The following is a 56,082-nucleotide window of genomic DNA, read 5'->3' as shown; positions in this document are numbered from 1 at the left end:
CTGCCGGTGACCGCGGGCGCGCCCGGCCACGAGACGTACAACGGCAAGATGGTGGTGATGGAGAAGCTGGCGGAGACCCGGATGGACGGCTCGACGGTCGGCTTCGGCGGCGAGTACGACATCTCGGACGTGCCGCACGCCATGCGGCTCACCTCGTCAGGGACCTTCGTGCACGGCAACTACTGGGCCAAAGCGGACACGTTCGGGGCGGTCAACGCCAGCCACGGCTGCATCGGACTGCGCGACGTGCGCGGCGGCAGCCCGCAGACCGCGGCCGGCTGGTTCTACCACCGCAGCCTCGTCGGCGACGTGGTGGAGGTCGTCAACTCCCGGGAACGCCAGGTCGCCCCGGACAACGGGCCGGGCGGCTGGAACATGCCCTGGTCCGCCTGGCGCGCGGGCTCCGCCCTGGACGACCGCTCCTGACCCTTCCCCCGCGGCCGCCACCTGCGCTTACTTGAGACTGAACGGTGACAATCGAGTGGCATGCTCCGCGCGGGCGATGTGGTTATCTATCGCCATACGCGCTGGTGCGCGCAACGGGGGTGCCGCGGGGGCCGCGGGCCGTGCGAAGGGGAGTAGCCGTGGTGAACGCAAGAGGGATGTCCGGGGCCCGGGGGCGCAGAGCGCTGATCGCGCTGCCGGTGGGGGCGTTGCTGGCGGTGACGACAGCCTGCGGCGGCGACGACTCCGACGACAAGAGCGGCAAGAAGCAGGGCGGCAAGGCCGGCGGCCAGTCCGAGGCGGTGGTCGCGATCGCGCCCAAGAACGGCGCGCGGGACGTGGCCACCAGCGGCGCGCTGAAGATAACCGCGAGCAAGGGCAAGCTCAGCTCGGTGGAGGTCAAGGACGCCAAGGGCCGCAAGGTCCCGGGCAAGATCGCCGCCGGCGGTGCGCGCTGGATCCCGGACCGTCACCTGGGCGCCAAGACGACGTACACGGTGAACGCGGTCGCGAAGGACTCCGAGGGCCGCGAGGCCGCCGAGCACGCCAGCTTCACCACGCTGGTCCCGAAGAACACCTTCCTCGGCCAGTTCACCCCCGAGGACGGATCCACGGTCGGCGTCGGGATGCCGGTCTCGCTGCGGTTCAACCGGGGCATCACCGCTCCCGAGGCGGTGGAGAAGGCGGTACGGGTCACCGCGTCCCCGTCGGTGCCGATCGAGGGCCACTGGTTCGGCAACGACCGGCTGGACTTCCGGCCGGAGCAGTACTGGAAGCCGGGCACCAAGGTGACGTTGCAGATGGACCTGGACGGGGTCGAGGGCCGCCCGGGCGTCTACGGCGAGCAGACCAAGACGGTGACGTTCACCATCGGCCGCAGCCAGGTGAGCGTCGTCGACGCCAAGTCCAAGAAGATGACCGTCAAGCGCGACGGAAAGACCATCAAGACGATCCCGATCACTTCCGGTGCCCCGGGCACCGAGACGTACAACGGGCAGATGGTCATCAGCGAGAAGCACCCGGTGACGCGGATGAACGGCGAAACCGTGGGCTTCGGCGGCGAGTACGACATCAAGGACGTACCGCACGCGATGCGGCTGTCCACCTCCGGCACCTTCATCCACGGCAACTACTGGGCGGGCGCCGGCACCTTCGGCTCGGTCAACGCCAGCCACGGCTGCGTGGGGCTGCGTGACCTGCGCGGCGGCGGGGACAACGGGACCCCGGGCGCCTGGTTCTTCAAGGAGTCGATCATCGGCGACGTGGTCGTGGTGAAGAACTCCGAGGACACCACCATCCAGCCCGGGAACGGGCTCAACGGCTGGAACATGTCCTGGGCGGAATGGAAGAAGTAGCGGTCTCATGGCCGCGGCGGACGCACGGTGCCGGTCGCCGGTGAACGCGCGCTAACCTGCGGCCATGACTGTGAACCTCGAGGTGGCCGACGGCGTCGGCACCATCCGGCTGGACCGTCCCCCGATGAACGCCCTGGACATCGCCACCCAGGACCGGCTGCGCGAGCTGGCCGAGGAGGCGACCCGCCGCGACGACGTGCGGGCGGTCGTCATCTGGGGCGGGGAGAAGGTGTTCGCGGCCGGCGCGGACATCAAGGAGATGCAGGTCATGGACCACGCCGCGATGGTGGCGCGGTCCCGTGGGCTGCAGGACGCGTTCACCGCGGTGGCCCGGATCCCCAAGCCCGTCGTCGCGGCCGTCACCGGCTACGCGCTGGGCGGCGGCTGCGAACTGGCGCTGTGCGCGGACTTCCGGATCGCCGGTGAGAACGCCAAGCTCGGCCAGCCGGAGATCCTGCTCGGGCTGATCCCGGGCGCGGGTGGCACCCAGCGGCTGTCCCGGCTGGTCGGCCCCTCGCGGGCCAAGGACCTCATCTTCACCGGCCGCATGGTCAAGGCCGACGAGGCGCTCGCCATCGGGCTGGTGGACCGGGTCGTCCCGGCCGGTGAGGTCTACGAGCAGGCGCACGCGTGGGCGGCGAAGCTGGCGCAGGGCCCGGCGCTGGCGCTGCGTGCCGCGAAGGAGTCGGTGGACGCCGGCCTGGAGACGGACATCGACACCGGTCTGGCCATCGAACGGAACTGGTTCGCCGGGCTCTTCGCGACCGAGGACCGGGAGATCGGCATGCGCAGCTTCGTCGAGGAGGGACCGGGCAAGGCCAAGTTCCGGTAGGGGAGGGCGCGTTAAGGGCGCTCGGGGGCGCACGAAGGCGCCTTCGCTGCGCCCCGTGCCTCCTGCCGGCGAGATATTTTGACCGCCTGAAGGCTGCTGCGTGACCGGTTCCGGTACGCTGGGCGATCATTCGTACGCATCGTGTCATCGCTGGTCAGATGGGGTTCCAGGGGTCACTGACTGCCATTGGCATATGCCGGATCCGGTGTGCGGAGCCCGCGGCCCGGGTGTTCGGAATCCCGAAGTTCCGCCCCCGAGGCTCCCGCGGGCGGCCATCATGGGGGGCATGGCGGGCTTGGAGGGAATGGAGCAGCCGCGGCGGCGTGCCGTGACGGCCGCTGAGCGGCGGGTGCCGTCCGTCGAGGACGAGTTGACCGCGCGGACGCTCGATCTGCTCGGCGACCCGACGGCCGACGAGGTGCGGCTGTCGTCCCGTTCCGAGTCCGCGGCCGTCGCCCGGCGGCTGACCGAGCTGGTCGTCCTCCGGCGCTGGGGGCTGTCCGCGGAAATCTCGGAGTACGCCGTGCTGCTCGTCTCCGAGCTGGTCGGCAACGCGGTGCGGCACGCCGGGGCCCGCACCTTCGGGCTGCGGATGCACCGCCGCCGGGGCTGGCTCCGGGTGGAGGTCAGCGATCCCTCGCGCGGGCTGCCGTGTCTGATGCCGGTGCGCCTGACGGATACCAGCGGCTGGGGGCTGTTCCTGGTGGACAAGCTCTCCGACCGCTGGGGCGTGGACCTGCTGCCGCGCGGCAAGACCACCTGGTTCGAGATGCGGGTCATCGACCGCTGACTTTCGCCCGCCTACGCGAAGAGGCCCCGCGGCGCCGTTGGTGACTGCCTGGGACCTCTTCGGGTGCGTCGCGGATCGAAAGGGGTGTGATCCGCGGCGGAGGACGACCGAGCCCGGGTCAATGGGGGTCGCTGGAATCGACTATCGCAGACAGGGTGGGCCCTTTTCAAAGCGGCATTTGTGTGCAGAACCCTTCGATCGGAGCATTTCGCCGCTCGATCCAAGGTGAACTATGCCACGTGCCCTATTAATGACAAGTGAACGACCGTTCTCGCTGATGTTTATGCGGCCATCTCTCGTTCGCCAGTGGTTCAGGCCACCGCGCGATTACTTTCAGTGGCCGCCGGGCTTGGCATGTCCTTGTCGGGCGCCTCAGCATGGAGGCAACGTGCTCGAGAATCGGGAGCCCCCCATGGAAGCCCACGACACCGACACACCGCCGACCCGGCGCGGCCTGCTGCGCTCGGGCGTCGGCCTGGGCGCCGCCGCGCTCGGCCTCGCCCCCGCGACCGCCGCCGCCGGGACCACGTATCCCCCCACCCACTGGATCCCGGCCAGCAGCTCCAACTACACCGCCTCCAGCCGCCCGGCGGCCTATCCGATCGACTTCATCGTCATCCATGTGACCCAGGAGGCCTTCCAGGACGCGATGCGGATCTTCCAGGATCCGGCCAGGAAGGTCTCCGCGCACTACATGCTCGCCTCGGCGGACGGCTACATCGGCCAGTTCGTCCGGGAGAAGGACATCGCCTGGCACGCCGGGAACTGGACCTACAACACCCGCAGCATCGGCATCGAGCACGAAGGGTGGGTCGACAAGCCGGAGTACTTCACCGACGTCATGTACCGGCAGTCCGCCCGGCTGACCGCGGCGATCTGCACCCGCCACGGCATCCCCAGGACCAGGTCCCGCATCATCGGCCACAACGAGGTCCCCGGCTCCACCCACACCGACCCCGGCAGGCACTGGGACTGGAACCGCTACATGGCGCTGGTCAACGCCGCCTGACGGCCCGAGGGCCGGGGCCGCTAATCTGTGCCTGTCGAACAAGCACACAAGTAATAAGGGGTGGGCCCAGGTGGCTGACATCGAGGCGGCCAAGAAGGCGTTCGAGCGATTCGACGTGGACGGTGACGGGTTCATCACCGCGGCCGAGTACAAGAGCGTCATGGCGCAGCTGGGTGACCCGTACGTCACGGAGACCGTGGCCCAGGCCCTGATCAACTCGCGTGACACCGACGGCGACGGCCTGCTCAGCTTCGAGGAGTTCTGGGCCTCCCTGAGCCACCAGGACTGAGCCCGGACCGGCGGCCGCGGCACCCCCAGTGGGCCGCGAGCCGCCGGTCAGCGCCAGCCGCGCCGCTGGGCTCCGGCCCGCCGCCGCCGGTCGTTGCACAGCAGGCAGCGCCCGTAGCCAGGCGGAAGTGGATCGTCCTTGTCCCCGTACAACGGGTCGACGGCACCGCGCGGATGCTCGGCGCACCCCGTCGCACCATGCCCGGCCCCCAGCGCCTGGGCGGCCGCCAGCGCCCGGCGCAGGGCGTCGGTGAGCTGGTCGGCCTCATGGCCGCTGGGCGCGGCCTCCAGGGAGAAGGCGATGTCGGATGCCGTGCTGAGCGCGCTCTGGAGCTCGCGCAGGTCTGCGTAACCCATGCTCCCGAGGCTATGCGCACCCACTGACATCGGCCGGGGCGGAGCGCGAGGACGGGCCTACGACGTGGCCCACTCCCGCAGCGCGGCCTTGCTGCCGAACGCCGCGACGTCCTTGTCCAGCGGGCTGTCCGTGTACTGGTGGAACCGCCACTTCGCCTTGATCCGCGGCTTGCCCGCCGTCACGTAGTCCGCTATCCACAGCCCGTCACCGGCGTACGACGTGGTGTCGTGGTTCAGCCAGAAGTGCCGGTTGCAGTACAGCAGCACCCGGTGCGTGGGGCGGGGGCGCAGCGCCTTCACCTCCCGGATGAACCGGTCCTTCTCGGCGTTGCTCGCCCGCGTGCCGGAGCTGGTCGTCTCCCAGTCGACCGCGAGCAGATCACCCTCCTTCGACGCGCACTTGTCGACGAAGTAGCGGGCCTGCGCCGCGATGTTGCCCGGCCACAGGAAGTGGTAGAAGCCCAGCACGCAGCCCGCCTTCCGGGCGTGCGAGGCCTGGGCGGACTGGCGCGGGTTGATGTACGAACGGCCCTCGGTGGCCTTGACGAACACGAAGGACAGCCCCTCGGTGTCGAACGAAGAGGACTGATGTGAACTGACGTCGATGCCTCGCAGCATGCGATCGCCTCCCGGGCTCTGCGTGGGAAGGGAGCGGGGTTTACACACAGCGTGCCCGGATATAGACGGTGTGCAACGTCGTTGCCCGTGGCGGCGGCATGTGCGCGCGTGGCGTGGGTTCCGTCAACTGTCAGCGGTTCCACGGCCGTCGGGCCACCGGCCGCCGGATCGTCGCGGGTCGCGACTGCCGCCCGCAGCGGGACGGTTCCGGCCACCCGCCCGCACCGACCGAGGACCGCGATGACCGACTTGACCGTGGCGCTGACCGCGAGCCTGGGCTTGAGCTCCCTCGTCGCCGCGGTCCTGGTGCCGCTCCTGGTGCGGGCCCGTCGCCACGCGGCCCGGGCGCGGTCCGAACGCGACGCCGCCGCCGAGGAGATCACCCGGCTCACCGCCCGGGTCACGGCCCTGACGGAGGAGACCCGGCATCTGGTCGCCGGCCGGCTACCCGCCCTCACCAGCCATCTGCGGCACAGCCACGTGCCCGTCCCCGGCCTCGCCGACCCCGCCCTCCTCGGCAGCGAGACCGACCGCGACCACCGCGCGGTGCTGGACCTGGTCTCGCGCGCCGTGCTCGCCGAGCGGCACCGGGTGGACGAGGCCGCGCAGGCGACCGTCCGCGGCACCACCACCGTCATGCAGGCCAAGAGCTACCAGCTCCAGGACCTCATCAACGCGATGCAGCACCGCTACGACGACCCGCGCATCATCGCCGACACCGTCGCGCTCAGCCGCCTCAACGAGCAGATCCTGCGGCGGATCCAGGCCACCGGCGTGGTCTGCGGCGCCACCGCGGGCCTGACCCGCGCCGACTCCCATCTGGGGGACATCGTCGTCGGCGCGCAGTCCCGCATCGTCGGACCCGAGCGGGTCCGGGTCACCAGCCGGCTGACCGACCCGATCGGGGTGGTCGCCCGCGCCGCCGAGCCGGTCGCCATCGCCGTCGCCGAACTGCTCGCCAACGCCGTACACCACTCGCACGGCACCCTGGAGGTGGACGTCAGCCTCCACCAGAGCGACAGCGGCGCCGTGATCGTCATCGACGACGCGGGCGTCGGCATGCACCAGGAGGAGATCGACTACGCGACGCGCATGATGTCCGGGCAGCACCCGGTGCTGCTGACCGAGCTGGGCGACCCGCCGCGCGCGGGGTTCGCCGCCATCGGCCGCCTGGTGCGGCAGTTCGGGTTCGGCGTCTCGGTCGACAAGCCCGCTCCGTACGGCGGGGTCCGCGCCATCGTGCACATCCCCGGCCGGCTGCTGACCATCCTCGACGAGACCACCACCCCCATGTCGGTGGTGGCCCCGCTGCCGCCGCGCGCCGCCGCGCGGCCCGCCGACCCGGCACACGCCCAGCGGGACGCCGACACCGGGCTGCCGCGCCGCCGTCGCCGCGCGCCGCAGCCGCCGGAGAGCCCGGGGGGCTCCGCGCGGGAGACCGCGGAGGCCGCCCCGCCGCCGCCCGCCCCCCGTACGCCCGCCCCCCGCAGCCCCGAGCAGACCGGCGCCGTCTGGGGCTCCTTCCAGCGCGGCACCGCCTCCGGCCGGGCGGCGGGGGCGCGCCGGTCCGGCCCCCAGGACACCCCGCACCCCCCGCACCCCCTGGACCCGCAGAACGCCCAGGACCGCCAGGAAGGGAACCCCTCCTCATGACCGCCCCCAAGCGCACCGTCCGCCCCGACATGTCCTGGGTCCTGGACCCCCTGCTGGTCCTCAAGGGCGTACGGCACGGGGTCGTGCTGTCCTCCGACGGCATGGTGACCGGTGCCTCGCCCCGGCTGACCCGGGAGGCCGGCGAGGGGGCGGCCGCGATGATGTCCGCGCTCCAGGGCGCCGCCCGCACCCTGGCCAGGGAGCTGTCCGGCGACCCGCGCACCGCCGTGGAACAGGTGGTCGTCGCCACGGACAACGGCTTCGTCTTCGCCGTCCCGGCGGGGGAGAACACCTTCCTGGCGGTGTTCGCCGACCGCACGTGCGACATGGAGATCCTGTCCCACCACGTACAGATCCAGGTCACGACGCTGGGCGAGAAGGTCATGACAGCCGAGGCCCGCGACAGCGGCGCGACGGCCTCATGACGGGCGGACGGCAGAGCAGACCGTTCGTACCTTCCTTCATGGCGCTCGGCGACCGCGCCGAGCCCAGCCGCAACACGCTGGACGCGCTCTCGCTGCTCAGCGCGGCCACCGACCAGGTGCCGCCCGGACTCGACCCGCCCCGGTACCGCATCGCGGAACTCCTCAGCGGCGGGCCGCTGTCGCTCGCGGAGGTCGCCGCCTACGCCCGGCTGCCCGTCGGCGTCGCGAAGGTGCTGGTGGCCGAACTCGTCGACCAGGGCCATCTCCGGGCCCGCGCCCCCGTTCCCCAGGCGGACCAGCAGGACACGCAGTTACTGGAGAGGGTGCTCAGTGGGCTCCGTGCCATACGAGGCGAATGACAGCACACCGGCGATCCCCGCGGCCTCCGCGCCGCCCCCGGCCGCGCCGGGCGGCGCGCGTCCGGGATTCCCCGGATATCTGACGGACACCCGGCAGACCCTGGTGAAGATCGTCATCGCCGGGGCGTTCGGCGTCGGCAAGACCACCGTGGTCCAGACGGTCTCCGAGACCCGCCCGCTGCACACCGAGGAGGTGATGACGCGGGCCGGGGAACTCGTCGACGACCTGCACGGCATCCGCGACAAGACCGGCACCACCGTCGCCCTCGACTTCGGCCGCCGCACCCTCCCCGGCGACCTGGTGCTCTATCTGTTCGGCGCCCCCGGCCAGCGCCGCTTCCTGCGCCTGTGGCAGGAGATCGCCCACGGCGCGTTGGGCGTCCTGGTGCTGGTCGACACCCGGCGGCTGGACGCGTCCTTCGAGGTCCTCGACCTGATCGAGGAGGCCGGGACGCCCTACGCCGTCGCCGTGAACACCTTCCCCGACTCGCCCGGCCACAGCCTGGACGTCATCCGCGACCACCTCGACCTCGCCCCGCACACCCCGCTGATCAGCTGCGACGCCCGCGACGCCGACTCCGCCGTCGACGCGCTCATCGCGCTGGTCTCGTATCTGATCGCCCACACCACCCTGGACGCCGCCCCATGACCTCGCACGCGCATGTGAACCATATGCCCGCGATCCCGCTGTACGGGCCGGACTTCGCCGCACACCCGCAGGCGGTGTACGCGCGGCTGCGCGAGTACGGGCAGGTCGCCCCGGTCGACATCGCTCCCGGCGTCGGCGCGTACCTGGTCGTCGGCTACCGCGCCGCCCTCGACCTGCTGCACGACACCGCGACCTGGAGCAAGGACCCGCGCGCCTGGCAGGCCACCGTGCCGCCGGACTGCCCGGTCCTGCCGATGCTGGGCTGGCGGCCCAACCCGCTGACCAGCGACGGCGAGACGCACGCTCGCTACCGGCGCGTCATCACCGACGCCTTCGCAATGATCGAACCGCACACGCTGCGAGCGGAGACCGCCCGTGCCGCCGATTCGCTGATCCGCCGCTTCGCCGCCGCCGGCACCGCCGACCTGGTCGCCGGCTACGCCCGCCCGCTGCCGCTGGTCCTGTTCAACCAGCTCTTCGGTGTGCCGTACGAGGACCACGACCGGCTGCTGGCCCCGATGGCCGGGATGCTGGAGGCGCAGAACCCCGAGGAGGCCACCCGCGCCGGGGCCGAGTTCGAGGAGTACGTCGCCGAACTCGTCGCCGTCAAGCAGCGGCGGCGCGGCCCGGACCTGATCTCCCGCTACCTCGACCACCCGGCGGGCCTGAGCGCCGAGGAGGTCGTCCACCACGTCGTCCTGACGCTCGCGGCCGGAAACGAGCCCACCGCCAACCTCATCTCCAACGCGCTGTCCCGCATGCTCAGCGACGACCGCTACTTCAGCTCGCTGGCCGGGGGCGCCCTCACCGCCCGGGACGCGGTCCACGACGTCCTGCGCAACGAGCCGCCGCTTGCCAACTACGGGGCCCACTTCCCCCGGACGGCCGTCGACTTCCACGGCGTACGCATCCAGGCCGGGCAGCTGGTCCTCGTCTCCTACGCCGCCGCGAACACCACGCCCGACGGACTCCCGCCCGGCCCCCGGACCGACGGCGGCGCCCACCTCGCCTGGTCCGCGGGCCCGCACGCCTGCCCCGTACGCGGCCACGCCCTGCTCGTCGCGACGACGGCCATCGAGCAGATCACCAGCCACCTGTGCGACCTGGAACCCACCGTGCCCCGGTCCCGGCTTCCCTGGCGCCCCGGGCCCTTCCACACGGCGCTGGCGCAGCTTCCGGTGCGATTCAGCCCCGTCCATCCCGAGCAGGCGGGGATCACGCCGTGGACCGAGGGCCCGGCGGCGGGCCCGGCCCCGTCCTGACTTCGTCACCGTCCCGCTGCGAGGGAAACACCGCCAGGACACCGTGGCGTTCGGCACCGCCGCGATGGTGGTCGTGTCATAGGCACGGCAGTTCCCTCGAACGGAGCCCAGGCATGCCCCTGCTCTCGACCTCCGCCGCCCCGCCACCCGCCACCCGCTCGTACGTCACCTCCATAGCGGACACCAAGGAACAGATCCACGCCGCGCAGCGGCTGCGCTACCAGGTCTTCGGCCAGGAGAAGGGCGCCCGGCTCGAGGTGACCGACGACGGCCGCGACGTCGACGCGTTCGACGACCTTATGGACCACCTGATCGTCACCGAGACCACCACCGGCGAGGTGGTCGGCACCTACCGCCTGCTGCCGCCGGGGCGCTCCGAGCGGCTCTTCTCCGACACAGAGTTCGACCTGCGCGGCCTCCCCGGGACCGTCCGCTCCACGCTGGTCGAGGCGGGGCGCGCCTGCGTCCACGCCGACCACCGCTCCGGCGCCGTGATCAATCTGATGTGGGCCGGACTCGCCCGCTACGTCCTGCTGTCGGGCTACCGCTACCTCGCGGGCTGCGCCTCGGTCCCGCTGGCCGACGGCGGACAGGCGGCCGCCAACGCCTGGCTGCTGGGCACCACCAAGCACGCCGCCCCGCCGGAGCTGCGGGTCCAGCCCCTCGACCCCTGGATGCCCACCCGCACCCTGACCCCCGAGCCCGGCTACGCCGACCTGCCGCCGCTGCTGCGCGGCTATCTGCGGATCGGCGCCTGGATGTGCGGGGCGCCGCACCACGAACGGGACTTCGGGGACGCCGACTTCTTCGTCCTGCTCGACACCGAGCGGATCAACGACCGGTACCGCCGCTACTTCCTGGGCGAAACCCGGTGAACACCTGGGGCCCGTGGTCCCCGTGCACTCCCGGCTGCGCCGCGCCCGCCGCGCCCCGGGTGCCGGCCGCCGTCGCCTGGCGGCGCACCGGGGCCGTGGCGCGCACGGTGGCCGGCGCCCTGCTGCGCGGCGCGCGTCTCGCCGAACCCCGCGTGCTGCGCTCCCGCGCGCAGGCGGTGCTGGACGCGCTGGACATACGGCTGGATGTACGCCCGGAAGGCGGACCGGCGGCAGCCGTGCTGGGCGGGGCCGGTCCGCTGACCGTGCCGGGCCGCAGCGGCACCCTAGTCGTCGCCAACCACATCTCGTGGCTGGACGTCATCGCGCTGCTCGCCGTCGAACCGGTCACCATGCTGGCCAAGCGACAGGTGGCCGACTGGCCGGCGGTCGGCCCGCTGGCACGGCGGGCCGGGACCCTGTTCATCGACCGCGACAGTCTGCGCGGGCTGCCCGGCACGGTCGACCGGTTGTCCGGGCTGCTGCGCGACGGCCGCTCGGTGATGGTCTTCCCGCAGGGAGTCACCTGGTGCGCCGGTACGCGCGGCCCCTTCCGCCGGGCGACCTTCCAGGCGGCCCTGGACGCGGCCGCCCCCATACGGCCGGTCACCCTCGACTACCTCCAGCACCGCACCCCGACCACGGTGGCCGCGTTCGTCGGCGACGACGACTTCGCCAGCTCGCTGCGCCGGGTGAACCGCGCCGGAGGCCTCACCGTCCGGGTGACGGTCCACCCGCCCCTGATGCCCGCCCCCGGCGACGACCGCCGCGCGCTGGCCGCCCGCGCGCGGGCGGCGGTGGCCGGAGCGGACCATCCGGAAATCGACCGGCGAACACCCGCCAGCCGCCCTCCGCACCCTGCCATGCTCACCGAATGCGCACCGTATACGCCTTGCTGGTGGGGATCGACGACTATCCGAAGCAGCCCCTGGGCGGCTGCGTCAACGATGTGAGGGCCGCGGCGCGATGGCTCCGCGGCCGGCCCGATCTGGACGCCCGCGTGCGCCCGCTGCACAACCGCGAGGCGACCCGGACAGCGGTCCTGCGGGGCATCACGGACCACCTCGCGCTCAGCGGACCCGGGGATACGGCCCTGCTGTGGTTCAGCGGCCACGGCGCGCAGGCCCCGACCGACGACCCGCGCGAGGCGACCGGCATGTCCCAGGCGCTGGTGTGCCACGACAGCCTCACCCCCGGCGGGCAGCCCCTCCTGGCCGACACCGAACTCGGCGGCCTGCTGGACGGCATCGCCGACCGGGGCGCCCATGTCGTCGCCGTACTGGACTGCTGCTATTCCGGCGGCGCGACGCGCGGCGACGACGACGGCCTGGTCCCGCGCGGCACCGCGTGGCAGCCGTGGTGGCGGACGCCCGGCGGCCGCGGCGCGGCCGGGCCCGGGCCGTACCGCCCCCGGCATGTCCTGCTGGCCGCGAGCCGGGTGGACGAGGAGGCCCGCGAGGGGAAGCTGGACGGCCTTCCGCGCGGCCTGTTCAGCCACGCGCTGCTGCACGCCCTGGGCACGACCGGCCCGTTGGCCGCGTACGGGGAGCTGCACGACGAGGCCGCGGACCGGGTGCGCCGGACGACCTCCGGGCAGCACCCGCAGCTGGTCGGCGCGAGCGACCGGCGGTTCCTCCACGGCGACCCGCTGCCGGCCGCGCCCTTCCGGCTCCGCCACACCATCGGCGGCTGGCAGGTCAACTGCGGTGCCGCGCACGGGCTGCGGGCGCCCGGCGCGGAGTTCACCGTGCTGGCGTCGCCGGGCGGCGGGCGGCGTGCCGGGGCGCGCGTGGTGGTGCGCGCGGTGGAGCCGGAGACGGCGCGCGTGGAACCGGTCGGCTGGCAGCCCGGTACGGCGGACCGGGAGGCGGCCCATCCGGTGACGCCGTCGGCGCTGGCGCTGCCGCCCACCACGGTCGCGGTCACCGGGGCGACCGGTCAGGCGGCCCAGGCGCTACGGGAAGCGATCGCGGACGCGGCGCTGCTGAACCCCGCCCCCTCGGACGGGGACCGCGGCACGCCGCCCCGGGCCCAGGTCACCGTCGAGATCACCGGAGCGGAGGCCCGGTTGCGGCACCGCGGGCTGGACGCCGGGCTGTCCCTTCCGCTGCGCTCGCCCGGGGACGCCGGACGGATCGCCGCCTGCCTCACGCACATCGCCCGCTGGCGCGCCCTCCGAGATCTCGGCAATCCCGACCCCGGTCTGTCGGCCCTCGTCCGCGTCTCGCTGGAGCCGCTCAGAGGCGGCGGCGGGATCTCGGCGGCCGGTGAGCACCTGTACGCGTACGGCCCCGACGGCAGTCCGCCGCTGACCAGGGTGCGGATCCACAACGACTCCGGGCGGAAGCTGTGGTGCGTGCTGCTGAACCTGACCGACAGCTACGCGTCCCATACGGCGCTTTACGAGGGAGACTTCATCGGCCCGGGCCGGGCGGGGCTGGCGAGGGGCGGCGAACCGGTGTGGCTGTCGCTGCCCGGCTCCCGCCCCCTCCTGCCGGGCGCGGCCGTACAGGACTGGCTGAAGCTGATCGTGACCGAGAACGAGCTGAACACCGCGCCGTTCCGGCTCCCGGCCTGGTCCCCGGAAGGCCTCCCGGGACGTGCCGGCAGCGGCCCGGCCGACGCGGTGCTGCGCTTCGGCACCCCCGGCACCGGCGGCCGCGACATGGGCGGCGCGCCGCATGGGACGGGCCGCTGGGGGACGGCCACCGCGGCCCTGCGTACGGTGGTTCCCTGACGCCGCGCGGAACCGGGTGCGCTTACCAGCCGAGGTGGGTGAACCCGGCCCACCCGGCCAGGTCCCGCGCGTCGATGAACGGCACCCGGTCCGCGAGCTCCCTCGGCATCCCGGCGGGCACCTCCCTGCCGCCGTCCAGCATCCACAACTGCGCCCGGCGCAGCGCCGCGCCGGGCGCCAGCCCCGCACGGTGCATGAAATGGTGCGCCATGTACATCAGAAGGGACGTGGCCTCGTCCGGCACGGTCCACAGCGAGCCCAGCACCGAGCGGGCCCCGGCGACGAGGAACGCCGTGGCGAGGCTGTACGCCTCGTCGTACCCCCGCCCGGACACGTTGGTGCTGCAGGCGGCGAGCACCACCAGACCGAGGTCCGGGTAGCGGTCGGCGCCCTCGGTCAGCTCCTCCGCCGTCAGGCGGCCCCCGGCCAGGGCCAGATAGGAGCTGTGCCGCTCCCCGTGCCGCACCACGCCGTGGCAGGCCAGGTGGAGCAGCCCGCCGCGCTGCCGCCGCAGCCAGTCCCATACCGCCTCCGGCGTCCCCGTACGGTCGTCCAGCAGTTCGGCCTCCGGGCAGAAGGCGGCGCGGATCGCGGCGGCCTCCTCGGCGGCGTGCCGCAGGTTGCCCGTGGGGTCCCCCACGACGAGGGACCGCCGCCCGGTCGCCGTCGCGGGCGGGGCCGGGCGGGCGGCCAGCTCGCACAGCAGCCGGGCCGAGGGCAGGTACGAGATCTGCGCGTCCTGGCACGCGTGGCGCACCCCGCGCCGCCCGGCGGTACGGGCCGCGTGCCACGGCACCATGCCCAAGGCACCCACCGGCACCAGGACGACCGAGGGCGCGCGGCCGAACGCGCGCGGCAGCGCCGCCAGCAGCGGGCCCATCACCGCTTCCCCCGCCCAGTCGCACAGCCGCTCCAGCGCGGCCCGCCCCGCAAGCCGCGGCCGGGCCCGGCCGGCCGGCGGCCCGCCCATGTCGCGGCCGGGGGCGCCGGTCGCCCGGTACTCCGCCAACGGGGCCGCGTCCGCCGCGAGTCCGGGCAGCGGGAGGTTCCGCACCGACCCGTCGGCGGAGACGATGAGCGCGCTGCCCGGCGCCCTCGCCGCGCTGTGTGTGAGCGGGCCGCCCGGCACCAGATACACCAGGGCGGCGGCCCCCATGGTGCGCAGCGCCGCGCCGATCTCGCCGGTCGTGGGCGGCTCCAGCAGCCGGGGCCCCTCCTGCCCTGGGGGTCCCCCCGGACACGGTCTGGGGGAGGGCGAGGAGGGCCGGTGCGGGGACGCGCTCAGCGCGTCCAGCACCCGGCGGCGCAGCCGACTGGACGGGCCCAGGGCCCCGGCCGCGTCCGGCACCACCATCTCCTGGACGGGATCGGGGTCCACCGGTCCCGCCGACCGCCACTCCTCGGCCAGCTCCCGGTGCCCGAGCGAGGCCAGCATCTCGGGGACCCTCGCCGACACCGTGGCCGCGTGCAGCAGCAGCCCGCGCCCGGCGTCCAGCGCCCGTACCGCCTCGTCGTACACCCCGTCGGCCACGGACCACCGGGCCAGTTCGAGCGCGAACTCCGCGGCCTCCCGCCCGGAGTCCGCCGCGTGCGGGGTACCGGACTGGAGCAGCACCCCCCAGGTGATCCCGGACAGCGCGTCGAACCCGACCCGCCGCGCCTCCTGGTGGTTGCGGCGCGCCGCGCGGGCGTCGCGCAGATGGTCGCCCCGGATGCGGTACGCGTAGGCCAGCCGCACCCCCATGACGCCCCACAGCGGGTGCTCCGGCCCCGCCGCCAGCCGGTGGGTGTGCGACAGCCAGGAGATTCCCTGCTCCAGCCGGCGCGGGCGGTCGGCGGCGGGCATTCCGGGCAGCAGGGCCAGGGCCAGGTGGGCGCCGCCGATGACGGCCGCGAAGCGGAGCCAGCGTTCGTCGTCGACGTCGAGCAGTTCGACCGCGTCCTGCATGAGACCGAGACCGTCGGCCGCCGCCTGCGGATCCCGGGCCAGGAGGGCCCGGGTCAGCCGGGTGCCGCCGGCGATCCCCAGGTGGGTCGCCCGGTCGTCCTCCGCGTACGCGGCGGCCCACCGCCGCACCTCGTCCACCGGGACTTCGGCAGCCGCCGTACCGGGGGCGGACGGGAGCCTTCCGGCCCGTTGCGCCCCGAGGCCCTGGAGAAGTTGCTCCGTCTGGGCCAGGCAGGCCGTGAGCAGGGGGCGGTCCATGTGGTCGTCCGGCAACGCCGCCAGGATCGACTCCAGTTCGCGGCTCACGTCGTGGAGCGCGGACGCGTCCCGGCGGCGGAACGCCTGCTGGCCGCGGAGCACGGCGATCTGCCGGGCCAGCCCTGAGCGGCCCTCAACGGGGAGTACGGCGGACTCCTCGTACAGCCGCGACAGATCGTCGATGGCGGAGTCGAGGTCGTCCGTGCCGCTGCCCATCGCGGAGAGCTGGGCGCGAAGCAGGGCGTGGAAGACGCCGATCACATCCCGCATGGGGTGGTCCGCGGGCAGCATGTCGCGGGCTTCTTCGAGCCTGCTGAGCGCCGACTCCCGCACGGCGGGCTCCGCGTCGACGAGGACCCGCACCGCGAAGGCGCCGCAGGAGGTGAGGACACCGGCCTGCCACTGCGGTTCGGCGGGGCCGTGGGTCAGGGCCGCGAGCAGCAGCTCCTCCTGGTGCCGGGCGGTGGCCCGCGCCTCACCGGGTTGCAGATACGGCATGAGATACAGCATGTTGCCCGCGAACATGCCTGAATCGGCCGTCCCGTCCGGCAGGGCGCGCCAGCCCGCGTACAGCCTGTCGAACGCCTCCTGGGCGTTCGCGCAGCCCAGCCGCTCGCAGATCACCGGGACGAACCGCCCCATGTCCTGCGTATGCGTCGGCCCGCTCGCGCCCGCCTGCTGCAACTCCTGGAGCAGCGTGGCGAGATCGCGGTTGGTGATCGGCACCCTCAGCCTCCTCCCTTCCGGCGACAAGTCCGTTCCCTCATGCGCGTCCAACCGATCCCTCCCGGTCGCCGGCTGACCGTTCCCGGGGTCATTCGTGGTCGACTTCCGGTCACCGCCGGTCGCGGTACACCCTCCCCGCCTACGGTGAGCGCGAAGCACGGGGAAAGGACAGGGAATTGAACGGGGTTGTACGGCTGCCCACGGGCACATTCGCCACCGCCACCACCGGGCAGCGGGCCAAGGCCCGCTTCCTGGACGTGGCCTGCAAGGTGGTCAGCCAGCTGTGCGGAGTCGCCGCGGGAGCGGTCGGCGCGGCCACCTCGACCGCGGCGGTGATGGACACGATCTGCACGGTGACGGGGCTGTGGATGGGCTTCATCGGCTACGACCTGCTGGCCATGCGGATCACCGGGCGGCGCGCCTGGGGCCGGACCAGCTTCGGTCGCCAACTCGCGGGCATCGTCGTGCTGGACGGCCGCACGGGGCAGCCGGTCGGCGCCGTACGGCAGGCCGTCCGCGACATCCTCGGCACGTACGGCATGCTGCGGATCCTGCGGATCCTGCGGAACCGACCTGACGCCGGAGGTGCGATGTGGCACGACCGGATGTGCCGCACCCACGTGGTGCAGGTGCCCCGCTAGCCCGCCCGCCGGCACCCCGGCCTGTCGGCTCGCCCGCGGCTACGGCGCGGGCGCCAGCACCTCGTCCGGGAGGCCGAGCCGCTCGCGCAGCGCCACCGCCCCGGCCGCGGTGACCAGCACGACCCTTGACGTGCCCCGCGGCGCCAGCCACCCCGCGTCCGTCGCGTGCCGGAACAGCGCGGCTCCCAGGGCTCCCGCCAGGTGGGGACGGCGCTCGGTCCAGTCCAGGCAGGTGCGGACATGGGGGCGGCGGGAGCCCACCGGGCGGTCGTCCGCGACACCGGTCTCCCGCAGCCAGCGCAGGCCCGCCTCCGTCAGGGCGGGGCCGTAGTCCCAGCCGAGGTAGCCCCGGTCCGTCATCGCGTCGGTCACCGCCACGCCCAGGGTGCCCGCGAGGTGGTCGTAGCAGGTACGGGCGCGGGCCAGCGCGCGGCGCCGGTTGGCGTCCGCCAGCGAGCGCACCGGGGCCGGCCGGTAGGGCGCGTGCGTCGCCAGGCTCTCGATCATCTCCGCCGTGTCGGCGCCCGCGAGCCGCACGTAGCGGTGCCGGCCGCGCCGCTCCTCCGCCAGCAGCCCGCCGGCCACCAGCCGGTTGAGATGCCCGGTCGCCGTCGACAGCGCGACGCCCGCGTGCCGGGCCAGCTCCGTCGCCGTCCACGCCCGGCCGTCCAGCAGCGCGAGACAGAACGCGGCGCGGGTGCGGTCGGCCAGCAGGGCGGCGAGCGCGGCGAGGTCCGGGCCGTCTTCGTAGGCGTGGAGGCTGTACACGCGGCCATTGTGGCGGGCGGACGCTTCGACCGTCACCGAAGCGTCGGGCACCTACCGTCGCTGCCCATGAACAGCGCATCCCAGGCCCCGGGCGGCACCGACCGGCGGCATCTGACCATCACCCCGAGCATCCTGTACTTCGGTACGCCCGTGGCCCTGCTCAGCACCGAGAACGCGGACGGCACGCCCAACCTCGCCCCGGTCTCCTCCGCCTGGGCCCTGGGGCAGGCCGTTGTGCTCGGCATAGGCAGGGAGAGCCGGACGGCGCACAACCTGGCGGCCCGCCCGGAGCTGGTGATCAGCCTGCCGTCGCCGGAGCTGTGGCAGGCCGTGGAGCGCCTGGCGCCGCTGACCGGCGCGAACCCGGTGCCGCCCGGCAAGCGGGCGGTCTACCGCCACGAGCCGGACAAGTTCGGCGCCGCCGGACTCCACCCTCAGGAGTCCGAGGTCGTCCGTCCGCCGCGCGTCGCGGAGTGCCCGCTCCAGTTGGAGGCCAGGGTCCGGCAGCTCACGCCCAGTGCCGACGGGGTCTTCTGGGCCGTCGAGACGGAGGTGCTCCGCGTCCACGCCGACCCGCGGATCGTCGTCCCCGGCACCCAGCACATCGACCCCGCCCTGTGGAGCCCGCTGATCTTCAACTTCCGCCACTACCACGGCCTCGGCCCGGAGCTGGGGCACGGCTTCCGCTCCGAGACCGCGACGGGGCGACCAGAGACGCCCTGATCAGCACTCGATGACGTTGACCGCGAGCCCGCCCCGCGCCGTCTCCTTGTACTTGACCTTCATGCTGGCAGCAAACGATCAAGGGCTTAACCTGCGACTTTGCGGCTGCCTGGCAGGCCGCGGTCGGCGACAGGGGCAATTCAGGGACTTTCTACCGCTGTCAGCTACGCGTCATCGGGCAGCAGCCGGAATGCCTTGTGGGGAGTGAGCGGGCGCACGGCCCGGAAGTCCCGGCGGTCGAGGGTCAGCACGGCGTCGGTGCGGTACTCGGCGGCCAGGGCGACGTTGACCGCGTCGGCGAAGTCCAGGTCGAGGTCGGCATAGCGCTTCTGGACGGCCTGCGCCGCATCGAGGATCTCGGTGGTGGTTGGGGGGACCTGGAAGCGCATGCGGCGGACCTGATCGAGGATGAACGCGACGATCGTGGAGCGGGCGGTGGAGCCGAACCGGGCTTTGGCCAGGTGGTCGACCTCAGCGAGGACCAACGGAGAGATGATCACAGTCCCAGCTTCGCGAAGCACGCTCTGGCAGTCGGCGGCCTCGGGAGCCTTCCGGTCCGAGGCTGCGATGATGCCGGACGTGTCGGCAATGACGATCACTGCTCGGAAGCTCCCTCGGCTACCGCCGCGGTGACATCTTCGCTGCTCGCCGGTTCCCCACCGCCCTCGAAGGTGGGCCAGTCGAAGGGCTCGTCCCACACACGGTTCGCCATGGCGGCGAGGTGGATTCCCTCACGGATGATCTCGGCTTCCGGGATTCCGCGTCGCTGGGCGGCCTCCTTGATGAGGGCGAGATCTTCGGGATCTGCGTAGACGTTCGTCCTCTTCATCGACATGTACCAACGCTAGCACATGTACCGCCTGGCTGGTTGTCGCGCTGGAGATGTGCCCGGCTATGCCACGCTGTGGAGCAGCGCCGAGCGGACAGCTGAGAGCTTGCCACTCCGCGCCACCCCTATGAGAGGCCAGGGTCCGCCGGCCTCCGGCCTTGAAAGCCCGGCGTCAGCGATTTGCCGACCGCCGCGAGACCAGAAGCGCCGAGCCACTTCTTTCAGCGGTCTACGTGACGAGATGTGCCGCGAGCGAGCGTAGCCGTGCTGCCACCATTGACGGTGGTACCACCAGCCGGAACCGGTCCTTGCCCTGTTCTGCAACAGCCACGAATGGTGAGGAGAGGAGGGCCAGAGCCTGGCTGATGACATCGGCCGAGATGCCCAATTTACGCAGGTCGCGGCGTAGTTCGTTGGGCCCGAGCCACCCTCCGGGGTACATCGGGTTGTCATCACGCACTTCAAGGTCGAGCTGTGTGATGATCGCGCTCAGGACCGTCATGAAATCGCGGCGCTTCTCCTGCGACCGCCTGAGTGCTGAGCCTCGCTGCTTGGCGGTCAGGTCGGGGGTGAACAGCACCAGCAGATCGTCTGGGGAGAAGGGCGAGTCGTCGTGGAGCAGGACGGCTTCGCCAAGGGTTTCCGCAAGCAGGATGGCTGTGTTCCCGTCCTTGGCGGCGGCCGCGTGGACCCGGGGATGGAAGTCGGGGCCGATCACTACGGATGTCGTCGCGCCGCACTTGGTCCGGTGCTCTCTGAGACCTTCGAAGCTGATCTGACTGTCCGATACCGAGCCGGTCGCCGTCGTCTTGGCGTCAATGGCCAGGAGTATGTGCTTGGTTGGCAAGTGGAGCTTCGCAACGGCATCGGCCTGGCCAGGGCCTGCCAGGTGTTCAGCGTCGAGGCCCAGGAAGTCTTGGACAGAGACCGGCTCGTCAAGGCCGGGTACGTCGATGGCTGTTGGTCTCGGGCCATGAGTCGTTCATGGAAATGACTTAACTACTAGCTGCAAGGCCCGTGTCGGAATATTCGTGAACGCATGCCATGGATGAGTCAGAGTGTGGTAGATGGGGCGCTCACTCTTTCTGTGCCCCAGAAGCTTACAATTTCGGGCTATTTTTACGCGGCGTGCCCGAGGTAAGGCATTGGTTGGCGAGTCGCAAGCGGGACTGGACGCCTATGGCGGAGGCGTCGCGGCCCAGTGGGCAGCTGTTCCGATGTTCTGAGGGACGTTCGCTCCGCGGAGGAATCCCGAGCAACCTGGTCAGACACCCTGCCCTCGAGGACTTTTCAGGGACTTTCAGGTCTGTCCCAGGGACTTCTCAGGGATTGTTCGCTGAGTAGGCAGGGAAGGGCCTGACAGCTCTGAAAGGATCGAAACCCCAGGTCAGGCCCTGTTCCCTCAGCACTCGATGACGTTGACCGCGAGCCCGCCCCGCGCCGTCTCCTTGTACTTGACCTTCATGTCGGCGCCCGTCTCCTTCATGGTCTTGATGACCTTGTCCAGTGAGACGTGGTGGCGGCCGTCGCCGCGCAGGGCCATGCGGGCGGCGGTGACCGCCTTCACCGAGGCCATGCCGTTGCGCTCGATGCACGGGATCTGCACCAGGCCGCCGACCGGGTCGCAGGTCAGGCCCAGGTTGTGCTCCATGCCGATCTCCGCGGCGTTCTCCACCTGCTCGGGGGAGCCGCCCAGGACCTCGGCCAGGCCGCCGGCGGCCATGGAGCAGGCCGAGCCGACCTCGCCCTGGCAGCCGACCTCGGCGCCGGAGATGGAGGCGTTCTCCTTGAAGAGCATGCCGATGGCGCCCGCGGCGAGCAGGAAGCGGACCACGCCCTCTTCCTTCTCTTCTGCGGAGGCATTGCCCGAGACGAAGTTGAGGTAGTAGTGCAGGACGGCGGGGATGATGCCCGCCGCGCCGTTGGTGGGGGCGGTCACCACGCGGCCGCCCGCGGCGTTCTCCTCGTTGACCGCCATCGCGTAGAGCGTGACCCACTCCATGGCGTGCGCCTGCTGGACGCCCTCGGCGCGCAGCTGGCGGGCGGAGTGCGCGGCGCGGCGGCGGACCTTGAGGCCGCCGGGGAGGATGCCCTCGCGGGACAGGCCGCGGGCCACGCACGCGCGCATCACCTCCCAGATCTCCAGCAGGCCGGCGCGGATCTCCTCCTCCGTACGCCATGCCTTCTCGTTCTCCAGCATCAGGGCGGAGATCGAAAGGCCCGTCTCGCGGGAGAGGCGCAGCAGCTCGTCGCCGGTGCGGAAGGGGTACTTCAGGACGGTGTCGTCGAGCTTGATCCGGTCCTCGCCGACCGCGTCCTCGTCCACGACGAACCCGCCGCCGACCGAGTAGTACGTCTTCTCCAGCAGCGGCACCCCCTCGCGGTCGTATGCGAAGAGCGTCATGCCGTTGGCGTGGTACGGCAGCGAGCGGCGGCGGTGCAGGATCAGCTCGGTCGACTCGTCGAAGGCGATCTCGTGGGCGGTCCCTATCTCCGCGCCCAGCAGCCGCAGCCGCCCGGTGCTGCGGATCCGCTCCACCTCGTCGTCGGCCGTCTCCACGTCGACGGTGCGCGGGGAGTGCCCCTCCAGGCCGAGGAGGACGGCCTTGGGGGTGCCGTGGCCGTGTCCGGTCGCGCCGAGGGAGCCGAACAGCTCCGCGCGGACCGAGGCCGTCTGGGCGAGCAGGCCGTCCTTCTTCAGCCGGCCGACGAACATGCGCGCGGCGCGCATCGGGCCGACAGTGTGGGAGCTGGACGGGCCGATGCCGATGGAGAAGAGGTCGAAGACGGAGATGGCCACGGTGGCGGACCCCTTTGTCTGCTGGTGGGCGGTCGTGCGGTAGGTGCTGTGCGCGGGATGTGGTGCGCGTACGCGGGGTGTGACGCGCGTACATGGGCGATTGTGTGCGGGCGTACGCGGGGTGCGCTTACGCCGACGTGTGTGCGTACACGGTGCCACGAGGCGTGCGTACGCGGTGTGTGCGCCGGCACCCGGGGGCACTGCGCGCACCCTCCAGTGTGCACAGTGCCCCGTGTCGGGCGTGTGGGCGTGCGGTTACAGCCCGGGGTACAGCGGGTGCTTCTCGGCGAGCGCCGTGACGCGGGCCTTCAGCGGCTCCGTGTCATGGGCCGGCTTGAGCGCCTCGGCGATGATGTCGGCGACCTCGCGGAAGTCGTCCGCGGTGAAGCCGCGCGTGGCCAGCGCCGGGGTGCCGATCCGCAGGCCCGAGGTGACCATCGGGGGGCGCGGGTCGTTCGGGATGGCGTTGCGGTTGACCGTGATGCCGATCTCGTGCAGCCGGTCCTCGGCCTGCTGGCCGTCCAGCTCGGAGTCGCGCAGGTCCACCAGGACCAGGTGCACGTCCGTGCCGCCGGACAGCACGGAGACGCCGACCTCGGCCACGTCCGGCTGCGTCAGGCGCTCGGCCAGGATGCGGGCGCCGTCCAGGGTGCGCTGCTGGCGCTCCTTGAACTCCTCCGACGCCGCGACCTTGAAGGACACCGCCTTCGCCGCGATGACGTGCTCCAGCGGGCCGCCCTGCTGGCCGGGGAAGACCGCCGAGTTGATCTTCTTGGCGAGCTCGGCCGTGGACAGGATCACGCCGCCGCGCGGGCCGCCCAGCGTCTTGTGGGTGGTCGTGGTCACGACGTGGGCGTGCGGCACCGGGTTGGGGTGCAGACCGGCGGCGACCAGGCCCGCGAAGTGGGCCATGTCCACCATCAGGTAGGCGCCGACCTCGTCCGCGATCCGGCGGAAGGCGGCGAAGTCCAGCTGGCGCGGGTACGCCGACCAGCCGGCCACGATCAGCTTCGGCTTGGTCTCCTTGGCCAGCCGCTCGACCTCGGCCATGTCCACGACGCCGGTGTCGTCCACGTGGTAGGCGACCACGTTGTAGAGCTTGCCGGAGAAGTTGATCTTCATGCCATGGGTCAGGTGCCCGCCGTGCGCGAGGTTCAGGCCCATGATCGTGTCGCCGGGCTTGAGCAGCGCGAACATCGCCGCCGCGTTCGCCTGCGCGCCGGAGTGCGGCTGCACGTTCGCGTGCTCGGCGCCGAAGAGCGCCTTGATCCGCTCGATGGCGATCCGCTCGACGACGTCGACGTGCTCGCAGCCGCCGTAGTAGCGGCGGCCGGGGTAGCCCTCGGCGTACTTGTTGGTGAGGACCGAGCCCTGGGCCTCCATGACCGCGACCGGAGCGAAGTTCTCCGACGCGATCATCTCCAGGGTGGACTGCTGGCGGTGGAGCTCGGCGTCGACGGCGGCGGCGACGTCCGGGTCGAGCTCGTGCAGGGAGCTGTTGAGAAGCGACATGCGTCAGGATCCTTAAGAGCCGGAGAACTCGGTGTACTCGTCAGCGGAGAGCAGGTCGTCCGGCTCGTCCGTGATGCGGACCTTGAACAGCCAGCCGCCCTCGAACGGGGCGGAGTTCACCAGCGACGGGTCGTCCACGACGTCCTGGTTGGCCTCGACGACCTCACCGGTCACCGGGGCGTACAGGTCGCTGACCGACTTGGTCGACTCCAGCTCGCCGCAGGACTCGCCCGCGGTCACCGTGTCACCGACCGCCGGAAGCTGGACGTAGACCACGTCACCGAGCGCGTTGGCGGCGTGCTCGGTGATGCCGACCGTCGCCACGCCGTCCTCGGTGGCCGACAGCCACTCGTGCTCCTTGCTGTAGCGAAGCTGCTGGGGGTTGCTCATGACGTGAATTCTCCTGGATCCGAAGGTGTGGATGTGCCGTGGGTCTTGCCAGGTGGGACGAGGGTGACGAATTCGTCAGTGCGCCGGGGCCGCGGAGCCGTGCCGCGCGCCCGTCCGGCGCCGCTCGCGGTACGTCAGCGCTGCCGCTTGTAGAAGGGGAGGGCCACGACCTCGTACGGCTCGTGGGCGCCGCGGATGTCCACCGCGACGCCCTCGGTGCCCGGCTCGGCGTACGCGGCGTCCACGTACGCGATGGCGATCGGCTTGCCCAGCGTCGGGGACGGCGCCCCGGAGGTGACCTCACCGATCACGGTGCCGTCCGCCGCCACCACCGAGAACCCGGCGCGCGGCACCCGGCGGCCCTCGGCGATCAGCCCCACGAGCTTCCGCGGCGGTGCCGCCTTCGCCCGCTCGGCGGCCGCCTCCAGCGCCGCCCGGCCCACGAAGTCGCCTTCCTTGTCGAACTTGACCACGCGGCCCAGCCCCGCGTCGAACGGCGTCGTCGCTGTGGTCAGCTCGTGCCCGTAAAGCGGCATGCCCGCCTCCAGCCGCAGGGTGTCCCGGCAGGAGAGGCCGCACGGCACCAGGCCCGCGTCCGCGCCCGCCTCGGTCAGCGCCTGCCACAGCTTCTCGGCGTCGGCCGGGTCCACGAACAGCTCGAAGCCGTCCTCGCCGGTGTAGCCGGTACGGGCGATCAGGGCGGACACCCCGGCGACGGTGCCGGGCAGCCCGGCGTAGTACTTCAGGCCGTCGAGGTCGGCGTCGGTGAGCGACTTCAGGATGGCGGGGGACTGCGGCCCCTGGACGGCGAGCAGCGCGTACGCCTCGCGGTCGTCCCGCACAGCGGTGTCGAAGCCCGCGGCCCGCTCGGTGAGCGCGTCCAGCACCACCTGGGCGTTGGAGGCGTTCGCCACGACCATGTACTCCTCGGCGGCCAGCCGGTAGACGATCAGGTCGTCGAGGATGCCGCCCTCGGCGTCGCAGATCATCGTGTACCGGGCCCGGCCGACCGCGAGCGCCGACAGGTTCCCCACCAGCGCGTGGTCCAGCGCCTGCCCCGCCTGCGGGCCGGTGAGGGTGATCTCGCCCATGTGTGAGAGGTCGAACAGGCCCGCGCGGGTCCGCACGGCGGTGTGCTCGTCACGCTCGCTGCCGTAGCGCAGCGGCATGTCCCAGCCGGCGAAGTCGGTCATGGTGGCGCCGAGCGCGCGGTGCAGCGCGTCGAGCGCGGTGTGGCGTGGGGCGTCAGTCATGGTCATTTGCTCCCAGGCGAGGGCGTATGGGTGAAGTTCTCCCCATCTGTCATCGGAACCTGAGAGCTTCACCGTGACCCCGGGCGGGGGACGGCTTGCACCTTCGGCGGAGCCGCAGCAGCGGCTCGCTTTTCAGATCTGCCTCGCCCGCGCGGTATCGGGGCCTGAGAGATTCAAGGGAGGACTTGCTCCTTCGGCGCCCCGTCGCCCGGCAGTGACTGCCGGTCCGGGGACTCTCCCGCGCGGATTCAAGCGGCCGGTATGCAGTTGGCGCGCACATCATCGCACGTGCGCGCCACAAGGGAACCCCCGGACGGGAATCGGACGTTCCTTGTACGCCATTGCCTTCCCTTGACACTCTTCGGGTAGGGGGCGGTGACCGGACCCAGGAGGACGATCACGGTGCAGAGGCAGCGCAGGTGCCAGAACGACGTCGCGCGGGGTCACCCCCGGCCGTGCGAGCAGGTCACCGGGGAGCGGCGGCCGGTGCTCCGGCCCGGCCGGAGCCGGCCCGTCCACGACCTGCGCGGCCTTCCCGCCCCGGCCGCCGGCGAGCTGCGCTTCCCGGCCGGTGACCTCGCCGTCACCTCCGGACTGCCCGGCAGCGGCAAGTCCACCCTGATGAGGCGGACCGTGCCCGGACTGGACCGGCGCGGCGGCCCGGTGCTGCGCGTGGACTCCCAGGACACCCGGGAGAGCTGGGAGCGGCGGCTGCCGGGCTGGCTGCCGTACGGGCTGTACCGCCCGCTGGTGCGGCTGGCGCACTACGCGCGACTGCGCCGCGCACTGCGGTCGGGCTCGAGTGTGGTGGTGCACGACTGCGGCACGCTGCGCTGGGTGCGCCGCTGGCTGGCGTGGCACGCCCGGCGGCGCGGCCGCCGGCTGCACCTGATCCTGTTGGACGTGCCGCCTGCCCTCGCGCTCAGGGGGCAGGCGGCACGTGGTCGGGGGGTTTCCGGTTACGCCTTCCTCCGGCACAGACGGGCCGTGGCCCGCCTGGTGGCCGATGCCGAGGACGGCAGCCCGCCGCGGGGCTGCGCCTCGGCGGTGCTGCTGGACCGCCTCGCCGCCGATGCCCTGGAGGGCATCGGCTTCGAGTGAGGCTTCCGGGCTGTCCGTCGTTCGGACCGTTGGGCTAGAGCAGCACGGTCAGCAGCCTGGGCAGCACGAGCCGCAGGTCCTCCTGCACGTCCGACAGGTCCTGCTCCAGTGTCATCCGGACGCTCTTGTCCCGGTCGGCCAGGACCGCGGCGAGCAGCTCGTCGACGCCTTCGAGCAGCCGCTCCAGCAGGCCCACCAGGTCGTCGGACGGGTCGGCCTTCTTTCCGCGGATCTTGGCCTTCAGCGCGGCCTTCTTGCTGGCCTGGACCGCGTTGATGCCGTTCGTCTCCACTCGGTCCCGGAACCAACCGAGGCGGAAGCGGTCCGGGTCCCGCTGCCTGGCCTCCGCGATGAACTCGTCGGCGTCCTGGATGGCGTCGCGGAGTTTGTGGATGGCCACGAGGCGGTGGGACGTTTCGCGGGGGGCCGCCTTGGCGGACTCGGGGCGGTCCGGGATGGGCCCGTCGGCGATAGCCGGGCCAGCGAAGCCCAGGACCAGGGAGCCGCAGATCGCGGCGGAGACGGCGGTATAGGTCGCCTTACTGGTGCGCATGGATGAGTAGTCCCTTCGGTATGTCAACCCGGGTACGCGACCACGGTGTGCATGGCCGGTTGCGGTCCGCAACTTTTCCGATACCGTCCGCAGTCGCCGTACGGCTCCGCCGCCATGCCCCGCGACCTGCGCGTATCCCGCGCCGGACGCGGGCTGCCGATGAACGGCGGGCATGCAGCCGTTAGGGTGCTGTGCAGGCTGGGCGAGATGGCGGTGGGGACGGGATGAGCATCCAGAGCGACGGGTCCGAGGCGCTGGACGGCGCGTTTCCCGGCAACGAACTCGAAGAGGTGCTCGCCGCCTCCGTCGGGGTGCCGGGCGCGGGCGCCCGGATCGTCGAGGTCCTCGGCCGCAGCCACGTGTGGATCCCGCTGCCCAACGGCGGCGGCCCCGGCAGCACCGACCTCGATCTGCCGACCCTGGAGATCGACGGCGGCGCGTACGTCCCCGTCTTCAGCTCCGAACAGCAGTTCCTGCGGATCGTCGGCGACCGGATGTCCTTCGCCGTGGCCCCCGCCGTGGAGTTCGCCCGCGGCCTGCCCCCGCAGCTCGGCATCGCCGTGAACCCCGGCGGCGCGGTCGGCGCGCCGCTCCCGCCGCCCGCGGTCGCCCAGCTGTGCAGGGTCGGCCGCACGGAACTCGACGGTCCGGCCTCCGGCGGCCGGGTGATGCTGTTCGAACCGGACTGGCAGGACGAACCGGTGGACTTCCTGGCCGCCGCTGGGCTGGAGTTCGCCAAGGTGCCCGACGTACGGACCGCCCGGCGCGCCCTGGCCCGCGTCGAGGGCGACGCCCCCACGCTGTTCGTGGGCGTCCAGGTGGACCTCCCGACACCCCAGACCCAGGCGCTCGTGCTCGACGCGCTCGGCCGGGCGCTCGGCGCGGTGCCCGTGCCCTGGCCCGTCCAGCTGGTGCTGCTGGACGTCGCCCAGGACCCGGTCGGCGACTGGATGCTGGAGCGGGTCCGGCCGTTCTACGACCGTGATCGGTGACCGTGCCGGTCAATGCCGGGGCGGACTCGTAAGCTGGTGGGATGACCGGGCGGGGTGCGGCGCCGCGCACCGGAGCGATGCGGTGATGACCCAGGGAAGGGGCGGACACAGGTGAGCGCGGTCGCGGGAGGTGGTACGGCGGCTGCCGGTCAGGTCGAGCAGATGCTGCAGCAGGTCGCTCCCGGCCGGTACGACACCTACGAGGCGCTGCTGCGCGCTCTCGCCGACGGCTCCGTGTGGATGCTGCTGTGGCACGGGACCCCCGGGGCGCCCGACGCCCAGTACGGCAACATGGAGGTCGACGGCCTCGGTTACGCCCCCTGCGTCACCTCGGGGCAGGAGCTGTCCGCCAGCGGCTGGAACCGCGCGCACGAGGTGATCGGCGGCCGCCAGATCTCCGCCGCGCTCTACCGCGACCGCTGGGGCCTGTGGCTCAACCCGCACGCCCCCGGTGGCGGCGTCGGCATCCCCTGGCTCGATCTGCGGCGGATCGCGGTCGGCCTGGACCAGCTGCCCGCCGGACCCCTGCGGATCAGCGAACCCGCGATCGAGATCCCGCAGTTCTACGCCCTGCTGGGGCAGAACGCGCACCGTACGCCCGTTGTGCGGTCGTTGCGCCGGGCCTGGGTGCAACCCGCCCTCGGTGCCCCGTATCTGGTGATTGGTCTTGATCTGTACGACACGAGTCAGCCGTCCGTCGAGGCGGCGCGGCTGATGATGCGGCAGTCCGTCGGCGCGGTGCCGGACGGACTGCCGGTCTCCACGGTCGCGATGTCGGACGAGTTCGACCCGGTCGCGATGTGGCTGCGGGCCAACTCCCGTCCGTTCTTCGACCGGGACGCCTACGGCGGCGCGCCCGCGCCGTCCTACGGCTACGGCTACCCGCCCCCGCGCCCCACCTTCTGACCTGCGGCGACTGACTCCTCCCGGTGTCGGGGCGGCTTCCGCCCGGCCGGTTTTCGGCGTACCCCCGGCCGGTTCGCGGCACGCTCACGGGTATCGGCTGTTCGGTTAACGGAACGTTGTGCGCCACATCACGGTTGCGCATCCATTGCCCGAGGGGTCTGGCGGCTGATCGCGAGCCCGTTGAAGACTCCCGCTCCAAGAGACGTCGCTCCAGCGTACGAGCCTCTGTTTGCGAGTTCTGCCGCACCATCCGCACGACGTTGCGCACCACTGATGTGAACCATGCCGCCATCGCGCGGCGGGTCGTGGGCCGGTCACCGCCGGCGAGAGGGGTCCCCACAACGATGACGGCACCATTGCATGACACCGGCGCGGCCGAGGCCGCCGCCGTCGAGGTTGCCGCCGGCGTGCCCGAGAAGGAGATCCAGGGCAGGTCGCCCGGGCGAATCGCCTGGATGCGGCTGAAGCGCGACAAGGTCGCCCTCGCCGGCGGCATCATCGTGATCCTGCTGATCCTGGTGGCCGTCTTCGCCCCGCTCATCGTGAAGCTGTTCGGCCATCCGCCGAACGACTTCCACGTCGACAAGCTCAACGCCGAAACCGGCCTGCCCGAGGGCGACTTGGGCGGCATGAGCGGCGACTTCCTCTTCGGGCTCGAACCGGTCAACGGCCGCGACGTGTTCAGCCGCGTCGTCTACGGCGCCCGCGTCTCCCTGCTCGTCGCGTTCCTCGCCGCACTGGTCTCGGTGGTGCTCGGCACCGTCTTCGGCATCCTGGCCGGGTACTTCGGCGGCTGGGTCGACGCGCTCATCAGCCGGACGATGGACCTGCTGCTGGCCTTCCCGCAGCTGCTGTTCATCATCGCCCTGGTCTCGGTCATCCCCGGCGAACTGTGGGGGCTGTCCGGGTCCGGCGTCAGACTCGGCGTGCTGGTCCTGGTGATCGGCTTCTTCGGATGGAGTTACGTCGGCCGCATCGTGCGCGGGCAGACGCTCAGTCTGCGCGAGCGCGAGTACGTCGAGGCGGCGCGCAGCCTCGGCGCCGGGCGGTTCTACATCCTGATCAAGGAGCTGCTGCCCAATCTGGTCGCGCCGATCCTGGTCTACACGACCATGATGATCCCCACCAACATCCTCACGGAGGCGGCGCTCAGCTTCCTGGGGGCCGGCGTCAAGTCGCCCACCGCGTCGTGGGGGCAGATGCTGTCGGCGGCCGTCCCGGTCTACGACCTCGACCCCGCGTTCATGATCATTCCTGGTCTGGCCATCTTCATCACCGTCCTCGCCTTCAACCTCTTCGGCGACGGTGTGCGCGATGCGCTCGACCCCAAGGGTTCCCGCTGAGCGGGGCAGTACCGCACTTCACGGAGGATGCGACACAGTGATCACCACGAGCAGAGCCACCCGCCGCATCGCGGCCGGTGCCGCGGTCGCGGCGCTGCTCGCCGCGACGGCGGCGTGCGGCGGCGGAAACGGCCGTAACCGAGACAAGAACAACGACGCCGACGGAGCCGGCTTCAACGCCGCGCTCACCAAGGTGCTCAACCCGTCCACCGAGAAGGGCGGCACCCTCAAGTTCATCAGCACCCAGGACGCCGACTTCTGGGACCCGCAGCGCGGCTACTACGGCTTCATGTGGGACTTCGCCCGGTTCTACACGCGCCAGCTGGTGAGCTACGCGCCCAAGCCCGGCAAGGAGGGGATGGAGATCGTCCCCGACATGGCCACCGGCAAGGCCAAGGTCAGCGGCGACGGCAAGACCTACACCTACACCCTGCGCGACGACCTCTACTACGAGGACGGCTCCAAGATCACCTCGCAGGACATCAAGTACGGCATCGAGCGCACCTTCGCCACCGATGTCATCAACGGCGGCCCGCCGTACCTGATGCAGATCCTGGACAACGGGCAGAAGTACCCCGGCCCGTACAAGGACAAGGACCCCAAGAAGCTGGGTCTGAAGTCCATCGAGACGCCGGACGAGAAGACCATCACCTTCAAGCTCCCCAAGGCGAACTACGACTTCGAGGGCATCCTGGCGCTGCCCACGTCCACCCCGGTGCCGCCGGCCAAGGACACCCGCGCCAAGTACACGCTGCGCCCGTTCTCCTCCGGACCGTACAAGTTCAAGTCGTACGACCCGGGCAAGGAGCTCATCCTGGAGCGCAACACCCACTGGAAGAAGTCCTCCGACCCGATCCGCGCCGCCCTGCCGGACGAGGTCAAGGTCACCTTCACCACCAACGCCAACGACGCGGACGCCAAGCTGATGGCGGGGGACTACCACCTCAACCTCACGCAGCGCGGTGTGCAGACCGCGGCCCGCGCCAAGATCCTCCGTGACGCGTCGCAGAAGGCCAACACCGACGACCCGCTGACCGGCTTCATCCGCTACGCGGTCATGCCGAACACGGTCAAGCCGTTCGACGACGTGCACTGCCGCAGGGCCGTCCTCTACGCGGCCGACAAGACCTCGCTGCTCGCCGCCCGCGGCGGCACCTACGGCGGCGAGGTCGGCATCAACATGCTGCCCCCGGGCGTCCCCGGCCACGACCCGCAAAGCGACCCGTACGAGCTGCGCAAGGACGGCGGCAAGCCGCAGCTGGACAAGGCCAAGGACGAGCTGAAGCAGTGCGGCAAGCCGGACGGCTTCTCCACCAAGCTCGCGGTGCGCCAGAACGAGCCCGCCGAGATCGCCTCGGCCGAGGCCATCCAGGACGCCCTGGGCAAGGTCGGCATCAAGGTCGACATCGACAAGTTCGACGGAGCGCAGGGCAACGCCGTCATCGGCTCCCCGAACAACGTCGAGAAGCAGGGCTACGGCCTGATCGTCTACGGCTGGGGCGCGGACTTCCAGTCCGGATCGGGCTTCCTGCAGCCGCTGGTCGACAGCCGCTTCACCCTGGAGAGCGGCAACAACAACTACGGCATGGTCGACGACAAGCAGATCGACGAGCTGTTCGACAAGGCCATCGCCGAGCCCGACCCGGCCAAGGCCGCGGAGCACTACAAGCAGCTGAACAAGCGGCTGAGCGACCTGGCGGTCTACCTGCCGTTCGTCTACGACAAGTCGCTGAACTACCGCAGCCCGGAGCTGACCAACGCGTACACGTCGGACGGCTTCAACGGCAAGTACGACTTCGTCTCGCTCGGTGTCAAGGGTGGCGGCAAGTAATCGGTCCTGGTACGCGACCGATGGTCCGTCCCGATAGAGCGAAGGGCAGGTGAGGGCCTGCCGGGCGGCCGACCTGGGGGCACCTTCCAGACGAAGTCTGGGGGAGATCCCGGGCGGCCGCCCGGAGGCCGACCACAGTGCTTGTGTACATCATCCGGCGGCTCGTCACAGTCGTCGTCATGCTCCTGGTGGTCACCCTGGCCACGTTCGGAGTCTTCTTCATGGTGCCGAAGCTGACCGGCACCGACCCGGCCCTGATGTACGTCGGCAAGAACTCCGACAAAGCGTCGGTCGAGGGCACCCGCAAGAAGCTCGGTCTCGACGAGCCGGTCCTGGTGCAGTACGGCGAGTTCGTCAAGGGCATCGCCGTCGGCCGGGACTACGACGACGGCGTCGAGGTCACGCACTGCCCCGCCCCGTGCTTCGGCTACTCCTTCAAGACCGAGCAAGAGGTGTGGCCCCTGCTGAAGGACCGGCTGCCGGTCACCGCCTCACTGGCCGGTGGAGCCGCCGTCCTCTGGCTGATCGGAGGCGTCGGCGTCGGCATCGTCTCCGCACTCAAACGCGGCACGGTCTGGGATCGCGCCGCCATGATCGGAGCGCTGGCCGGCGTGTCCCTCCCGATCTACTTCACCGGCCTGTTGTCCCTGGCGATCTTCTCCTACCAACTCGGCTGGACCTCCGCCGAGTACGTCCCCTTCATGGAGGATCCCGGCGGATGGTTCAGCAACCTGATGCTGCCATGGGTCACCCTCGCCTTCCTCTACGCGGCGATGTACGCGCGACTGACCCGGGCGACCATGCTGGAGGTGATGGGCGAGGACTACATCCGCACCGCCCGGGCCAAGGGCCTGAAGGAATCGGTGGTCATCCGCAAGCACGCGCTGCGCTCGACCATGACCCCGATCCTGACCATCTTCGGCCTGGACCTGGGGGCGCTGGTCGGCGGCGCCGTGCTGACCGAGTCCACCTACAACCTCCGCGGTCTCGGCTACGAGGCGGTCAACGCGATCCAGAACAAGGACCTGCCGGTGATCCTCGGGGTCACGCTGGTCGCCGCGTTCTTCGTGGTCATCGCCAACCTCGTCGTGGACCTGCTGTACGCCGTGATCGACCCCCGAGTGAGGCTCTCGTGACGGACCTTGAGAAGACGGGCGCAGCCGGCGAGCCGGAGCAGCCCGCCGCCCTCGGCGGCGTGGCGAAGTCCGGCGCCGTCGGCGAGCCGGTGGCCGAGGACGGCGCACGGCCGGGCGCCTACCTTGAGGTGCGCGATCTGAAGGTGCACTTCCCGACCGACGACGGCCTGGTGAAGTCCGTCGACGGGCTCTCCTTCGCGCTGGAGAAGGGCAAGACCCTCGGTATCGTGGGCGAGTCCGGCTCCGGCAAGTCGGTCACCTCGCTCGGCATCATGGGCCTGCACCGGGTCGGCAACTACGGCCGGCAGAAGGCGCGGATCTCCGGAGAGATCTGGCTGGACGGCAAGGAGCTGCTCTCCGCCGACCCCGACGAGGTCCGGCGGCTGCGCGGCCGCGAACTGGCCATGATCTTCCAGGACCCGCTGTCCGCGATGCACCCGTACTTCACCGTAGGCAAGCAGATCAGCGAGGCCTACCGGGTCCACCACCAGGTCGACAAGAAGACCGCCCGCAGGCGGGCGATCGAGATGCTGGACCGGGTGGGCATCCCGCAGCCGGACAAGCGGGTGGACAACTACCCGCACGAGTTCTCCGGCGGTATGCGCCAGCGCGCGATGATCGCGATGGCGCTGGTCAACAACCCCGAGCTGCTGATCGCCGACGAGCCGACGACCGCCCTGGACGTGACCGTCCAGGCGCAGATCCTCGACCTCATCCGCGACCTGCAGAAGGAGTTCGGCTCCGCGGTCATCATCATCACCCACGACCTGGGCGTCGTCGCCGAGCTCGCCGACGACATCCTGGTGATGTACGGCGGGCGCTGCGTCGAACGCGGCCCCGCGGAGAAGGTGTTCTACGAGCCGCAGCACCCCTACACCTGGGGCCTGCTCGGGTCGATGCCGCGCATCGACCGCGACCAGACCGAACGGCTCATCCCGGTCAAGGGGTCCCCGCCGAGCCTGATCAACATCCCCGGCGGCTGCGCCTTCAACCCGCGCTGCCCGTACGCCGACGTGCCCAAGGACGGCATCACCCGCACCGAGCGCCCGGAACTGCGCCAGGTCGGCGACCGCCACTTCTCCGCCTGCCACATGTCGCAGGAGGAGCGCACCCGGATCTGGACCGAAGAGATTGCGCCGAAGCTGTGACCGAGAAGACCGAGAAACCAAGCGTGGCGAAGACGGCGGCGGTCGAGCGGCAGGCGGCGGACGCCGACTCCCCCGAGCCGCTGCTGAAGGTCACCGGCCTGGTCAAGCACTTCCCCATCAAGAAGGGGCTGCTCCAGCGGCAGACCGGCGCGGTGCAGGCGGTCGACGGGCTGGACTTCGACGTCCGGCCGGGGGAGACCCTGGGCGTGGTCGGCGAGTCCGGCTGCGGCAAGTCCACCATGGGGCGGCTGATCACCCGCCTGCTGGAGCCGACCAGCGGCAGGATTGAGTTCGAGGGCCGGGACATCACCCATCTGGGCACCGCGGCGATGCGCCCGATGCGCCGCGACATCCAGATGATCTTCCAGGACCCGTACTCCTCCCTGAACCCCCGGCACACGGTCGGCACGATCGTCAGCGCGCCGTTCAAGCTCCAGGGCGTCACGCCCGAGGGCGGCGTCAAGAAGGAGGTCCAGCGGCTGCTGTCGGTGGTGGGCCTCAACCCCGAGCACTACAACCGCTACCCCCACGAGTTCTCCGGCGGCCAGCGGCAGCGCATCGGCATCGCCCGCGCGCTGGCGCTCAAGCCGAAGCTGGTCATCGCGGACGAGCCGGTCTCGGCGCTGGACGTGTCCATCCAGGCGCAGGTGGTCAACCTGCTGGACGACCTCCAGGAGGAGCTGGGCCTGACGTACGTGATCATCGCCCACGACCTGTCGGTCATCCGGCACGTCTCGGACCGGATCGCGGTGATGTACCTGGGCAAGATCGTGGAGCTCGCGGACCGCAAGTCCCTGTACGAGGCGCCCATGCACCCGTACACCAAGGCGCTGCTGTCCGCGGTGCCGGTGCCGGACCCCAAGCGGCGCGCCAAGCGGGAACGCATCCTGCTCAAGGGCGACGTGCCCTCGCCGATCGCGCCGCCGCCGGGCTGCCGGTTCCACACCCGGTGCTGGAAGGCGACGGACCTGTGCAGGACGCAGGAACCGCCGCTGGTGGCACTGAAGACCGGCCACCAGGTGGCGTGCCACCACCCGGAGAACATGTCCGATTCCCAGGAGTGAGCCGTTCGTGATCTCCGGCCGGGCCCGGCACCGGGCCCGGCCGGAGATGATGTGCGCGACAGGTAAGAATGTCGCGTGCTCACCGATCTGTTCAGCCCCTCCGTCCAGCACTCGCTGGACATCGCCGGGATCTTCGTCTTCGCGATCTCCGGCGCGCTGCTCGCCGTACGCAAGAACTTCGACGTGTTCGGCATGGCGGTGCTCGCCGAGGTCACCGCGCTGGGCGGCGGGCTGTTCCGCGACCTGATGATCGGCGACGTCCCGCCCACCGCCTTCACCGACCTCGGCTACTTCCTCACCCCGCTCGTCGCCACCTTGATCGTGTTCTTCCTCCACCCCGAGGTCGAACGGATCACCAAGGCGGTGAACGTCTTCGACGCGGCGGGGCTCGGGCTGTTCTGCGTCACGGGCACCACCAAGGCCCACGACTACGGACTCGGCCTCACCGCGTCCGCCACGCTCGGCCTGGCCACGGCGGTCGGGGGCGGCGTGCTCCGCGACGTGCTGGCGCACGAGGTCCCCTCGCTGCTGCGCTGGGACCGCGACCTGTACGCGGTCCCGGCCATGGTCGGCGCCACACTCGCCGCGCTCCTCATCCGCTTCGACGAGCTGAACGCGACGACCAGCGCGCTCGCGGCGACGGTGGCCTTCGTCCTGCGCCTGCTGGCGATGCGGTTCGGCTGGCGCGCGCCCCGCGCGTGGAACCGGCGCAGCACGGCGGCGGAGGAGACCGCCTGAGGGGCTACATCGGGTCGACGTCCTCGCCCGGCTCCGCGCCGACGGGGAGCAGGCCGCGCTGCGCGAACACCCGCTTCGCCGCGATCGTCGCGTTGATGGCGCGAGGGAAGCCGCAGTAGGGCGCCGAGTGCAGCAGCGCCTCCACGATCTGTGCCGGCGTCAGCCCCACGTTGAGCGCCGCGTCCACATGCCCCTCCAACTGCGCCTCGCAACCGCCCAGCGCCGCCAGCATGCCCAGGGTCACCAGCTGCCGGTCGCGCGGCGCCAGCTCCGGCCGGGCGTAGATGTCACCGAAGCCCCAGGCGACCATCTGGTGGCCCAGCTCCGGGGAGATCCCGGCGAGGGAGGCGACGACGCGCCGACCGGCCTTGCCGTCGATCTCCGTCAGTACCCGCATGCCCCGGTCGAACCGCTCCTGCCGGGTCTCACTCCTGCTCTCACTGCTCATGATCCCGACGTTACGAGTCGGAGCGCGCTTCGGCGCGGACACCGCGCTGTGCCACCCGGCCGTGCCGCCGCAGACCCTCCGGCTCGTAGAATCGTCACACCATGGCATACCTCGACCACGCCGCCACCACCCCGATGCTTCCGGAGGCGGTGCAGGCGATGACCGCGCAGTTGGCCGTTGTCGGCAACGCCTCCTCGCTGCACGCCGCCGGTCGGCGTGCCCGGCGCACCGTCGAGGAGGGCCGGGAGACGCTCGCGGCCGCGCTCGGCGCGCGCCCCAGTGAGGTCGTCTTCACCGCGGGGGGGACCGAGTCCGACAACCTCGCGGTCAAGGGGCTGTTCTGGGCCCGGCGGGACGCCGACCCGGCCCGTACCCGGGTCCTGGCGAGCCCCGTGGAGCACCACGCCGTGCTCGACGCGGTCCACTGGCTCGCCGACCACGAGGGCGCGCGGATCGAGTGGCTGCCCGTCGACGGGTACGGGCGGGTGCACCCCGAGGCGCTGCGCGAGGCCATCGCCCGCGACCCCGCCGATGTCGCCCTCGCCACCGTCATGTGGGCCAACAACGAGATCGGCACCGTCATGCCGGTCCATGAACTGGCCGAGGCGGCGCGGGAGTTCGACGTTCCGCTGCACGCCGACGCGGTCCAGGCGTTCGGCCAGCTGGAGGTGGACTTCGCCGCCTCGGGGCTGGCCGCCATGACCGTGAGCGGTCACAAGATCGGCGGCCCGTACGGCATCGGGGCGCTGCTGCTGGGCCGTGAGTACACCCCAGTGCCCCTGCTGCACGGCGGTGGGCAGGAGCGGCAGGTGCGGTCCGGGACCCTGGACGCCCCGGCGGTCGCCGCCTTCGCCGTCGCCGGTGAACTGGCGGCCGCGCGCCGTGCGGGCTTCGCCCGCGAGATCGGGGCGCTGCGCGACACGCTGGTGTCCGCGGTCCGTGCCGCCGTCCCCGACGCGGTCCTCGGCGGCGACCCCGCCCCGGCCGGCCGGCTGCCCGCCAACGCGCACTTCTCCTTCCCCGGCTGCGAGGGCGACTCGCTGCTCCTGCTGCTGGACGCGCAGGGCATCGAGTGCTCCACCGGCTCGGCGTGCACCGCGGGCATCGCCCAGCCCAGCCATGTCGTCCTGGCCACCGGCACCGACCCCGACCTGGCGCGCGGCACGCTGCGCTTCTCGCTGGGGCACACCTCGACGGAGGCGGACGTGGCGGCGCTGGCCAAGGCGATCGGTCCGGCGGTGGAACGGGCCCGGAGCGCGGGCCTGAGCTGAGCCTGTCCCTCAGTCGCGTGGCTCGCCGGACGAGTCGCGCGGGGACGGCGCGGGGGCGGTGCGGACCAAGCGCAGATACCGGTCCCAGTCCCAGTGCGGACCGGGGTCGGTGTGGTCCGTCCCCGGCACCTCCACATGGCCGACGAGGTGCTCCCGGTCCACCGGTATGCCGTACCGCTCGCAGATCCGCGCGGTGAGCCGGGCCGACGCGCGGTACATCGCGTCGGTGAAGGAGCCGGCGCGCGACACGAAGCCGGTGTGCTCGATGCCGACGCTGCGCTCGTTGTACGAGCGGTTCCCGGCGTGGAACGCGACGTCCAGCTCCCGCACCATCTGCGTGATGCGCCCGTCCCCGCGCACGATGTAATGGGCGGCGGCGCCGTGCTCGGGGTCGCGGAACACCCGCACGGCGTCGTCGTGGCCACCCTGCACCACATGCACGACGACACGGTCGACGGCGTAGTCGTACGGCCGGTCGGCCCGCCGCCAGTTCGCCGCCGAGGCCGCGATCCACCGCGCGCCCGGGTGGTCGACCTCGCCCTCCCGGCGCGGCCGGTCGTTCCCGGGCAGCCGCCACCACCACCGCTCCAGCTCGTCGCGGAACGCGTAGGCCCCTCCGGCCAGCCCCAGCCCGGCCGCGGCGGTCCCGCCCAGGACGAGGGCGCGCCTGCTCAGCGCGCGGGAACCGGTGGCAGGCCCGATGCCCGCACCGCCGGACGCCGGCGCCGCGTCGTGGCGGCCGGGCGCCGGGGCCGCGTCGCGGTCGGCCGCAGGCGTGTCGCTCATGCGATGCTCAACGCGCGGACCGCCGGTCAGGGTTCCGCGTCCGCGTGCCGTACATCACTCCGGGCGGGCGCCGAGGGCGGACAGGTCTGGCAGGGGCGCGGGCCCCGTACCCTGGAGGGGCTATGACTGACTTCCCGGGCGCACCCGATCCGAACGCTCCCCGTGACGGCCGCCGCCTCCGCGTGCTCGCGGCCATGTCCGGCGGTGTCGACTCCGCCGTCGCCGCCGCCCGCGCCGCCGAGGCGGGCCACGACGTGACCGGTGTGCACCTCGCGCTCTCCGCCAACCCCCAGTCCTTCCGCACCGGCGCCCGCGGCTGCTGCACGATCGAGGACTCGCGCGACGCCCGCCGCGCCGCCGACGTGATCGGCATCCCCTTCTACGTATGGGATCTGGCCGAGCGCTTCCGCGAGGACGTGGTGGAGGACTTCGTCGCGGAGTACGAGGCGGGCCGCACGCCGAACCCGTGCCTGCGCTGCAACGAGAAGATCAAGTTCGCGGCGCTGCTGGACAAGGCGCTGGCGCTGGGCTTCGACGCCGTGTGCACCGGCCATTACGCCACGGTCGTCACCCGCGAGGACGGCACGCGTGAGCTGCACCGCGCGAGTGACATGGCCAAGGACCAGAGTTACGTCCTCGGGGTCCTGGACGAGCGGCAGCTGGCCCACGCGATGTTCCCGCTCGGCGACACCCTCACCACCAAGGACGAGATCCGCGCCGAGGCGCAGGCCCGCGGCCTGGCGGTCGCGAAGAAGCCGGACAGCCACGACATCTGCTTCATCGCCGACGGCGACACCCAGGGCTTCCTCGCCTCCCGCCTGGGCAAGGCGGAAGGCGAGATCGTCGACGAGGACGGCAACACGGTGGGCACCCACGAGGGCGCGTACGGCTTCACGATCGGCCAGCGCAAGGGCCTGCGGCTGGGAGTCCCGGCACCGGACGGCAAGCCGCGCTACGTCCTCGACATCTCCCCGGTGAACAACACGGTGACGGTCGGCCCGGCCGCGTCTCTGGACGTCACGGCCCTGACCGCCGTCAAGCCCCGCTGGTGCGGCACGCCCCCGGCGGGCCCCGGCACGTACACGGCCCAGCTCCGCGCCCATGGCGGCGAGACCGAGGTCAGCGCGGAAATGGTCGGCGAGGAGCTGCGGGTCTCCTTCACCGAGGCGGTACGGGGCGTGGCACCCGGCCAGGCGATTGTGCTGTACGACGAGACGCGGGTGGTCGGCTCGGCGACGATCGCCACGACGGAGCGGGCGCGGGCGTCGTCCGCGCAGTAGACGCGCGGCCCCGCGCCGCCCTTGGCACGCGTTGCCCCTGGCACGCTCCGCTCCTGGCACGCGTTGCCCCTGGCTACGTAAAGCCCCCCGCCACGCGGTTCCATCGCGTGGCGGGAGGCTTTGGTCTTGAACCGCCCCGGAGGGTCAGCCCACGCTCACCCCGAGGGTGTGCGCCAGGATCGCCTCGGCCAGCGGGCCGTGGACCTGCGGTGGCAGAGTGTGGCCCATGCCCGGGATCTCGACCAGCCGGGCCCCGTTGATGACGTGCGCCATGTGCGCGGGGTGCGGCGGCGGGAACACCGGCTCGGCCGGGGCCGCGACGACGAGGGTGGGCACCTCGGTCGCGGCGAGGGCCTCGGTGCGCAGCATCCCGGAGTCGTCGGCGCGGCTGACCGCGTCCGTCGTGCCGTAGTGCCCGGTGTGCTCGATGATGCCGCGCTCAAAGCCGCGGAAGTAGTCCGCGTCGAAGGGGATCTGGCCGCCGCTGAGCAGCTCCCAGTGCCGTACCCGCCGGTCCAGTTCGGCCTCGAGGCCGTGGTCCTCGACGGGTTTGGCCCACTCCTCCAGGACCCGGGGGTCGATGCCGGGGAGCTCGTCGGCGGGGGTCGTGGTCCCGTCGGGGTGGACGAGCGGGGCCGTGCTCATGGCGCAGGTGCTGAAGAGGGTGGCGCTGAGCACCCGGTCGGGGTGGTCGGCCAGGACGATCTGGGTGAGCATCCCGCCCAGTGACATGCCGACGAGGTGCGCCCGCTCGATGCCGAGCCCGTCGAGGACCTTCACCGCGTCCTCGGCCAAGTCGGTGACGCGGTACGGATGTTGGTCGAACGCCCATGGGGAGCGGCCGCTGTCGCGCTGGTCGTAGCGGATCACCCGGTGGTGTGCGGCGAGCCGGTCGACCAGGCCGTCCGGCCACCCCAGTCCGGATGCCTGCGCGCCCATGATCAGCAGCAGCGGAGGGGCGTCGTCGGCCCCGCGCTGCTCGGTCCACAGGTGGATGCCGGGGGCGACCTCGACGAAGGCGGTGGAGACGTGGTGCATGCCGGTGGCCCTTTCGGTGCGCGTACTGAACGAGACGTATCGTCTCGTGATCCAAATGTGTCGTCAAGTTCCGGACAGTCGGAGCGTGACCGGCGGGCGTCGTTGACTTGTATTGCCGGGATGGTTACGGTGAGTAATCGGAACGGTGCGCGATGCCGCGTGCCGGACAGCGGACTCATGCATTGGGGGATGAGACGTGACACGTGCCTGGGAGGCCGACTCCTCCGCGGTGTTCCACCGCAGGTTAGGCAAGTCGGCGAGCGAGCTCGGGACCACCAACGGCCGCGACGGCTGCCCCGAGATCTGGGAGCTGGACAACGGGGACATCGCGGTCATCGGCCGTGATCTGACGGACGACTACCGGGAGCGGCTCCCCGAGGGGGTCGTCATGCGCTCCGACGAACGGCTGGTCATCCTGCCCGGTGCCATGCTGAGCTCGGCGAAGCCGGACATCCCCGATGCTCGGCCTTGAGACGATCGGGCTCGACCCGGCGCAAGGCGAGGTGCTGCCCCTCGCGGCCTATCGCGAGGACTTCCGGGCGCGGCAGTGGACGATCGATGGCCAGGACTCCTGGAAGCTGGAGCGGCAGCAGGAGTTCAAGGAACCCGGGTTCCCCAGCTGGGAGGCGTTCTCCCGAGGAGACTGGGAAACGGCCATGCGGCTGGTGGAGGACGAGCGCGACTGGCTGCGGGAATTCGCCCAGGAGAACGACGAGCGCGGCATCAGCCTCTTCCGGGTCCGCGTCGTCGAGGAGCCCCTCGCGCCGTATCTGCAATGGGAGCTCCATCTGCTGCGGCTGCGGGCGGAGTACGGGGAGCGGATCCGGGTGGTCGGCCCCGAGCGGATCCGGGGACTGGAGGCCGACGGGCCGCTGCCCGAGCTCCTCACCCTCGGCAACCGCACGGTCTATAAGATCCGTTACGACGATCAGGGGATCCTCGACGGGGCCGTGAGATTCGTCGACCCTCGTGTCACGGCGCGCTGCCGCGACTTCACCAGAGACCTGTACGAGTTCGGAGAGGACGTGATCCCCTATTTCGACCGTGAGGTGGCCCACTTACCAGCACCGGGGCCGGGGTAGATGAGCGACGAGCACGCAGAGGACAGGGGAGGCGGGGAGCGCCGGGCGGGCCCCGGGGCGCACTGGGTGCGGTCGGAGATGTCCGGGGCAGCCTCCGAAGTGGTCCAGGCCCGGGACATCAGCGGCGACATCCACTTCCACACGGGTTCCCACCCCCGCTCCCCGTACGACAACCCCAGGCCCCGCCAACTCCCGGGAGACACCAGGGGGTTCGTCAACCGCCGCGAGGAGCTGCGGTGGCTCGACGCGATCCTCACGGGCGGCGGCGGGGGCGGCGGGAACGTCGGTGGCGGGAACACCGGCGGCGGTGACGAGCCGCTCATGTCCCTCTGCGTCATCGCGGGCACGGCCGGGGTCGGCAAGACCTCGCTGGCCCTGCGCTGGGCCCATCGCATGGAAGCGCACTTCCCCGACGGCCAGCTGTATGTGAACCTGCGCGGGTACGACCCCGGCGCGCCCGTCACCCCGCGGGAGGCGCTGCACCGCTTCCTGGCGGCGCTCGGTGTGCCCGCGCGGGCGATCCCCACCGACTCCGAGGCGGCGGCCGCGCTCTACCGGTCGGCGCTGGCGGGCCGGCGCATGCTGATCGTCCTCGACAACGCCGCCACCGTGGGGCAGGTCCGCCCGCTGCTCCCCGGCACCGCCGGCTGTCTGGTCGTCGTCACGAGCCGGAGCCGCCTGTCCGGGCTCAGCGTCCGCGACGGAGCCCGCCGCCTGACGCTGGACACCCTCTCGGAAACGGAGGCCGTCGCCCTGCTGCGCGCGGTCACCGCCGACTACCGGGACCAGGACGACCGCGAGAAGCTCATCGAACTGGCCCGGCTGTGCGCCCGGCTGCCGCTGGCCCTGCGGATCGCGGCGGAACGGGCCGCGAGCCGTCCCCGTATGCGGCTGGACGACCTCATAAGAGACCTCCGCGACGAATCCGCCCTGTGGGACGCCCTGAGCATCGGGGACGACGAGGAGGCCGAAGCGGTGCGGACCGTCTTCGCCTGGTCCTACCGCGCCCTCACCCCCGAGGCCGCCTCCCTCTTCCGGCTCCTCGGCCTGCACCCCGGGCCGGAGTTCGGGGCCCCGGCCGCGGCCGCGCTCGCCGGTGTCCCCACCGGCCAGGCCCGGCGGCTGCTGGACACCCTCGTCGGCGCGCACCTGGTGGAGCAGACCGGCCCCGACCGCTACGCCTTCCACGACCTGCTGCGCGCGTACGCGGGCGACCAGGCGGACAGTGAGGAGACTCCCGAGGCCAGGGACGCGGCTCTCGGCCGCGTGCTCGCCTGGTACCTGCGGACCGCGGCCGCCGCCCAGGCGTGGATCAACCCGCAGGAGTCGCCGATCCGGCTCGGCGCGCCGGAGGACGGCGTCGTGCCACTGGAGTTCCCCGGCTACGACGACGCACTGAGCTGGTACGAGCAGGAGCGGGAGAACCTGGTGGCCGCCGCACGCGCGGCCGGGGATGCCGGGGCCGACCGTGCCGCCTGGCAACTGGCCGCGGTGCTCAAGTCCATTCACATGCTGCGCAACCCCTTCGAGGAGTGGCTCGCCGTGAGCCACATCGGCCTGCGAGCCGCCCGCAGGCTGGGCGACCGCGCGGCAGAGGCCGACCTCCTGGAGAGCCTCGGCATGGCCTACACGCAGTCGCACCGCCTGGTGGACGGCGCCCGCTGCCACGAGGAGGCGCTGGCCGTCCGCCGGGAGCTGGGCGACCGCATGGGTGAGGCCTTCTCGCTCAACGACCTGGGGCTGGCGCAGCTGCGCGGGCGCGGGCTCGCGCAGGCCGAGGCGCACTTCGAGCAGGCGCGTGCGGTCTTCCGCGACCTCGACGCCGCCCACTGGGAGGCGGTGATGCTGTCGAACCTCGCCGAGACGCGCTATGAGCTGTCGCGGCTGCGGGAGTCCCGCGACGCCGTCACCGAGGCCCTGGCCCGCCACCGCGCGAGCGACAGCCAGGGAAGCGTCGGCAACGCGCTGCGGATCCTGAGCGCGGTGCAGCGCGAGTCCGGCGAACCGGGGGCTGCGGAAGGGGCGTTGCGCTCCGCCCAGGAAGCGGTGGACATCGCGCGGGCCCACCGGAACGACTCGTGGGAGGCGTTCTGGCTCCTCGACCTCGGTGCGGCCCACCGGGCGACCGGCCAGGCCCCGGAAGCGCTGGCGGCGTACCAGCGGGCCGCGATGCTCCAGCGCAGGCTGGGCGACCGGTCGCGCGAGGCCCGCGCGTGGCACGGTGCCGGTGAGACCTACCGGCAGTTGGGACGGTTCGAGGAGGCGGCCGACTTCCACCGGACCGCGGCCGCCGCCCACCGCGAGCTGAACGACCTCTGGCAGCTGGCCCTCGCCCTCGACGGCCTCGCCGTCGCACTGGACGAGCTGGGCCGGGACGCTGAGGCGCGCGGCCACCGGGCGGAAACGCTGGACGTGCTGACCGGTTACCAGGACCCGCGGGCCGAGGCGCTGCGGCGCCGTGCGTACGCGGCGTTGGGGGACACGGGGACGGGGGGCACGGAGGCGGGGTACGAGGCGTCGGGCGACGCGTGACCGCCGGCCCGCTCACGAGCCGCCGCGGCCGACCGTGTTGCGGTTACCGTACGGGGCATGAACATCTGCGTCTTCTGCTCCGCCGCCGACCTCGACGATCGCTACACCGCCCCCGCCCGCGAATTCGCCCAGCTCATCGGCCGGGGCGGGCACACCCTCGTGTGGGGCGGCTCGGATGTCGGCCTGATGAAGGTGATGGCGGACGGGGTGCAGGAGAGCGGTGGGCGGCTGGTCGGGGTCTCGGTGGAGTTCCTGCAGGAGAGGGCTCGCGGAAGCGCCGACGAGATGGTGGTCGCCAAGGATCTCGCCGCGCGCAAGGCGGAGATGCTCGCCCGCGCCGACGCGATTGTGATCATGGTCGGCGGGACCGGGACGCTGGACGAGGCGACCGAGATCCTGGAGCTGAAGAAGCACAACCTGCACGCGAAGCCGGTGGTGCTGCTCAACACCGCCGGGTTCTACGACGGACTGAAGGAGCAGTTCCAGCGTATGGAGAAGGAGGGGTTCCTGCCGCTGCCGCTGACCGAACTGGTCTTCTTCGCGGAGGACGGTGTCGGGGCGATGGCGTATCTGGAGGAAGCCCGCGGCGTGCGCTGAGAGGCACGTGGTACCTATGGGGCCATGGCTACACATTTGATCACAGGTGCGGGTTCGGGCATCGGCACGGCGGTCGCGGAGCGGCTGGCCGAGCGGGGGGACGAGCTGTGGCTGCTGGCCCGCGACGCCGGGCGGGCGAAGGACCTGGCCGGGCGCTTCCCCGGCGCGAAGACCCTGGTGGGCGACCTCGCGGAGCCGGAGCGGCTGTCGTGGGCGCTCAGCCACCAGACGCTGCCCGACCGACTGGACTCACTGCTGCACATCGCGGGTGTCGTCGAGCTGGGCGAGATCGGTGAGCTGACCCCGAAGGTATGGAACCAGCAGCTCGCCACCAACCTGGTCGCCCCGGCCGAGCTGACCCGGCTGCTCCTGCCGCAGCTGCGCGCCGCTCAGGGACACGTGCTCTTCGTCAACTCCGGTGCGGGACTGCGCGCGAACGCCCAATGGGGCGCGTACGCCGCGAGCAAGCACGGCCTCAAGGCGCTGGCCGACGCGCTGCGCTGGGAGGAGAGCGGCAACGGCGTGCGCGTGACATCCGTCTACCCGGGCCGTACGGCGACGCCGATGCAGCAGAAGGTGCACCAGCAGGAGGGCAAGGAGTACGACGCCTCCCGCTGGATCGCGCCGGAGTCGGTCGCGACCACGATCCTGACGGCGCTCGACATGCCGCGCGGCACGGAGATCACGGATCTTTCGGTGCGGCCGCAGGGCTGAGGCCGCCACGCCGCACGTGGTGCTCCGGGCCGCCGGTCCGGTCGTGGTGAACATCCGGCCTGCGGGCTCGTAGGCTTCCTGGGTGAGCGAGACGAACAAGAGCTGGGGGCCCGGCGCCGCGACCGGCGTCGGATCCATGCCGGGCGGTGACGCGCGCGAGGCCGCCAAGACCGTCACCGGGTCCCTGGAGACCCTGCCGTACCTGCCGGAACTGCCCGCGCGCGGGCCCGGTGCGGACATGATCGGACGTACCGCCGGGCTGCTGGTCGACCTGTACGCGCATGTGGAGCCCAGCGGCTGGCGGGTCGGCGACCGGCCGGGCCGGGACACCAAGCGGGCCCGTTCCTGGCTGGGCGAGGACCTCGACGCGCTGGAGGAGTTCACCCAGGGGTACACCGGCGCGCTCAAGGTGTCGGCCGTCGGCCCGTGGACGCTCGCCGCCGCGCTGGAACTGCGCAACGGGGAGGTCATGCTCAGCGACCCGGGCGCCTGCCGTGACCTCGCGGGCTCCCTCGTGGAGGGGCTGCGCGGCCATCTCGCGGAGGTACGGCGCCGGGTGCCCGGCGCGCGGATCGCGCTGCAGCTCGACGAGCCCTCCCTCACGGCGGTGCTCACCGGAACGGTCCGCACGGCCAGCGGCTACCGCACCCACCGGGCGGTCGACCGCGGGGTGGTCGAGGGGGCGCTGCGCGACCTCGCCGCGGTGGCCGACGGCGGAGAGGTCATCGTGCACTCCTGCGCGCCCGCCGTGCCATTCGCGCTGCTGCGCCGGGCCGGGGCGACCGGCGTCTCCTTCGACCTGTCGCTGCTCACCGAGCGTGAGGAGGAGGCGATCGGGGAGGCCGTCGATGGCGGCACCGCGCTGTTCGTCGGCGCGGTCCCCTCGCTGGACGCCCCGTTGTCAGACCCTGCCGGTAGCGTCATGGGTGTCAGGACGCTGTGGCGCAGGCTGGGGCTGTCACCGGGGACTCTCGCCGAGTCCGTGGTGATCACTCCGGCGTGCGGTCTCGCGGGTGCCTCGCCCGCGTACGCGCGCGCCGCGCTGGCCCACTGCGTCCGGGCGGCGAGATCGCTCGCTGACAACCCTGAGTGACGGAAGGACGACACGGTGGCTGGCGAACAGCAGTCGACGGTGCCCGCCGAGGCGCGGGAGAAGCACGCCAAGCTCGCTGAGCAGATCGAGGAGCACCGCTTCCGGTACTACGTGAAGGACGCGCCGGTCATCTCCGACGCGGAGTTCGACACGCTGCTGCGCACTCTGGAGGCGCTGGAGGACGAGCACCCCGAGCTGCGCACGCCCGACTCGCCGACCCAGAAGGTCGCGGGCTCCTACGAGACGGAGTTCACCGAGGTCGCGCACCGCGAGCGGATGCTGAGCCTGGACAACGCCTTCGAGGACGAGGAACTGGCGGCCTGGGCCGAGCGCATCGCCAAGGAGCTGGGCACGGGCGCCTCGTACCACTTCCTGTGCGAGTTGAAGGTCGACGGCCTGGCCGTCAACCTCACCTACGAGGACGGGAGGTTGACCCGCGCCGCCACCCGCGGCGACGGCCGCACCGGTGAGGACATCACGCCCAACGTCCGCACCATCGCCGAGATCCCGGAGCGGCTGGCCGGCGACCGGGTGCCGCGGTTGGTGGAGATCCGCGGCGAGGTGTACTTCCCGCGCGAGCGCTTCGACGAGCTCAACGCCCGGCTGGTGGAGGCGGGCAAGCCGCCGTTCGCCAACCCGCGCAACGCGGCGGCCGGTTCGCTGCGCCAGAAGGACCCCAAGGTCACCGCGTCCCGCCCGCTGCACATGGTGGTGCACGGCATCGGCGCCCGCGAGGGCTTCGACATCGACCGGTTGTCGCAGGCGTACGAGCTGCTGCGCGAGTGGGGGCTGCCGACCGCCGCGCACGCCAAGGTCGTGGACGCGATCGAGGACGTGCGGAAGTACATCGCGCACTACGGAGACACCGACACGCGGCACTCGGTGGAGCACGAGATCGACGGCGTGGTCGTCAAGCTGGACGAGATCCCGCTCCAGGGGCGGCTGGGCTCCACCTCGCGGGCGCCGCGCTGGGCCATCGCCTGGAAGTACCCGCCGGAGGAGGTCAACACCAAGCTGGTCGACATCCGGGTCGGGGTCGGCCGCACCGGCCGGGTCACGCCGTACGCGGTGGTGGAGCCGGTCACCGTGGCCGGCTCCGAGGTCGAGTTCGCCACCCTGCACAACCAGGACGTCGTCAAGGCCAAGGGCGTGCTCATCGGCGACACGGTGGTGCTGCGCAAGGCGGGCGACGTGATCCCCGAGATCCTGGGGCCGGTGGTCGACCTGCGGGACGGCACCGAGCAGGAGTTCGTGATGCCGGCCCTGTGCCCGGAGTGCGACAGCCCGCTGCAGCCCGCAAAGGAGGGGGACATCGACCTGCGCTGCCCCAACTCCCGGTCGTGCCCGGCCCAGCTGCGGGAGCGGATCTTCTACCTCGCCGGCCGCAAGTGCCTGGACATCGAGAACCTCGGCTATGTGGCCGCCGCCGCGCTCACCCAGCCGCTGGAGCCGTCCGAGCCGCCGCTGAAGGACGAGGGCGACCTGTTCACCCTCGACGTCGAGCAGCTGCTGCCCATCAGGTCCCACGTCCTCGACCCCGACAGCGGGCTGCCCAAGCGCGACCCCAAGACGGGAGAGGCGAAGGTCGTCACCTTCTTCGCCAACCAGAAGGGCGAGCCGAAGAAGAACACCCTCGCCATGCTGGCCAACATCGAGGCCGCCAAGGAGCGCCCGCTCGCCCGCATCATCACCGGCCTGTCGATCCGGCACGTGGGACCGGTGGCCGCGGTCGCGCTGGCCCGCGAGTTCCGGTCCATCGACCGGATCGCCGAGGCGAGCGAGGAGGAGCTCGCGGCCGTGGAGGGCGTCGGGCCGACCATCGCCGCCTCCGTCAAGCAGTGGTTCACCGTGGACTGGCACCGCGACATCATCGAGAAGTGGCGCGCCGCCGGAGTCCGGCTGGAGGAGGAAGGCGGCGAGGAGGACGGACCGCGCCCGCTGGAGGGGCTGACCGTCGTCGTCACCGGCACGCTGGAGTCGTTCACGCGGGACGGCGCGAAAGAGGCACTGCAGAGCCGGGGGGCGAAGGTGACAGGTTCGGTGTCGAAGAAGACCGACTTCGTCGTGGTCGGGGACAACCCGGGATCGAAGTACGACAAGGCGGTGCAGCTCAAGGTGCCCGTGCTGGACGACAGCGGCTTCGCCGTGCTCCTCGAACAAGGGGCCGACGCGGCCCGCGACGCGGCCCTGACCCCCGCCGAGTAACCCGAACGGAGCCATTGGGGGGCTGAAAAACCATCAGAAGCAGCCACGGCTATGCCAGGAGTCAACTCTGGGCATAGCCAGTGGGCATCACCCTTACAGCGCATACCAGATGGTTGCGGATGCTCAGGCGGCAATCGGGCGAGCCCTGCCGATCGCTGCCCGCCGCGGCCTTGTGCGGCCTACTGTTGAGAGATGCGCCTGCCAAGGCGCGGGCACCGGCTGGGAGAGGGACGGGTATGGAACCGACCGACAGCGGCGCCCCGGCGTCGCGGCTGCGCCGGCTGGCGCTGCCCACCCTGCCGTACGCGGCGGTCGGGGTGGCCGCCGCGTCGTTCGGTACCGGGGTCTACCGGGTTCTCCACGGGGACGGATCCCTCTTTCCCAGCGGCACCGTCGGCTGGTCCCTGGCGATCCTCACCGGTCTGATCGTCGGTCATCTGGTGGCCCTTGGCCGGGATCGCTGGTGGGGCGGCACCGGATCCGGCGCCGCGTTAACCCTGGCCGCCCTGCTGCTGTACGGCTGGCTGCCCGCCGCGCTGATCAGCCTGGCGGTCGTCGTCCTGGTCGCCGCCGCACGCCGCCACCGCTGGCGGCAGGCACTGCTGCACGGTTCGGTGGACCTCCTCGGCATCGGCGCGGCCGCGCTCGCCCTCGCCGCCTGCGGCACAGTCCCGTCCGTGGCGACCCCCTGGGCTCCCGACGGCTGGGACCTGTACGACGTGCCGCGGATCGTGCTGGCCGCATTCACCTATCTGCTGGTCACCCGGGCTCTGCTGTGGTACTGCCTCGCACCGCCCGGCGCCGCGCTCAGCGGCGCCGCGCGCACCGCCCTCCTGCGGCAGGCACTCGTCGGCGTCGCCCTGCTGGGCATCGCCCCGCTCATCGTCGTGGTCGCGGCGCACCGGCCACTGATGCTTCCGCTGTTCGCCGTGCCCTTAATAGCGCTGGACTCCACCCTGTGGATAGCCCGCGTGCGCGCCGAGGAACAGCTGCGCGACCCGCTCACCGGACTGCCCAACCGCCAGTACCTGCTGGACCGCACCTGGGCCGCACTGGACCAGGCCGAGCGGGAAGGCGCCCGCGCCGCCCTCGTCCTGATCGACCTCGACCGGTTCCGGTCCGTCAACGACACCCTCGGGCACATGGCGGGCGACCGGCTCCTCCTCCAGATCGCCGAACGGCTCCGCGCGGCGCTGCCCCGCGGCGCGGAGGCCGCACGGCTGGGCGGCGACGAGTTCGTGGTGCTGCTGCCCACCGTCGACTCCCTCACCAGCGCCCAGCGGGTGGCCCGCAACCTCATCTCCGTACTCGGCTCCCCGCTCGACCTCGACGGGCTCACCCTGGTCCTCGAAGCCAGCGCCGGAGTCGCCGTCTACCCCGACCACGCGGTGGACGCGGAAGGGCTGCTGCGCCGCGCGGACGTCGCCATGTACCAGGCGAAGCGGGACCGCAGCGGCGCGGAGGTGTACGAGGCGCGGCGCGACGGCAACACTCCGGACCGGCTCGGCCTGCTCGGCGACCTGCGCCGGGCCCTGGACGCGGGCGACGTGGAACTGCACTACCAGCCCAAGGTCGGCTTCGACGGGCATGTCGCCGGTCTGGAGGCGCTGGTCCGCTGGGTCCACCCCGACCGGGGCCGGGTGCCGCCGGACGAGTTCATCGCCATCGCCGAGAGCTCCGGCCTGATGCCCCGCCTGACGGAGTACGTCCTGGAGACGGCCCTGGGCCAGGTCGCGAGGTGGCGGGCGGACGGCCTGCTGGTGCCGGTCGCGGTGAACGTCTCCCCGCGCGACGTGCACACCCCCGGCTTCGCGGGCGCCGTCGCCGGCCGGTTGGCCCGGCACGGGGTGCCGCCCGGCGCGCTCCAACTGGAGATCACCGAGCACGTCCTGCTGGAGGACCCGCAGCGCGCCGCCGACACCCTCGCCGGGCTCACCGGGCACGGGGTGAAGATGTCGCTGGACGACTTCGGCACGGGCTACTCGTCACTGGTGCATCTGCGCCGCCTGCCGGTCAGCGAGCTGAAGATCGACCGGTCCTTCGTGGCCCGGCTGGCGGTGGACAACGAGGACGCCGAGATCGTCCGCTGCACGGTCGATCTCGCGCACTCGCTGGGACTGCTCGTCGTCGCGGAGGGCGTCGAGGACGACGAGACCTGGGAGCGACTGCGCGACCTGGGCTGCGACGCGGTCCAGGGCTGGCTGGTGGCGGCCGCGATGCCGCCGGAGGAGACGACGGCGTGGCTGCGCGCCCGCGGCGAGGGCCGCTCCGCGGCCGCAGTGCCGGAGGAGGTCGAGGCGGACCAGCCGGTGACATGAACCGGCCGCGCCGCCGTGTGCGCGGTGCCGTGGTTGCCCGGCGCGGGCGCCTCGTGGCGGGGTCGGTGCCGCTCTGGGTACCTCCTCCGGATCACCCCGCGCCGCAGAGTGCGCCCGTTCGTGCATGCCCGCCGCAGGGCGCGGCGCACCCCGCGCCGCAGGGTGCCCCGTTCGTGGATGCCCGCCGCGAGGCTAAAGCGTTTCGCGACCAGCACCCGCCGCGCCATAGGATTGGGCGCGAAACCTACACACTCACCCTGAGGATCCCTGCATGCCTGGCATCACGCGCGAGGAGGTCGCCCACCTCGCCCGGCTGGCGCGTCTGGAGCTGAAGGACGAAGAGCTCGACCACTTCGCCGGACAGCTGGACGACATCATCGGCGCGGTCGCCCGCGTCTCCGAGGTCGCCGACCAAGACGTACCCCCGACCTCCCACCCGCTGCCGCTGACCAACGTCATGCGCGCGGACGAGGTCCGTCCCTCGCTGACCCCGCAGGAGGCGCTCTCCGGCGCCCCGGCCCAGGAGCAGCAGCGTTTCAAGGTGCCGCAGATCCTGGGGGAGGAGTGAACGCCATGGCAGACCTGACCAAGCTCACGGCGGCCGAGACCGCCGCGAAGATCGCGTCCGGCGAGGTCACCGCCGTCGCGGTCACCGAGGCGCACCTCGCCCGGATCGAGGCCGTCGACGAGAAGGTGCACGCGTTCCTGCACGTGGACCGGGAGGGCGCGCTAGCCCAGGCCCGGGCCGTGGACGACAAGCGCGCACGGGGCGAGAAGCTCGGGCCGCTCGCGGGCGTACCGCTCGCGCTGAAGGACATCTTCACCACCAAGGGCGTTCCGACCACCGTCGGTTCCAAGATCCTTGAGGGCTGGCTCCCGCCGTACGACGCGACGCTGACCCGCAGGCTCAAGGAAGCGGACGTCGTCATCCTCGGCAAGACCAACATGGACGAGTTCGCCATGGGGTCGTCGACGGAGAACAGCGCCTTCGGGCCGACCGGCAACCCGTGGGACCTCACCCGGATCCCCGGCGGCTCCGGCGGCGGCTCCTCCGCCGCCCTCGCCTCCTTCCAGGCCCCGCTCGCCATCGGTACCGACACCGGCGGTTCGATCCGCCAGCCCGCGGCCGTCACCGGCACCGTCGGCGTCAAGCCGACCTACGGCGGCGTCTCCCGCTACGGAATGGTGGCGTTCTCCTCGTCCCTGGACCAGGGCGGGCCCTGCGCCCGTACGGTCCTGGACGCGGCGCTGCTGCACGAGGTCATCGCCGGGCACGACCCGCTGGACTCGACCTCCATCGACGCCCCGGTGCCGCCGGTGGTCGAGGCGGCCCGCAACGGCGACGTCACCGGCATGCGGGTCGGCGTCGTCAAGCAGTTCCGCGGCGAGGGCTACCAGGCCGGCGTCATGCAGCGTTTCGACGAGTCCGTCGAGCTGCTGAAGGAGCTGGGCGCGGAGATCGTCGAGCTGGACTGCCCGTCGTTCGACCTGGCACTGGCCGCGTACTACCTGATCGCGCCGTCCGAGTGCTCCTCCAACCTGGCCCGCTTCGACGCCATGCGCTACGGCCTGCGGGTCGGCGACGACGGCTCCAAGTCGGCCGAGGAGGTCACTTCCCTCACCCGTGAGGCGGGCTTCGGCCCCGAGGTGAAGCGCCGGATCATGCTGGGCACCTACGCCCTGTCCTCCGGCTACTACGACGCCTACTACGGCTCCGCCCAGAAGGTCCGCACCCTCATCACGCGGGACTTCGAGAAGGCCTTCGAGCAGGTCGACGTGATCGTCTCGCCGACCACCCCGACCACCGCCTTCGCGATCGGCGAGCGGGCCGACGACCCGATGGCGATGTACCTCGCCGACCTGTGCACCATCCCCACCAACCTGGCGGGCAACGCGGCCATGTCGCTGCCCTGCGGCCTGGCCCCCGAGGACGGGCTGCCGGTGGGCCTGCAGATCATCGCCCCCGCGATGGCCGACGACCGGCTGTACCGGGTGGGTGCCGCGGTCGAGGCCGCGTTCACCGCCCGGTGGGGCCACCCGCTGCTTGAGGAGGCACCGTCGTTGTGAGCGACGCACGCGCGGCCGCCGGGCCGCAGATGACATCGAAAGCCGCACCTCTGCGCCGCGCGGGCGGAGAAGCGAACGGAGAGATGCAGTGAGTGCGATCAAGAAGGCCAAGGGCTTCAAGAAGTCCAAGCCCGGCCTGTACCTGTCCATCGGCGGCACCGTCTTCGGCGCCTTCGGCGCCTACAAGCAGATCAAGGAGGCCCGCGCCGAGCAGGACAAGCTCCAGCTCGTCGACGCGGTGATCTCCGCCGCTGCCGTCGTCACCACCGTCGCCCTGCTCGTACGAGAGCTCAAGCGCCTCGGCGAAGACGACGTCCTCGCGGACTGAGAGGTTAGTTTTCCGTGACCGTCACTGAACTGGTGTCGTACGAGGACGCGCTGGCCGCCTACGAGCCCGTCATGGGCCTCGAGGTGCACGTCGAACTCGGCACCAAGACCAAGATGTTCTGCGGGTGCTCCACGGCGCTGGGCGCCGAGCCCAACACGCAGACCTGCCCCACCTGCCTCGGCCTGCCCGGCTCCCTCCCGGTGATGAACGCCACCGGAGTCGAGTCCGCGATCCGGATCGGCCTCGCGCTGAACTGCGAGATCGCCGAGTGGTGCCGCTTCGCCCGGAAGAACTACTTCTATCCGGACATGCCGAAGAACTTCCAGACCTCGCAGTACGACGAGCCGATCGCCTTCAACGGCTATCTGGACGTCCAGCTGGAGGACGGCGAGGTCTTCCGCGTGGAGATCGAGCGCGCCCACATGGAGGAGGACACCGGCAAGTCGACGCACGTGGGCGGTGCGACGGGCCGTATCCACGGCGCCACGCACTCCCTCCTGGACTACAACCGGGCCGGTATCCCGCTCATCGAGATCGTCACCAAGCCGATCGTCGGTGCGGGGGAGCGGGCCCCGGAGGTCGCCAAGGCGTACGTCGCCGAGCTGCGCGAGCTGATCAAGGCGCTCGACGTCTCCGAGGCCCGTATGGAGATGGGCCAGATGCGCTGCGACGTGAACCTGTCGCTGCGCCCCATCGGTAGGGAGAAGTTCGGCACCCGCTCCGAGACCAAGAACGTCAACTCGCTGCGCAGTGTGGAGCGGGCGACGCGTTTCGAGATCATGCGGCATGCCGCGGTCCTCGGCAGTGGCGGGACGATCATCCAGGAGACCCGGCACTTCCACGAGGAGGACGGCTCCACGACGTCGGGCCGGGTGAAGGAAGAGGCCGAGGACTACCGCTACTTCCCCGAGCCGGACCTGGTGCCGGTGGCGCCGAGCCGCGAGTGGGTCGAGGAGCTGCGGGCCACCCTGCCCGAGCTGCCGCGCGTCCGCCGCAACCGGCTCCGCGAGGAGTGGGGCATCTCCGAGCACGACATGCAGTCGATCCTCAACGCGGGTGCGGTCGATCTGATCACCGCCACGATCGACGCGGGCGCGGACGCCGCGGCCGCCCGCAAGTGGTGGATGGGCGAGCTGGCCCGCCGCGCCAACGAGGCCGGTACGGAGCTCGCCGCCCTGGAGATCACCCCGGCCCAGGTCGCCCGCGTCTGCGCCCTGGTGAAGGAGGGCTCCCTCAACGACAAGCTGGCGCGCCAGGTCATCGAGGGCGTGCTGGCCGGCGAGGGCGACCCGGACACGGTCGTCGACAAGCGTGGCCTGAAGGTCGTCTCGGACGAGGGCGCGCTCGGCGCGGCCGTCGACGAGGCCATCGCCGCCAACGCGGCAATCGCGGACAAGATCCGCGGCGGCAAGGTCGCGGCGGCGGGCGCGCTGGTCGGCGCGGTCATGAAGGCCACTCGCGGCCAGGCCGACGCGGCGCGCGTGCGCGAGCTGATCCTGGAGAGGCTCGGCGTCGAGGGCTGACGCGGCGTTAGCGGCTACTGTGGCGGCGGGTGCTCCCGGGAGGGGCGCCCGCCGCCGCGTTTTTCGAGGGGAGCGAGCATGATCACCCAGGTGCGGATCGACGGCTTCAAGTCGTTCCTTGACTTCCAGGTGGACGTGCCGCCGGTGATGGTCATGCTGGGGCTGAACGGGGCGGGTAAGTCCAACTTCTTCGACGCGCTCAGGCTGGTCGCGGGCACGTTCAGGGATGGCTTCGAACAGATGGTCGCGACTGACCGCAGGTTGGCCGCGCGCGACCTCTTCCACCGGAGCGGTCCGGATGGGCGGTTGGTGCGGGATGAGTTCACCATCACGATCGGGGCGTTGGTGCGCTCGGACTATGGTCCACTGCCGTTGCGTATCCGGCTCCGAGCGCGATATGAGCCGGGGAAGGGCCGCAGGCCGGGGAGGGCCGTGCTGGTTGGCAGGGACAGCGGCGTATGGGTGAGTAGCCTGACGGATCGGGACTGGC

The 56,082-nt window shown here is 71.8% G+C and carries 55 protein-coding genes and 2 riboswitches (2 of these 57 only partly in view); of the genes, 40 read left to right on the top strand and 15 right to left on the bottom strand.

Annotated elements, in window-relative coordinates; translation table 11 throughout:
* From ACQUSR_RS09220 to ACQUSR_RS09195, 6 genes are all read left to right on the top strand, one after another.
* Nucleotides 1-426: the 3' portion of an Ig-like domain-containing protein gene (locus tag ACQUSR_RS09220; RefSeq protein WP_431042068.1), read on the top strand. 813 nt of this gene lie to the left of the window's left edge; only the last 426 of its 1,239 coding nucleotides appear in the window; its start codon lies beyond the left edge, outside the window; the stop codon is at nucleotides 424-426.
* Nucleotides 427-602: 176 nt separating this feature from the next.
* Nucleotides 603-1,799 carry a L,D-transpeptidase gene (locus ACQUSR_RS09215; protein ID WP_431047463.1) on the top strand — a complete coding sequence of 399 codons (1,197 nt, stop codon included), beginning with the start codon at nucleotides 603-605 and terminating at the stop codon, nucleotides 1,797-1,799.
* 64 nt (nucleotides 1,800-1,863) lie between these two features.
* The gene (locus tag ACQUSR_RS09210; RefSeq protein ID WP_431042067.1) at nucleotides 1,864-2,631 is read left to right on the top strand and encodes an enoyl-CoA hydratase/isomerase family protein; all 768 of its coding nucleotides are present in this window, start codon (nucleotides 1,864-1,866) and stop codon (nucleotides 2,629-2,631) included.
* Between the two features lie 277 nt (nucleotides 2,632-2,908).
* Nucleotides 2,909-3,421: an ATP-binding protein gene (locus ACQUSR_RS09205; RefSeq protein WP_431042066.1), complete on the top strand. Its 513-nt coding sequence runs from the start codon at nucleotides 2,909-2,911 to the stop codon at nucleotides 3,419-3,421.
* A 412-nt stretch (nucleotides 3,422-3,833) separates the two neighbouring features.
* Entirely contained in the window at nucleotides 3,834-4,430 is a 597-nt protein-coding gene (locus ACQUSR_RS09200) for an N-acetylmuramoyl-L-alanine amidase (protein ID WP_431042065.1), read from the top strand.
* Nucleotides 4,431-4,500: 70 nt separating this feature from the next.
* Entirely contained in the window at nucleotides 4,501-4,719 is a 219-nt protein-coding gene (locus ACQUSR_RS09195; RefSeq protein WP_431042064.1) for an EF-hand domain-containing protein, read from the top strand.
* A 47-nt stretch (nucleotides 4,720-4,766) separates the two neighbouring features.
* Here the strand turns inward: ACQUSR_RS09195 and ACQUSR_RS09190 are convergent, their stop codons facing one another.
* Together ACQUSR_RS09190 and ACQUSR_RS09185 are read right to left on the bottom strand one after the other, a co-directional pair.
* A complete protein-coding gene (locus ACQUSR_RS09190; protein WP_304464069.1) occupies nucleotides 4,767-5,075 on the bottom strand; it encodes a hypothetical protein in 309 nt (102 codons plus the stop codon).
* Nucleotides 5,076-5,132: 57 nt separating this feature from the next.
* Nucleotides 5,133-5,693 (bottom strand): glycoside hydrolase family 25 protein, encoded by a 561-nt coding sequence (locus tag ACQUSR_RS09185; protein WP_431042063.1) that lies wholly within the window; start codon nucleotides 5,691-5,693, stop codon nucleotides 5,133-5,135.
* 240 nt (nucleotides 5,694-5,933) lie between these two features.
* Between ACQUSR_RS09185 and ACQUSR_RS09180 the strand changes: the two genes are divergently transcribed.
* From ACQUSR_RS09180 to ACQUSR_RS09145, 8 genes are all read left to right on the top strand, one after another.
* Nucleotides 5,934-7,346, top strand: a complete 1,413-nt coding sequence (locus ACQUSR_RS09180; protein ID WP_431042062.1) for an ATP-binding protein — start codon at nucleotides 5,934-5,936, stop codon at nucleotides 7,344-7,346.
* The gene (locus ACQUSR_RS09175) at nucleotides 7,343-7,771 is read left to right on the top strand and encodes a roadblock/LC7 domain-containing protein (RefSeq protein ID WP_431042061.1); all 429 of its coding nucleotides are present in this window, start codon (nucleotides 7,343-7,345) and stop codon (nucleotides 7,769-7,771) included. The genes ACQUSR_RS09180 and ACQUSR_RS09175 overlap by 4 nt, the downstream gene beginning before the upstream one ends.
* Before the next feature lie 38 nt (nucleotides 7,772-7,809).
* Nucleotides 7,810-8,130: a DUF742 domain-containing protein gene (locus ACQUSR_RS09170; protein WP_431042060.1), complete on the top strand. Its 321-nt coding sequence runs from the start codon at nucleotides 7,810-7,812 to the stop codon at nucleotides 8,128-8,130.
* 79 nt (nucleotides 8,131-8,209) lie between these two features.
* Nucleotides 8,210-8,779, top strand: coding sequence for a GTP-binding protein (locus tag ACQUSR_RS09165; RefSeq protein WP_431047461.1), 570 nt, complete (start codon nucleotides 8,210-8,212; stop codon nucleotides 8,777-8,779).
* Nucleotides 8,776-10,041, top strand: coding sequence for a cytochrome P450 (locus ACQUSR_RS09160; RefSeq protein WP_431042059.1), 1,266 nt, complete (start codon nucleotides 8,776-8,778; stop codon nucleotides 10,039-10,041). The genes ACQUSR_RS09165 and ACQUSR_RS09160 overlap by 4 nt, the downstream gene beginning before the upstream one ends.
* Before the next feature lie 113 nt (nucleotides 10,042-10,154).
* Nucleotides 10,155-10,916 carry a GNAT family N-acetyltransferase gene (locus tag ACQUSR_RS09155; RefSeq protein ID WP_431042058.1) on the top strand — a complete coding sequence of 254 codons (762 nt, stop codon included), beginning with the start codon at nucleotides 10,155-10,157 and terminating at the stop codon, nucleotides 10,914-10,916.
* Nucleotides 10,913-11,866: a lysophospholipid acyltransferase family protein gene (locus ACQUSR_RS09150; protein WP_431042057.1), complete on the top strand. Its 954-nt coding sequence runs from the start codon at nucleotides 10,913-10,915 to the stop codon at nucleotides 11,864-11,866. Before ACQUSR_RS09155 ends, ACQUSR_RS09150 begins: the two co-directional genes overlap by 4 nt.
* A complete protein-coding gene (locus ACQUSR_RS09145; RefSeq protein WP_431042056.1) occupies nucleotides 11,788-13,650 on the top strand; it encodes a caspase family protein in 1,863 nt (620 codons plus the stop codon). The genes ACQUSR_RS09150 and ACQUSR_RS09145 overlap by 79 nt, the downstream gene beginning before the upstream one ends.
* Nucleotides 13,651-13,672: 22 nt before the next feature.
* Here the strand turns inward: ACQUSR_RS09145 and ACQUSR_RS09140 are convergent, their stop codons facing one another.
* The gene (locus ACQUSR_RS09140; protein WP_431042055.1) at nucleotides 13,673-16,582 is read right to left on the bottom strand and encodes a CHAT domain-containing protein; all 2,910 of its coding nucleotides are present in this window, start codon (nucleotides 16,580-16,582) and stop codon (nucleotides 13,673-13,675) included.
* A gap of 176 nt (nucleotides 16,583-16,758) precedes the next feature.
* Between ACQUSR_RS09140 and ACQUSR_RS09135 the strand changes: the two genes are divergently transcribed.
* On the top strand, nucleotides 16,759-17,223 hold the full coding sequence (locus tag ACQUSR_RS09135) for a hypothetical protein (protein WP_431042054.1): 465 nt from the start codon (nucleotides 16,759-16,761) through the stop codon (nucleotides 17,221-17,223).
* Between the two features lie 39 nt (nucleotides 17,224-17,262).
* Here ACQUSR_RS09135 and ACQUSR_RS09130 read toward each other — a convergent pair whose 3' ends face one another.
* Nucleotides 17,263-17,991, bottom strand: coding sequence for an ArsR/SmtB family transcription factor (locus tag ACQUSR_RS09130; RefSeq protein WP_431042053.1), 729 nt, complete (start codon nucleotides 17,989-17,991; stop codon nucleotides 17,263-17,265).
* Nucleotides 17,992-18,057: 66 nt separating this feature from the next.
* Between ACQUSR_RS09130 and ACQUSR_RS09125 the strand changes: the two genes are divergently transcribed.
* Entirely contained in the window at nucleotides 18,058-18,714 is a 657-nt protein-coding gene (locus ACQUSR_RS09125; protein ID WP_431042052.1) for a flavin reductase family protein, read from the top strand.
* A 164-nt stretch (nucleotides 18,715-18,878) separates the two neighbouring features.
* On the opposite strand, the gene ACQUSR_RS09120 is transcribed toward ACQUSR_RS09125, so the two are convergent.
* The 7 genes from ACQUSR_RS09120 to gcvT all read right to left on the bottom strand — a co-directional run bounded on the left by ACQUSR_RS09120 (nucleotide 18,879) and on the right by gcvT (nucleotide 25,498).
* Nucleotides 18,879-19,313, bottom strand: a complete 435-nt coding sequence (locus ACQUSR_RS09120; protein ID WP_431042051.1) for a type II toxin-antitoxin system VapC family toxin — start codon at nucleotides 19,311-19,313, stop codon at nucleotides 18,879-18,881.
* Nucleotides 19,310-19,549: a CopG family transcriptional regulator gene (locus ACQUSR_RS09115; RefSeq protein WP_431042050.1), complete on the bottom strand. Its 240-nt coding sequence runs from the start codon at nucleotides 19,547-19,549 to the stop codon at nucleotides 19,310-19,312. The genes ACQUSR_RS09120 and ACQUSR_RS09115 overlap by 4 nt, the downstream gene beginning before the upstream one ends.
* 223 nt (nucleotides 19,550-19,772) lie before the next feature.
* A complete protein-coding gene (locus ACQUSR_RS09110; RefSeq protein ID WP_431042049.1) occupies nucleotides 19,773-20,390 on the bottom strand; it encodes a hypothetical protein in 618 nt (205 codons plus the stop codon).
* Nucleotides 20,391-20,945: 555 nt separating this feature from the next.
* Nucleotides 20,946-22,343, bottom strand: a complete 1,398-nt coding sequence (locus ACQUSR_RS09105) for an L-serine ammonia-lyase (RefSeq protein WP_431042048.1) — start codon at nucleotides 22,341-22,343, stop codon at nucleotides 20,946-20,948.
* A gap of 255 nt (nucleotides 22,344-22,598) precedes the next feature.
* The gene (gene glyA, locus ACQUSR_RS09100; RefSeq protein WP_431042047.1) at nucleotides 22,599-23,855 is read right to left on the bottom strand and encodes a serine hydroxymethyltransferase; all 1,257 of its coding nucleotides are present in this window, start codon (nucleotides 23,853-23,855) and stop codon (nucleotides 22,599-22,601) included.
* Nucleotides 23,856-23,867: 12 nt separating this feature from the next.
* Nucleotides 23,868-24,245 (bottom strand): glycine cleavage system protein GcvH, encoded by a 378-nt coding sequence (gcvH, locus tag ACQUSR_RS09095; protein ID WP_431042046.1) that lies wholly within the window; start codon nucleotides 24,243-24,245, stop codon nucleotides 23,868-23,870.
* A gap of 134 nt (nucleotides 24,246-24,379) precedes the next feature.
* Complete coding sequence (gene gcvT, locus ACQUSR_RS09090) at nucleotides 24,380-25,498, bottom strand: glycine cleavage system aminomethyltransferase GcvT (protein ID WP_431042045.1); 1,119 nt, start codon at nucleotides 25,496-25,498, stop codon at nucleotides 24,380-24,382.
* Nucleotides 25,499-25,534: 36 nt separating this feature from the next.
* A riboswitch (glycine riboswitch) is annotated at nucleotides 25,535-25,640 on the bottom strand.
* Nucleotides 25,641-25,749: riboswitch (glycine riboswitch) on the bottom strand.
* Nucleotides 25,750-25,900: 151 nt separating this feature from the next.
* On the opposite strand from gcvT, the gene ACQUSR_RS09085 reads away from it, so the two are divergent.
* Entirely contained in the window at nucleotides 25,901-26,599 is a 699-nt protein-coding gene (locus tag ACQUSR_RS09085; RefSeq protein ID WP_431042044.1) for an AAA family ATPase, read from the top strand.
* A 34-nt stretch (nucleotides 26,600-26,633) separates the two neighbouring features.
* On the opposite strand, the gene ACQUSR_RS09080 is transcribed toward ACQUSR_RS09085, so the two are convergent.
* Entirely contained in the window at nucleotides 26,634-27,152 is a 519-nt protein-coding gene (locus ACQUSR_RS09080; protein ID WP_431042043.1) for a hypothetical protein, read from the bottom strand.
* A 224-nt stretch (nucleotides 27,153-27,376) separates the two neighbouring features.
* Between ACQUSR_RS09080 and ACQUSR_RS09075 the strand changes: the two genes are divergently transcribed.
* From ACQUSR_RS09075 to ACQUSR_RS09040, 8 genes are all read left to right on the top strand, one after another.
* Complete coding sequence (locus ACQUSR_RS09075; protein ID WP_431042042.1) at nucleotides 27,377-28,144, top strand: enhanced serine sensitivity protein SseB; 768 nt, start codon at nucleotides 27,377-27,379, stop codon at nucleotides 28,142-28,144.
* Between the two features lie 111 nt (nucleotides 28,145-28,255).
* Complete coding sequence (locus ACQUSR_RS09070; protein WP_431042041.1) at nucleotides 28,256-29,050, top strand: enhanced serine sensitivity protein SseB C-terminal domain-containing protein; 795 nt, start codon at nucleotides 28,256-28,258, stop codon at nucleotides 29,048-29,050.
* Nucleotides 29,051-29,394: 344 nt separating this feature from the next.
* A complete protein-coding gene (locus ACQUSR_RS09065; protein ID WP_431042040.1) occupies nucleotides 29,395-30,393 on the top strand; it encodes an ABC transporter permease in 999 nt (332 codons plus the stop codon).
* Nucleotides 30,394-30,433: 40 nt separating this feature from the next.
* A complete protein-coding gene (locus tag ACQUSR_RS09060; protein ID WP_431047459.1) occupies nucleotides 30,434-32,224 on the top strand; it encodes an ABC transporter substrate-binding protein in 1,791 nt (596 codons plus the stop codon).
* Nucleotides 32,225-32,361: 137 nt separating this feature from the next.
* The gene (locus tag ACQUSR_RS09055; protein ID WP_431042039.1) at nucleotides 32,362-33,360 is read left to right on the top strand and encodes an ABC transporter permease; all 999 of its coding nucleotides are present in this window, start codon (nucleotides 32,362-32,364) and stop codon (nucleotides 33,358-33,360) included.
* Between the two features lie 59 nt (nucleotides 33,361-33,419).
* Nucleotides 33,420-34,508 carry an ABC transporter ATP-binding protein gene (locus ACQUSR_RS09050; protein WP_431047457.1) on the top strand — a complete coding sequence of 363 codons (1,089 nt, stop codon included), beginning with the start codon at nucleotides 33,420-33,422 and terminating at the stop codon, nucleotides 34,506-34,508.
* Nucleotides 34,509-34,531: 23 nt separating this feature from the next.
* Nucleotides 34,532-35,572 (top strand): ABC transporter ATP-binding protein, encoded by a 1,041-nt coding sequence (locus tag ACQUSR_RS09045; protein WP_431042038.1) that lies wholly within the window; start codon nucleotides 34,532-34,534, stop codon nucleotides 35,570-35,572.
* Between the two features lie 75 nt (nucleotides 35,573-35,647).
* Complete coding sequence (locus tag ACQUSR_RS09040) at nucleotides 35,648-36,310, top strand: trimeric intracellular cation channel family protein (protein ID WP_431042037.1); 663 nt, start codon at nucleotides 35,648-35,650, stop codon at nucleotides 36,308-36,310.
* 4 nt (nucleotides 36,311-36,314) lie between these two features.
* On the opposite strand, the gene ACQUSR_RS09035 is transcribed toward ACQUSR_RS09040, so the two are convergent.
* Nucleotides 36,315-36,758, bottom strand: coding sequence for a carboxymuconolactone decarboxylase family protein (locus tag ACQUSR_RS09035; RefSeq protein ID WP_431042036.1), 444 nt, complete (start codon nucleotides 36,756-36,758; stop codon nucleotides 36,315-36,317).
* A gap of 101 nt (nucleotides 36,759-36,859) precedes the next feature.
* Between ACQUSR_RS09035 and ACQUSR_RS09030 the strand changes: the two genes are divergently transcribed.
* Nucleotides 36,860-38,029 carry a cysteine desulfurase family protein gene (locus ACQUSR_RS09030; RefSeq protein WP_431042035.1) on the top strand — a complete coding sequence of 390 codons (1,170 nt, stop codon included), beginning with the start codon at nucleotides 36,860-36,862 and terminating at the stop codon, nucleotides 38,027-38,029.
* 9 nt (nucleotides 38,030-38,038) lie between these two features.
* Here ACQUSR_RS09030 and ACQUSR_RS09025 read toward each other — a convergent pair whose 3' ends face one another.
* On the bottom strand, nucleotides 38,039-38,815 hold the full coding sequence (locus ACQUSR_RS09025; protein ID WP_431042034.1) for an N-acetylmuramoyl-L-alanine amidase: 777 nt from the start codon (nucleotides 38,813-38,815) through the stop codon (nucleotides 38,039-38,041).
* A gap of 122 nt (nucleotides 38,816-38,937) precedes the next feature.
* On the opposite strand from ACQUSR_RS09025, the gene mnmA reads away from it, so the two are divergent.
* Nucleotides 38,938-40,095, top strand: a complete 1,158-nt coding sequence (mnmA, locus tag ACQUSR_RS09020; RefSeq protein ID WP_431042033.1) for a tRNA 2-thiouridine(34) synthase MnmA — start codon at nucleotides 38,938-38,940, stop codon at nucleotides 40,093-40,095.
* A gap of 144 nt (nucleotides 40,096-40,239) precedes the next feature.
* On the opposite strand, the gene ACQUSR_RS09015 is transcribed toward mnmA, so the two are convergent.
* The gene (locus tag ACQUSR_RS09015) at nucleotides 40,240-41,133 is read right to left on the bottom strand and encodes an alpha/beta fold hydrolase (RefSeq protein WP_431042032.1); all 894 of its coding nucleotides are present in this window, start codon (nucleotides 41,131-41,133) and stop codon (nucleotides 40,240-40,242) included.
* Between the two features lie 196 nt (nucleotides 41,134-41,329).
* On the opposite strand from ACQUSR_RS09015, the gene ACQUSR_RS09010 reads away from it, so the two are divergent.
* The 13 genes from ACQUSR_RS09010 to ACQUSR_RS08950 form a co-directional block, all read left to right on the top strand.
* Nucleotides 41,330-41,605 carry a hypothetical protein gene (locus ACQUSR_RS09010; RefSeq protein WP_431042031.1) on the top strand — a complete coding sequence of 92 codons (276 nt, stop codon included), beginning with the start codon at nucleotides 41,330-41,332 and terminating at the stop codon, nucleotides 41,603-41,605.
* Nucleotides 41,592-42,215, top strand: coding sequence for a DUF6879 family protein (locus ACQUSR_RS09005; RefSeq protein ID WP_431042030.1), 624 nt, complete (start codon nucleotides 41,592-41,594; stop codon nucleotides 42,213-42,215). Before ACQUSR_RS09010 ends, ACQUSR_RS09005 begins: the two co-directional genes overlap by 14 nt.
* Nucleotides 42,216-44,747: an ATP-binding protein gene (locus ACQUSR_RS09000; RefSeq protein WP_431042029.1), complete on the top strand. Its 2,532-nt coding sequence runs from the start codon at nucleotides 42,216-42,218 to the stop codon at nucleotides 44,745-44,747.
* 57 nt (nucleotides 44,748-44,804) lie between these two features.
* A complete protein-coding gene (locus tag ACQUSR_RS08995; protein ID WP_431042028.1) occupies nucleotides 44,805-45,344 on the top strand; it encodes a TIGR00730 family Rossman fold protein in 540 nt (179 codons plus the stop codon).
* A gap of 24 nt (nucleotides 45,345-45,368) precedes the next feature.
* The gene (locus tag ACQUSR_RS08990) at nucleotides 45,369-46,058 is read left to right on the top strand and encodes an SDR family oxidoreductase (protein ID WP_431042027.1); all 690 of its coding nucleotides are present in this window, start codon (nucleotides 45,369-45,371) and stop codon (nucleotides 46,056-46,058) included.
* 82 nt (nucleotides 46,059-46,140) lie between these two features.
* On the top strand, nucleotides 46,141-47,151 hold the full coding sequence (locus ACQUSR_RS08985; protein WP_431042026.1) for a methionine synthase: 1,011 nt from the start codon (nucleotides 46,141-46,143) through the stop codon (nucleotides 47,149-47,151).
* Nucleotides 47,152-47,166: 15 nt separating this feature from the next.
* Nucleotides 47,167-49,356 (top strand): NAD-dependent DNA ligase LigA, encoded by a 2,190-nt coding sequence (gene ligA / locus ACQUSR_RS08980; RefSeq protein WP_431042025.1) that lies wholly within the window; start codon nucleotides 47,167-47,169, stop codon nucleotides 49,354-49,356.
* Nucleotides 49,357-49,592: 236 nt separating this feature from the next.
* Nucleotides 49,593-51,674, top strand: coding sequence for a putative bifunctional diguanylate cyclase/phosphodiesterase (locus tag ACQUSR_RS08975; RefSeq protein WP_431042024.1), 2,082 nt, complete (start codon nucleotides 49,593-49,595; stop codon nucleotides 51,672-51,674).
* A gap of 271 nt (nucleotides 51,675-51,945) precedes the next feature.
* Complete coding sequence (gatC, locus tag ACQUSR_RS08970; protein WP_135341483.1) at nucleotides 51,946-52,242, top strand: Asp-tRNA(Asn)/Glu-tRNA(Gln) amidotransferase subunit GatC; 297 nt, start codon at nucleotides 51,946-51,948, stop codon at nucleotides 52,240-52,242.
* A 5-nt stretch (nucleotides 52,243-52,247) separates the two neighbouring features.
* Nucleotides 52,248-53,741 (top strand): Asp-tRNA(Asn)/Glu-tRNA(Gln) amidotransferase subunit GatA, encoded by a 1,494-nt coding sequence (gene gatA, locus ACQUSR_RS08965; protein WP_431042023.1) that lies wholly within the window; start codon nucleotides 52,248-52,250, stop codon nucleotides 53,739-53,741.
* Nucleotides 53,742-53,829: 88 nt separating this feature from the next.
* Nucleotides 53,830-54,069, top strand: a complete 240-nt coding sequence (locus tag ACQUSR_RS08960) for a hypothetical protein (protein ID WP_431042022.1) — start codon at nucleotides 53,830-53,832, stop codon at nucleotides 54,067-54,069.
* Between the two features lie 14 nt (nucleotides 54,070-54,083).
* Complete coding sequence (gene gatB, locus ACQUSR_RS08955; RefSeq protein WP_431042021.1) at nucleotides 54,084-55,592, top strand: Asp-tRNA(Asn)/Glu-tRNA(Gln) amidotransferase subunit GatB; 1,509 nt, start codon at nucleotides 54,084-54,086, stop codon at nucleotides 55,590-55,592.
* A 78-nt stretch (nucleotides 55,593-55,670) separates the two neighbouring features.
* Nucleotides 55,671-56,082, top strand: the start of a protein-coding gene (locus ACQUSR_RS08950; RefSeq protein WP_431042020.1) for an AAA family ATPase. It continues 935 nt past the right edge of the window; only the first 412 of its 1,347 coding nucleotides appear in the window; the start codon lies at nucleotides 55,671-55,673; its stop codon lies off the right edge, out of view.

It is taken from the genome of Streptomyces sp. P1-3, from assembly GCF_050613155.1.
Classification (GTDB): Bacteria; Actinomycetota; Actinomycetes; order Streptomycetales; family Streptomycetaceae; genus Streptomyces.
Note: the sequence above shows the minus strand (reverse complement) of the source record. Positions and strands in the feature narration are given on the sequence as shown.

Excerpts from the sequence above, each read along its gene's own strand:
- ACQUSR_RS09215 (WP_431047463.1), top strand. The coding sequence starts at position 603 with ATGTCCGGGGCCCGGGGGCGCAGAGCGCTGATCGCGCTGCCGGTGGGG.
- ACQUSR_RS09210 (WP_431042067.1), top strand. The coding sequence starts at position 1,864 with ATGACTGTGAACCTCGAGGTGGCCGACGGCGTCGGCACCATCCGGCTG.
- ACQUSR_RS09205 (WP_431042066.1), top strand. The coding sequence starts at position 2,909 with ATGGGGGGCATGGCGGGCTTGGAGGGAATGGAGCAGCCGCGGCGGCGT.
- ACQUSR_RS09200 (WP_431042065.1), top strand. The coding sequence starts at position 3,834 with ATGGAAGCCCACGACACCGACACACCGCCGACCCGGCGCGGCCTGCTG.
- ACQUSR_RS09190 (WP_304464069.1), bottom strand. The coding sequence starts at position 5,075 with ATGGGTTACGCAGACCTGCGCGAGCTCCAGAGCGCGCTCAGCACGGCA.
- ACQUSR_RS09185 (WP_431042063.1), bottom strand. The coding sequence starts at position 5,693 with ATGCTGCGAGGCATCGACGTCAGTTCACATCAGTCCTCTTCGTTCGAC.
- ACQUSR_RS09180 (WP_431042062.1), top strand. The coding sequence starts at position 5,934 with ATGACCGACTTGACCGTGGCGCTGACCGCGAGCCTGGGCTTGAGCTCC.
- ACQUSR_RS09175 (WP_431042061.1), top strand. The coding sequence starts at position 7,343 with ATGACCGCCCCCAAGCGCACCGTCCGCCCCGACATGTCCTGGGTCCTG.
- ACQUSR_RS09170 (WP_431042060.1), top strand. The coding sequence starts at position 7,810 with ATGGCGCTCGGCGACCGCGCCGAGCCCAGCCGCAACACGCTGGACGCG.
- ACQUSR_RS09160 (WP_431042059.1), top strand. The coding sequence starts at position 8,776 with ATGACCTCGCACGCGCATGTGAACCATATGCCCGCGATCCCGCTGTAC.
- ACQUSR_RS09155 (WP_431042058.1), top strand. The coding sequence starts at position 10,155 with ATGCCCCTGCTCTCGACCTCCGCCGCCCCGCCACCCGCCACCCGCTCG.
- ACQUSR_RS09145 (WP_431042056.1), top strand. The coding sequence starts at position 11,788 with ATGCGCACCGTATACGCCTTGCTGGTGGGGATCGACGACTATCCGAAG.
- ACQUSR_RS09125 (WP_431042052.1), top strand. The coding sequence starts at position 18,058 with ATGAACAGCGCATCCCAGGCCCCGGGCGGCACCGACCGGCGGCATCTG.
- ACQUSR_RS09115 (WP_431042050.1), bottom strand. The coding sequence starts at position 19,549 with ATGTCGATGAAGAGGACGAACGTCTACGCAGATCCCGAAGATCTCGCC.
- glyA (WP_431042047.1), bottom strand. The coding sequence starts at position 23,855 with ATGTCGCTTCTCAACAGCTCCCTGCACGAGCTCGACCCGGACGTCGCC.
- gcvH (WP_431042046.1), bottom strand. The coding sequence starts at position 24,245 with ATGAGCAACCCCCAGCAGCTTCGCTACAGCAAGGAGCACGAGTGGCTG.
- gcvT (WP_431042045.1), bottom strand. The coding sequence starts at position 25,498 with ATGACTGACGCCCCACGCCACACCGCGCTCGACGCGCTGCACCGCGCG.
- ACQUSR_RS09080 (WP_431042043.1), bottom strand. The coding sequence starts at position 27,152 with ATGCGCACCAGTAAGGCGACCTATACCGCCGTCTCCGCCGCGATCTGC.
- ACQUSR_RS09075 (WP_431042042.1), top strand. The coding sequence starts at position 27,377 with ATGAGCATCCAGAGCGACGGGTCCGAGGCGCTGGACGGCGCGTTTCCC.
- ACQUSR_RS09065 (WP_431042040.1), top strand. The coding sequence starts at position 29,395 with ATGACGGCACCATTGCATGACACCGGCGCGGCCGAGGCCGCCGCCGTC.
- ACQUSR_RS09035 (WP_431042036.1), bottom strand. The coding sequence starts at position 36,758 with ATGAGCAGTGAGAGCAGGAGTGAGACCCGGCAGGAGCGGTTCGACCGG.
- ACQUSR_RS09030 (WP_431042035.1), top strand. The coding sequence starts at position 36,860 with ATGGCATACCTCGACCACGCCGCCACCACCCCGATGCTTCCGGAGGCG.
- ACQUSR_RS09025 (WP_431042034.1), bottom strand. The coding sequence starts at position 38,815 with ATGAGCGACACGCCTGCGGCCGACCGCGACGCGGCCCCGGCGCCCGGC.
- mnmA (WP_431042033.1), top strand. The coding sequence starts at position 38,938 with ATGACTGACTTCCCGGGCGCACCCGATCCGAACGCTCCCCGTGACGGC.
- ACQUSR_RS09015 (WP_431042032.1), bottom strand. The coding sequence starts at position 41,133 with ATGCACCACGTCTCCACCGCCTTCGTCGAGGTCGCCCCCGGCATCCAC.
- ACQUSR_RS09005 (WP_431042030.1), top strand. The coding sequence starts at position 41,592 with ATGCTCGGCCTTGAGACGATCGGGCTCGACCCGGCGCAAGGCGAGGTG.
- ACQUSR_RS09000 (WP_431042029.1), top strand. The coding sequence starts at position 42,216 with ATGAGCGACGAGCACGCAGAGGACAGGGGAGGCGGGGAGCGCCGGGCG.
- ACQUSR_RS08995 (WP_431042028.1), top strand. The coding sequence starts at position 44,805 with ATGAACATCTGCGTCTTCTGCTCCGCCGCCGACCTCGACGATCGCTAC.
- ACQUSR_RS08990 (WP_431042027.1), top strand. The coding sequence starts at position 45,369 with ATGGCTACACATTTGATCACAGGTGCGGGTTCGGGCATCGGCACGGCG.
- ACQUSR_RS08975 (WP_431042024.1), top strand. The coding sequence starts at position 49,593 with ATGGAACCGACCGACAGCGGCGCCCCGGCGTCGCGGCTGCGCCGGCTG.
- gatC (WP_135341483.1), top strand. The coding sequence starts at position 51,946 with ATGCCTGGCATCACGCGCGAGGAGGTCGCCCACCTCGCCCGGCTGGCG.
- gatA (WP_431042023.1), top strand. The coding sequence starts at position 52,248 with ATGGCAGACCTGACCAAGCTCACGGCGGCCGAGACCGCCGCGAAGATC.